A 55,164-nucleotide genomic window follows, 5' to 3' on the forward strand; every position below is an offset into this window, starting at 1 on the left:
GGTGACCCAGGCGCCGCCGACCAACGGCAGCGCCGCCCCTTCGAGCACCACCGCCACATAGTTCGGGTGCGGGATGACGCGATACGGGCCGCCGGTCACCCGCGCGGCACCCGGCACCACCACCACCCTGGTGTTCCACTGTTTGCCCAGCGTGGTGATGCACCACCAGCGCAACGCCTGGGCGGCCACCACCACCCAGAACGCCGGCCACACCCAGCGTCTGCGTGCCCGTGCCTCGGCGACCGCACCGACCAGCAGCCCGGTGTGCAGTGCCACCATCACGGGGTAGTGCCCGGCACCGAACTCCTTGCCGCCGTGGGCTTTGCTCCACTCCAGGTTGCGGTTGGACACCACCAGCTCGGCCACCCGCTCGACGGCCACCAGCAGGATCAGCGTGAGAAAGCCTCGCATGGCGATCAGCGCCACCGCAGCAGGACGAGTTCGGAGCAGAAACCCGGCCCCATGGCCATCAGGACACCGGGGGTACCGCCGGGCGGGCGTTTGCGGATGGTGTCGCGCAGCACGTGCAACACCGATGACGACGACAGATTGCCGACCTCGGCCAGTGACTGCCAGGTCAGGTCGAGCGCGTCCGAGGGCAGGCCGAGGGTGTCGATGATGGCCTCGATGACCTTGGGGCCGCCCGGATGGCTCACCCAGGTGCTCACGTCGTCCACGGTGAGGTCATGGGCGGCAAGGAAACCCGTCACATCGTCACCGAGGTAACGGCCGACGAAGGCGGGCACTTCGGCGCTGAGCACGATCTCGAAACCCTTGGTGCCGATATCCCAGCCCATCGCATGCAACGAGTCCGGGTACAGGTGACTGGTCGAGTCCAGCACATCGGGTCCGGTCGGGTCGAGCCGCTCCGCGCGGTCCCGCCCGACGGCGACCACGGCGGAGGCGCCGTCCCCGAACAGGGCCCCGGCCACCAGGGTCGGCATCGACGGGTTGTGTTTGCTGGTAAGCGAACACAACTCCACCGACACCAGCACCGCCACCTTGTCCGGCGCGCCGCGCAGGTAGTCGTGCAGCCGCGCGATGCCCGCGGCACCGGCCACGCAACCCAGCCCGAAGATCGGCAGCCGCCGCACATCGGGGCGCAGGCCGAGCCGGCCGGCGATCCTGGCGTCCAGGGAGGGGACCACCGCCCCGGTGACGGTGGTGGTGATGATCAGGTCGACGTCCTCGGGCCGCAGGCCCGCCTCGTCCAGGGCGCCGGACAGCGCGGCGCACCCGAGATCCGTTGCATGCTCGATGAAGAGGTTGTTGGTCTCGCCGAAATCGGTGAGCCGGGCATACTCCTCGATCGGCCGGACCAGGTACCTGCTCTGGACCTTGGCGCTCTTGTGCAGCGCCCGGACCACCGGTTCGTGCTCCCGGTAGCCGGGCAGTGCCAGCAGCGTCTCGGTGACCTCGTCCTGGGTGTAGCGGTGCGGCGGAAGGACGCCGTGAACTCCGGCGATGGTGCTGTGATTCGACACTTCGGCGACATTAATTCCCATACCCTTGCCACGGGCCGCTACGTCCCGCGGTTCACCGCGGCGCCGGAATCAGATTGTGCCGTCGGTCACTTCGTCGAGTTCCATCCCCGGATGCTTTTGCCGTCACAGCACCACCGTGAATGCGGCGAAATCGCCTGGCTCGCATACGTCCACGTGCGGTGTGGTGCCGCGCGTGTCGACGGGCCGGTGCGCGGCCTCGCTCAGAGTTTGCGGTGCGGCACCCCGTTGGGGCCTTCGGTGGATTGGGCGTAGGTGCCGACGGCGAACGCGATGGCCGGTCCCGTGATCGACAGCGCGCGCCGGTCCACATTGCCGATGCCGTCGCCGGGTCCGCCGGCGTTGGGGTCGAACGGCACACCGGCCTTGCCGCCCCACAGCCGGGCCTGCACCGCTGTCTTCTTCTGCTGCGCCCCGGTGGTGACGCCGCCCGCGGGAATCCCGGCCGCCAGGAACGCGCCGTAGTCGGTCAACCGGTCCAACGGCATGTCGGCCGGGCGGACACCGGCCAGATTCAGGTAGCCGGCCAGCGTGCGCTCGATGCCCGCCGAACCGTCGGGCACCGCGGGAATGTCGGGGTTGGCCGGACCGGACTGGTCGCCGTCGAAGGTGAAGTAGCCGGCGTTGGGCGAGCCGAGCGTATCGGCGTCCAGGTACAGCGCGATCTGGGCTCGTTGCCCGGCGTCCAGACCGGCCAGGTATTTGCTTGCCGCGCCGAGATTCTCGGATCCCCAGAAGCTGAACCGGACCGCGTTGGCGATGGCCGGCCGGGAGCCCAGCGCCGTCGCGGTGGCCAGCAGCGCCGCCACACCGGTGCCGTTGTCGTTGATCCCCGGACTGTTCGGGGCGCTGTCCAGCTGCGCCCCGGCGGCGATCACGTTGCCGGCGTCCCCGGTGTGCGTCTGGGCGATGACGCTGCGCGAGCGCGCCAGCGTGGCCTTGCCGTCCAGGGTCAGGCGCACGGGTGCGTTGGTGCGCCGCAGCGCGGCGTCCGCGGTGCGGTCGATGATCGCGACCGGAACCTTGAGCTGCTGGTAGTACCCCGGCGGGAACAGGCCGGGCACGCCGTCGGTGGCCACCACCAGCAGCCCGGCGGCGCCGGCGGCCACCGCAGCGTCCTGTTTGTCGACGACCGAGCAACCGAGGGCGTCGACGATCACCAGCGCCCCTCGGACGCTGGGGGCACCGCGGTAGTCCGCCGCCGTGCAGCCCGCCGGTTTGACCGGCCGGATGCTCACCGCGGTGAGCCCACCCGCCGGGGTGGGTACCAGCGGCGAGCCCTGGTCGACGGGATACCGCCTGCCGGCCACCTCCAGCGTGGGTGCGCCGGGGTCACCGGCGTCGAGCCACTCGAACTCCGGGGTCTGGACGTCGAAACCGTTGTCCCGCAAGACACCGGCGACGTAGTCCACGGCGGCGTCGAAACCCGGTGTGCCCGGTTGGCGGCCACCGATCTCGTTGAGCTTGTTCAGATGGGTGTACATCGCATCGGCGGTCACCCGGTCGGCGAGATCGCGGGCCGTCACCGGCGCGGGCGTGGCGGCCGACGAGCACGCGGCCAGCGCCGCGGCGGTGACGGCGACCGCGAGCAGCCGCCTCATGAGCCGGACAGGGGGTGCCGGGTGCGGTCGTCGCGGACCGGAACGCCGTTGCGGCCCCGCTGGTCCTGGGCGTACAGCCCGACCACATAGCCGACACCCTTGCCCTGGATGTCCAGCGAGGTGCGGTCGACATGGTCGAGCGTGTCGGTGGCCTTGTGATAGTTCGGGTCGAACGGCTGGTTGGCCTTACCGCCCCAGAGTCGCGCTTGTTCCTCGGTCATGTTCTCGTCGGCGCCGGAGAAAAACCCACCGGACGGGATCCCGGCCTTGGTGAAGCCGTCGTAGTCCGAGCGGCCGTCGAATGAGGTGTCGCGGGCCGGTTTTCCCGCCGCGTCCAGGTAGGCCACCAGGGTGCGTTCGATGCCGGCCGATCCCTCCGGCACCCTGGGTACGTTCCCGTCCTTGTCCGGTGGCAGCGACTGGTCACCGTCGTAGGTGAAGTAGGCGGGGTTGGGCGAGCCGAGCATGTCGAAATTCAGATACAGCGCAATGTCTTTGAGCTGGTCCACACCCAGCGTGGAGATATAGTTGTCGGAGCCGACCACGCCCAGTTCCTCGGCGCCCCAGAAGCCGAACCGAACGGCATTGCGCACATCGGGTGAACTGCCCATCTGCAGCGCGGTCTCCAGCACGGCGGCCACCCCGGAGCCGTTGTCGTTGATACCCGGGCCTTCCGGAACACTGTCCAGGTGGGCACCGACCATCACCACATCGGCGGTGGAGCCGGTCTTGGTCTGCGCGATGACATTGCGGGTGCGATCGATGTTGACACCGGCCTTCATGGTCAGGCTCACCGGCCCGGGCGCGGCGCGCAGCCGGGCCCCCTCGGCCTTGGTCACACTCACGACGGGGATCTGGACGTCGGTGTCTTCACCGAGGGTACCGCCGAATTCGTCACCGTCGACGTTGTTGGCGACGATCAGCGCCACCGCCCCGCGTTTGGCGGCGTTGGCCTGTTTGTCACCGAAGGGGCACGTGCCGCGATCCACCAGCACCACCGCACCGCGGACCGGTAGGCCGTCGTAGTCGGATTCGGCACAGCCCGGGCTGTCGTCGGCACGCGCGGCGACCAGCGGCCCGCGCACCCCGCCCTCGGGTGTGCCGATGGTGTAGTTCAGCGGTTTGGCAGGCACCCGCGCGCCGGACACGGTGAGCACCGGCTCCTCGGCGAACGGCAGGCGCACCTCGAACTCGGGGGTCTGTACATCGAAACCCTTGTCGCGCAGTGCGTCAGCGACGTAGTCCACGCTGGCCTGGTAACCGGGGGTGCCCATCGCCCTGGTGCCGTGGTTGGCGTCGGCGATCTGCTGCAGCTTGGTGAGGTGGGCCATCATCGCATCGGCGGTGACCCGGTCCCGGATGGTTGCGGCGTACTCCGATGCGGCTGTTTCCGGGGTGGCCGGTGCCGGCGGGGCGGGCTGCTGGTGGCCGCAGCCGACGAGCACCGACGCGACGACCGTGAACAGGGCCGCCTGTGATCTGAGCCGCATAGGACCCCACGGTAGCGGACGCCGTTCAGGCATCCCGGCGGCTCACCAGCACGGCGGCCACGGCGAACACGGCCGCCGCGACGGCGGCGAAGTACAGCGCCGAACCCGCAGGCCCCCACCACATGGTGAAACTCTGGATCCAGGTGACACCGGTGAACGCGTTGGCGTTGGTGAACGGCAGCAGCGGGCCGACGCGGGAACCCAGCTGCGGGCTCACCCCGACCAGCGGCTCCACCACGAACGGCAACAACAGCAACACCGCCACGGCGGCGGCGCTGTGCCGCACCACCGCGCCCAGCCCGACGGCCAGCACCGCCCCCAGCGCCGCGTACAGCGTCACCGCGCCCACCGTCGGCCACCCCGGCGCGCCGGTGGCCAGCACGAAGGATCCGAGGGTGGCCACGGCGCTCACCACCGCGGAGAACGCCGCGGCGACAATCGCTTTGGCGGCCAGCACGCGCACCCGGTTGGGGGTGCCGAGGAAGGTGGTCCGGATCATCGCGGTGCGGTATTCGCCGGTGACGGTGAGCGCCGAGAGCACCATGAGCACCGGCACGCCGAACATGGCGGCCCCGAGTTCGGGCTGCCGCGGGATGGCGGTGGCCAGGCCGAGGCTGAGCGCCACGGCGGCCAGCGCCGACCACAGCGGCGACGGGGTGCTGCGGAGTTTGAGGTATTCGCTGGTGATGGTCATCGGCCGGCCCGGTAGTCGGTGCTGTCATCGGTCAGGTTCAGGTACGCCTCCTCCAGCGAGGTGCGCACCGCCGTCAGCTCGTGCAAGGTGATGCCGTGCCGGGCGGCCAGGTCACCGACCCGCTCGGTGGTCGCCGCGGCCACCCGCAACCGGGTGCCGTCGCCGGTCACCGACAGCCCCTCGGCGGTCAACACCCCGGTCAGCCGGTCGGCCTGCGGACTGCGGACCAGAACATCGGCCGACGACGCCAGGAACTCGTCCATCGAGGTGGCCGCGACCAGCCGGCCCCGGCCGATCACCACCAACCGGTCCGCGGTGTTGGCCATCTCGGCGAGCAGGTGGCTGGACACGAACACGGTGCGGCCCTCGGCGGCCAGCGTCCGCATCAAGGTGCGCACCCACCGGATGCCCTCGGGGTCCAGCCCGTTGACCGGCTCGTCGAACAGCAGCACCTGCGGATCGCCCAGCAGCGCCGTCGCGATGCCCAGCCGCTGGCTCATGCCCAGCGAGAACGTCCCGGCCCGCTTGTCGGCGACCTCGGTGAGTCCGACGGTGTCGAGCACCTCGTCCACCCGGTCGGCGCGGATCCGGTTACTGGCCGCGATCCAGCGCAGGTGCGCGCGGGCTGACCGGTTCGGGTGTACCTGCCGGGCATCCAGCAGCGCACCGACGGTGCGCAGCGGATGGGTGAGTTCGGGGTAGCGCTTGCCGAGCACGGTCGCGGTGCCCGCCGTCGGTCGGTCCAGCCCGACGATCATCCGCATGGTGGTCGACTTGCCCGCCCCGTTCGGGCCGAGAAACCCTGTGACCACCCCGGATTCGACGGTGCAGGTCAGGTCGTCGACGGCGGTGGTGCGCCCGAAGCGTTTGGTCAGGCCGGTCAGTTCGATCACGGGACGGCGGGGCTCGACGCCTGCGCCCAGTAACGTTTCGGGATCCGGCCGGCGCGGCGGGCCAGGTGGCCGGCGGTGACCGCCGAGGCCATCGCCGCGGCCATCACCGGCGGGTCGGCAGCCCGGGTGACGGCGGTGGCCAGCAGCACGGCGTCACAGCCGAGTTCCATGGCGAGCGCGGCATCGCTGGCGGTGCCGATGCCGGCGTCCAGGATCACCGGAACCCCGGCCCGGTCCACGATCATCTCGATGTGGTGCGGGTTGGCGATGCCCAGCCCGGTGCCGATCGGCGAGCCCAGCGGCATCACGGCCGCGCAGCCGGTGTCCTCGAGCCGGCGGGCCAGCACCGGGTCGTCGTTGGTGTAGGGCAGCACGACGAAGCCGTCGTCGACGAGTTGTTCTGCGGCCCTGACCAATTCGATGGCATCCGGGAGCAGCGTGCGCTCGTCGGCGATGACCTCGAGTTTCACCCATTCGGTGCCGAGCGCCTCGCGGGCCAGCCGCGCGGTCAGCACGGCCTCGGCGGCGCCGCGGCAGCCCGCGGTGTTGGGCAGCGGGGTGATGCCCAGCCGGCTGAGCAGATCCAGCACCCCCGTGCCGGTTTCGGCGTCGACGCGGCGCATCGCCACCGTGGTGAGCTCGGTACCTGAGGCGATCAGCGCCTCCTCCAGGACGGCGAGGTTGGCCGCGCCACCGGTGCCCATGATCAGCCGGGAACCGAACTCCCGGCCCGCGATGGTCAGCTTGCCCGCCGAATCAGCCACCCTGCACCGCCGTCACGACCTCCACCCGGGCGCCGTCGTTGAGCACGGTGTCCCACGCCGAGCGCGGCAGCACCTCCCAGTCGACCGCCACGGCGATCCCCTTCTCCGGAAAGCCCAAGTCGCTCACCAGTTCTCCGACGGTGATCGCGTCCCGCACATCGGCTTCCTCGCCGTTGACCAGCAATATCATCGTGCTCCTAACCCTGTGCCAATTCGGCGGCGATCCGCTCGGCGGTCCACGGCGCCAGCAGGAATCCGTTGCGCCCGTGACCGGTGGCCACCAGCGTGCGTTCGTCGAGCCTGCCGACGATCGGTAGCCCGTCGGGGGTCATCGGCCGCAATCCGGCGGCGCACTCGGCCAGTTCGTACTCCCCCAGCGCCGGCAGCACGGCGCACGCGTCGTCCAGCAGGTCGCGCACACCGGTGACCACCGGTGCGGTGTCCCGGCCGTGCTCGTACTGGGTGGCGCCGACCACCACGCCGTCCGGGCGCGGCACCAGGTACACCTGCCTGCCGTGCACCCTGGCCCGAATGACCCTGTCCGGCATAGGCATACAGCCCTTGCGCCAGCGCAGCCGCAGCACCTCCCCCTTGACCGGGCGCACCTGCAGGCCCGGCCACAGCGCCGGGGCGTCGATGCCGTTGGCGATCACCCGCAACCCCGGCACCTCGGTCAGGTCGGTGACCGGTGGCGCCCACTGCACACCGAGCGCGGTGCACGCCGCTTCCAGCGCCTGCACCAGTCGGCGGTTGTCCACCGCCAGCTCGGTCTCGGCCACGAACCCGTGCCGGATGCCCTGGGCCAGCAGCGGCTCGATATCGCGGGCCGCCGTCGTCGGGCTCACCGGCTGTCCCTGCACCGACAGCCATTCGGCGACGGTGCGCAGGTCGGCGACATCGGCCCGGTCCACCGCCACCACCAGCGATTCCCGGGCGGTGACCACCTCGCCGGGCAGCCCGTCCAGGAAGCCGGTGTGCCACAGCTTGAGCGATTCCAGCCCCAGCGCCAACTGGGCGTCCTCGCCCGGCCAGCCCTCGCTGTGCGGGGCGAGCATCCCGCCGGCCACCCACGACGCCCCGCGGGCATCGGTGCGGTGCACCCGGACCGACCAGCCGTCCTGTGCGGCGCGGCGCGCGACCGACAGGCCGATGACGCCGCCGCCGATCACGGCCAGTGCACGCTCAGACATTCCCTCTCCCTTCGCCGGCATGACCCGGATCAGGTGCAACGGTCAGGGCCGGTGATTGGCCCACTCTCAGCCCCGGTCCCGGGACTCCCGCGTCGGGTGTCCAGGGTACTCGGCCCGCCCGATAACCTCGGCGCTGTGGATGCACGCGCCCGCCTCGCCGATGCCAGGCTGTACCTCTGCACCGACGCCCGGCTGGCGCGCGGTGACCTCGCCGAGTTCGCCGACGCAGCGCTGGCCGGTGGGGTGGACATCATCCAGCTGCGACACAAGGGATTGGAAGCGCGCCAGGAACTCGCCGCGCTGGAGATCCTGGGTGACGCCGCCCGCCGGCACGGCGCCCAGCTGGCGGTCAACGACCGCGCCGACGTGGCGCGCGCCGCGGGATCGGACGTGCTGCACCTCGGGCAGGACGATCTGCCGCTGGAGGTGGCCCGCTCGATCATCGGCCCCGAACCGCTGATCGGCCGCTCCACGCACGACGAGCAGCAGGTGGCCGCCGCGCTCGCCGAACCGGTCGACTATTTCTGCACCGGGCCGTGCTGGCCGACCCCGACCAAACCGGGCCGCCCGGCACCGGGGCTGGATCTGGTCCGGCACACCGCCGCGCTGGCACCGGCCAAGCCGTGGTTCGCCATCGGCGGGATCGACGCCGACCGGCTGCCCGAGGTGCTGGCCGCCGGGGCGCGCCGGATCGTGGTGGTGCGTGCCATCACCGACGCCGACGACCCGCGGGCCGCCGCGCGTCACCTCAAGGACGCGCTCACGGCCTGAGCAGCGGGATGCCGGCGGCGAGGCTGCGCAGCCGGTCCCAGCTGGCCGCGAAGCCGGGGTGCAGCGGCAGGTCGGCGACCTCGTCCTCGATCACCCAGCGCAGCTCGGCGCTCTCCCGGTTGGGCGTGGTGATCAGCAGTTCGGCGGCGTCGGCGATGACGGTGGTGTACGACCAGCCGGGCACCTGATGGGTGACCACCGCGACGCGCACCGTCATCATCGTGGGCTCCAGGCCGGCCTCCTCGTGGGCCTCCCGGACCGCGGCCTCCTCGACCGACTCGTGACTGTCGCGGGCGCCACCGGGCAAACCCCAGGTGCCGCCCTGATGACTCCACGGGGCGCGGTGCTGCAGCAGCACCGCCGCGACCCCGCCGGGAGCCGGCGCACGCAGCAGCAATCCGGCCGCGCCGTGGCGGCCCCAGTAGTGCGCGCCGCCGTCGGACATCACCCAGCCGTCACCGTCGCCACGCACAGGTTCAGGATAAGGGGCCACGAATTCCCACACGTCACTCCAATCTCTCTTAGACTTTCATTAATCGCACACCGATCGCGTTGTGAGGGAGGTCCGCGCACCCGTGACCGTGGAGTTGGCGCACCCGTCGACCGAACCGCTGGCGTCACGGTCGCCGGCCGCCGGGGGGCATCCGCGGTGGTGGTTCCTGTGGACCACGCCGGGCCGCATCCTGACGATCGGCGTCGTGCTGTGCGCGCTGGTCATCGCGTGCGCGTTCGCCACCTCGCGGACGGTCAACGACCGGCAGCAGGCGCTGACCACGGTGCTCGACCACACCGAACCGCTGGCGTTCGCGGCCGGCCAGCTCTACACCACCCTGTCGGTGGCCGACGCGGCCGCCGCGACGGCGTTCATCGCCGGCGCCGAACCCACCGATGTCCGGCAGCGCTACGAGCAGGCCATCACCGATGCCGCGGTGGCCGTGACGCGGGCATCCAGTGGGTTGACCGACGAGCCGATGATCCAGCTGCTCGGCCGGGTCAACGCCGAGCTGGCGGTCTACACCGGCCTGGTGGAAACGGCCAGGACCAACAACCGGGCCGGGAATCCGGTCGGTTCGTCCTATCTGTCCGAGGCCTCGGCGCTGATGCAGACCCAGATCCTGCCCGACGCCCAGCGGCTGTACGAGGCGACCTCGGCCCGCGTCGACGCCGAGACCGCCGCCTCGGCCCGGATCCCGGCCTCGGTCATCATCGTGGTGTTGGCGACCATCCTGTTCGGGTTGTTCGCCAACCGCTGGCTGACCCGGCGGACCCGACGGCGGATCAACGTCGGTTTCGTCGCGGGCGGACTGGCGGTGCTGATTATGGTGGTCTGGGTGGGTACCGCACTGGTCATCTCGACCGCCGACAGTCGCAGCGCGAAAAATACTGCGGCGCAGTCGCTCAAGACGGTCACCACGATGGCGATCACGGCGCAGCAGGCCCGCGCCGACGAGACGCTGGCCCTGGTCCGGCGCGGCGACGAGGACATCCGCAAGCAGTCCTACTATCAGCGCATCGACGCCATGCAGCAGCAGCTGTCGATCTATCTGGCCAGCGATGCCAAGAACAAGGGTGAGCTCGCCGACGCCGAACAGCTGCTGCGGCGGTGGCGCGCCGCCGACGACCGGATCAACGCCTACATCGCCGTCGGCGACTACCAGGCCGCCACCCAGGTGGCGCTGGGGACCGGTGAGGACGACTCCACCCCGGCCTTCGGCAAGCTGGACGCCGCGCTGACCAAGGGCATCGAGGACAGCCGCAACCAATTGCGCACCGATATCGTCAACGCCCGGCGGGTGCTGTCGGGGGCGACGTTCGGCGCCGCTGCGCTGAGCGTGCTCGCCGCCGTCGCGGTGACACTGGGCCTGTGGCCCCGGCTGAGTGAGTACCGGTGATGAGCGCTCGCGCGAAGAACAGAACAGGCGTGATGAACGCTCGGGTGCTGCTCGCCCTGCTCGCCTCAGCCGCCGTGCTGGCCGGCTGCGAGCAGGCCGCGCCCGCCGCGCCGCTGCCCGAGGTCACGCTGGCCCCGCCGACCCCGGCCGGCATGCAGCAACTGGCGCCCGACCCGTCGCCCGAAGCCCCGGCGACCAACGAACACTGTGACCGCACCGCCAGCCTGCGCCCGTTCCCGGACCGCAGGCAGGCCGAGGAGGCCGTCGAGAAGATCCGCAACCGCGGCAGGCTGATCGTCGGGCTGGACATCGGCTCCAACCTGTTCTCGTTCCGCGATCCCATCACGGGGACCATCACCGGGTTCGACGTCGACATCGCCGGTGAGGTCGCGCGCGACATCTTCGGCACCCCCTCGCAGGTGGAGTACCGCATCCTGTCCTCGGCGGACCGGCTCACCGCGCTGCAGAACGACCAGGTGGACATCGTGGTCAAGACCATGAGCATCACCTGCGCGCGCAAGCAGTTGGTGGCGTTCTCCACCGAGTACCTGTCGGCCAACCAGCGCATCCTGGCGCCGCGGGATTCCCGGATCCGGCAGGCCGCCGATCTGGGCGGCAAGCGGGTGTGCGCGGCGACCGGCACCACCTCCCTGGACCGGGTGAAGCAGATCGTCCCGCCGCCGGTCATCCTGGAGACCGTGACCTGGGCGGACTGCCTGGTGGCGCTGCAGCAGCGGCAGGTCGACGCGGTCAGCACCGACGACACCATCCTGGCCGGACTGGTCAGCCAGGACCCGTACCTGCACATCGTCGGCCCGAGCATGGCCGAGGAGCCCTACGGCATCGGGATCAACAAGGACAATCCCGGTCTGGTCCGCTTCGTCAACGGCACGCTGGACCGGATCCGCCGGGACGGGACGTGGAACACGTTGTACCGCAAGTGGTTGACCGTTCTGGGCCCGACGCCCGCACCGCCGGTCGCAAGGTACGTGGACTGATGAGCGATCCGGAGATGGACGATCCGGGCACCCGGCCGGCCAGCCTGGCCGACCTGGAGGAGTTCGAGGATTTCGACGACGAGTCCGCGGCAACGGTGCGGCCGATGGCCACCCAGGCCGTCTACCGCCCGGATTTCGGCGACACCAGCCGGACGTCGCGGGCCTCGGCCGGCTCGGCCACCACCGAGCCCAACGAGCGGATGACGACGGTGACCCGCCCCCGGTCGCCGACCCGGCGCCTCGGCGGCGGTCTCGTCGAGATTCCCCGGGTGACCGAACGCAACCCGCTCGCGGCGTTGATGACCAATCCCGTGGTGGCCGAGTCGAAGCGGTTCTGCTGGAACTGCGGGAAGCCGGTGGGCCGGGCCTCCAAGGACGGGCCGGCCCGCTCCGAAGGGGTCTGCCCGTACTGCGGCAGCGCGTATTCCTTTCTGCCGCAACTCAGCCCGGGCGACATGGTGGTGGACCAGTACCTGATCAAGGGCTGCATCGCGCACGGCGGCCTGGGCTGGGTGTATCTGGCCTTCGACACCAACGTGAACTACCGCCCGGTGGTGCTCAAGGGCCTGGTGCATTCCGGCGATGCCGAGGCGCAGGCCACCGCGATGGCCGAACGCCAGTTCCTGGCCGAGGTCACCCACCCCGCCATCGTGAAGATCTTCAACTTCGTCGAACACGACGACAAGCACGGCGACCCGGTCGGCTACATCGTCATGGAGTACGTCGGCGGAACGTCGCTGAAACAGCGCAAGGGCACCAAGCTGCCGGTGGCCCAAGCCATTGCGTACATGCTGGAGATCCTGCCCGCGCTGGGCTACCTGCATTCGCTGGGCCTGGTGTACAACGACCTCAAGCCCGAGAACATCATGGTCACCGAGGAGCAGCTCAAGCTCATCGACCTGGGTGCGGTGTCGCGGATCAATTCGTTCGGGTTCCTGTACGGCACACCGGGTTACCAGGCCCCGGAGATCATCCGGACCGGGCCGACGGTGCAGACCGACATCTACACGGTGGGGCGCACCCTGGCCGCGCTGACCCTCAAGCTGCGCACCCGCAAGGGCCGTTATGTGGACGGCCTGCCCGACGACGATCCGGTGCTGCGCAAGTACGACTCGTTCGGCCGGTTGCTGCGCCGGGCCATCGACCCGGATCCGGCCCGGCGGTTCACCAGCGCCGAGGAGATGTCCGGGCAGCTGATGGGCGTGTTGCGTGAAGTGGTCGCGCAGGACACCGGGGTGCCGCGGCCGGGCCTGTCGACGGTGTTCAGCCCGCCCCGGTCGACGTTCGGGGTGGACCTGCTGGTGGCGCACACCGATGTCTACCTGGACGGGCAGGTGCACTCGGCGAAGCTGACCGCACCCGACATCGTCAAGGCGCTGCAGGTGCCGCTGGTCGACCCGGCCGACGTCGGCGCCCCGATCCTGTCCGCGACGGTGCTCAGTCAGCCTGTGCAGACCCTGGATTCACTGCGCGCGGCCCGGCACGGCACCCTGGACTCCGAGGGGATCGACCTGTCCCAGTCGCTCGAACTGCCACTGATGGAGGTGCGGGCGCTGCTGGACCTCGGCGATGTCGCCAAGGCGACCCGCAAGCTCGACGACCTGGCCCAGCTGGCCGATCGGGTGGAGCGGGTCGGCTGGCGCTGGCGGCTGTCGTGGTTCCGCGGGGTGGCCGCCCTGCTGACCGCCGATTACGACACGGCCACCAAGTATTTCGTCGAGGTGCTGGACACCCTGCCGGGCGAGCTGGCACCGAAGGTGGCGCTGGCGGCGACGGCCGAACTGGCCGGCAGCGCCGACGAGCGGCGCTTCTACGAAACGGTGTGGCGTACCGACAACGGGGTCATCTCGGCGGGTTTCGGGCTGGCGCGTGCGCAGTCCGCCGACGGTCACCGCGACGACGCCGTGCGCACCCTGGACCTGGTTCCGGCCACCTCACGGCATTTCACCACGGCCCGGCTGACCAGTGCGGTGACGCTGCTGTCCGGCCGTTCGATCAGCGAGGTGTCCGAACGCCAGATCCGCGACGCGGCCCGGCGGGTGGAGGCGTTGCCGGAGGGCGAACCGCGCGTGCTGCAGATCCGCGCCCTGGTGCTGGGTACCGCGATGGACTGGCTGGCCGACAACACGGCCAGCACCAACCACATTCTCGGTTTTCCGTTCACCCAGCACGGGTTGCAGCTCGGCGTCGAAGCGTCGCTGCGCAGCCTGGCCCGGGTGGCGCCCACCCAGGCCCACCGCTACGCGCTGATCGACCTGGCCAACAGCGTGCGGCCGATGAGTACCTTCTAGATCACCTGGGCACAGGCCCGGGCGATGGCCAGTTCCTCGTTGGTGGGGACGACGAGCACCGTGATGGGCGAGGTGTCCGCCGAGATGCGCCGGGCGGCGCGCTGCGTTGTGGTGTTGCGGGTTTCGTCGAGTTCGATGCCGAGGGCGGCCAACCCGGCCAGGGCGTCGCGGCGCACCAGGGCGTCGTTCTCCCCCACGCCGGCGGTGAAGGTGATGACGTCGGTCCGGCCCAGCAGCGCCAGGTAGGCCCCGACGTACTTACGGAGCCGGTGGATGTAGACGTCGTAGGCCAGCCGCGCGTCGGCGTCGTCGTCGTCGATGCGCTTGTGCAGTTCGCGGAAATCGGTCTCGCCGCCCAGTCCGAGCACGCCGGAGTGGCGGTTGAGCATGGTCTCGATGTCCTGCACCGTCATGCCGGCGGTGCGCCACAGGTAGGTGATGATGCCCGGGTCCAGGTCACCGGAGCGGGTGCCCATCACCAGCCCCTCCATCGGGGTCAGGCCCATCGAGGTGTCGATCGGCCTGCCGCCGGCGACAGCGGATGCCGAGGCACCGTTACCCAGGTGCAGCACAATCTGATTCAGCGATTCCAGCGGCGCATCCAGGAAGATTGCCGCCTGTTCGCTGACGTAACGGTGGGACGTGCCGTGGAATCCGTAGCGCCGGATGTGCCACTGCCGCGCCACATCCCGGTCGATGGCGTACTCGGCCGCAGCGGCGGGCAGGTCATGGAAGAAGGCGGTGTCGAACACCGCGACGTGCGGCAGGCCGGGGAGCAGTTTGCGGGCTTCGGCAATGCCCAGCAGTGCGGGCGGATTGTGCAGCGGGGCCAGCGGGGACAGCTTCTCCAGCTCGGCGAGCAGGGTGTCGTCGATGACCGTCGGTTGGTAGAAACGCACACCGCCGTGCACCACTCGGTGCCCGACCGCCACCAGATCGTCGGTGCTGATGCCCGCGGCGGTCACGCCGTCGAACACCTGACGCAGGGCGACGCTGTAGTCGGTGACCCGTTCGACGATGCCGGTGCACAACGAGGTACCGGAATCGGGCTGCACCACTTGGTATTTGACCGACGACGAGCCGGAGTTGAGCACCAGTACCGACATCAGCGGGTGCCCTGCGCCTGAATCGCGGTGATCGCCACGGTGTTGACGATATCTTCCACCAGCGCACCGCGGGACAGGTCGTTGACCGGCTTGTTCAGCCCTTGCAGCACCGGCCCGATGGCGATGGCGCCGGCGCTGCGCTGCACCGCCTTGTAGGTGTTGTTGCCGGTGTTCAGGTCGGGGAAGATCAGCACGGTGGCCCGGCCGGCCACCGGCGAATCCGGCATCTTGGTGACCGCCACGGACGGCTCGACGGCGGCGTCGTACTGGATGGGGCCCTCGACCAGCAGGTTGGGTTCCCGTTCCCGGACGAGTTCGGTTGCCGCCCTGACCTTGTCGACATCCGCCCCGGTGCCCGACGTGCCGGTGGAGTAGGACAGCATCGCGACGCGCGGGTCGATGCCGAACTGGGCGGCGGTGCGCGCCGAGGAGATCGCGATATCGGCGAGTTGCTCGGAGGTCGGGTCGGGCACGATGGCGCAGTCGCCGTAGGCGAGCACGCGATCCGCCAGGCACATCAGGAAGATGGACGATACGGTCGACACCCCGGGCTGGGTCCTGATGATCTCGAAGGCGGGCCGGACGGTGTGCGCGGTGGTGTGCGCCGCGCCCGAGACCATGCCGTCGACCATGCCGTTGTGCACCAGCATGGTGCCGAAATACGAGACGTCGTGGATGATCTCGCGGGCCTGTTCGACGGTGACCCCCTTCTTGCGGCGCAGTTCGGCGTACTGCTGGGCGAACTGGTCGCACAGCTCGCTGGTGCGCGGGTCCAGCACCTGGGCGCCGTCCAGGTCGACACCCAGTTCGGCGGCGCGGCCACGGACCGCGGGTTCGTCACCGAGGATGGTCAGGTCGGCCACCTTGTGCGCCAGCAGCCGGCCGGCGGCCTGCAGGATCCGGTCGTCGTCGCCCTCGGGCAGCACGATGCGTTTACGGTCGCCGCGGGCCCGATCCTGCAGCTGGTAGGTGAACATCTGTGGGGTGATCACCTCGGGGATCGGAATGGCCAGCTGCGCAAGCAGATCCGCGGTGTCGACGTGGGCTTCCATCAGGGTTAGCGCGGTGTCGATCTTGCGGGTGGAGGCGGCCGTCACCCGGCCGCGGGCCTTGGCCACCGCGCGTGCGGTGTCGTAGGTGCCCGAGTCGGTGGCAATGACCGGCAGGCGGAGCTTGAGCCCGTCGACCAGTTTGGCCACGGCGGGATGCAGTTGCAGGCCGCCGTTGAGGATCAGGCAGGACAGGGAGGGGAAGGTCTCCGCGGCGTGCGCGCCCATCACCGCCATCACCACATCGGAGCGGTCGCCGGGGGTGATGACGGCCATCCCGTCGCGCAGCCGTTCCAGCACGTGCTCGGCCGTCATGCCGGCCACCAGCACGCTGAGCGCCTCGCGGTTGAGCAGCGCCGCGTCCCCACCGGTCAGCGTGCCGCCCACCGCGTCGCGCAGTTCGGCCACCGACGGCGCGACCAGCAGCGGCTCCTCGGGCAGCACATAGCTTTTCGGGCCGAGCGGGGCCAGCGCCGCGGCCACCTCGGTCAGCTGGGCGGGATCGCAGCGGTTGGCCACCACCGCGGCGGTGTGCGCGTGCTGGGCAACCAGCTCGGCCAGGCACAGCTCGGCGACCTGCGCGACCTCCGCGGGGGTCCGGTCCGAGGCGCGCACCGCCAGCACGACGGGGGCACCCAGGTTGACGGCGATGCGCGCGTTGACGGCCAACTCGCTGGGGCTGGCGACGTCGGTGTAGTCACTGCCCACGATGACGACGGCATCGCACGCGTCGGCCACGTGGTGGTAGCGCTCGACGATCTCGGCGATGGCGCCGTCGAGGTCTTCGTGCAGGCGCTGGTAGCTGACGCCGACGCAGTCCTGGTAGCCGAGTCCGGCGGTGGCGTGACCCAGCAGCAGCTCCAGGATGTAGTCGCTGCCGTCCTCTCCGGAGCGGGCGATCGGCCGAAAGACGCCGACCTTGGCGACGGTCGCCGCCAGCCGCGCCAGGATGCCGAGCGCGATGGTGGACTTGCCGGTGTCACCTTCGGGTGAGGCGATGTAGATCGCGGACGCAGCGGGGGCCATGGGTAAGAGCCAACCAAATGACCCAACGTGAGCCAACTCATCATGGGTCGTCCCCGTCGTCCCCGTCGTCCCGGCCCGGTGGGTGTAGGAGCTCCTCGGGGTGGAAGTGGTGGTTGATCCTGTCCTGGCCGGTATCGAGAAGGGGCGGGGGCAGCCAGTGGACGCGGCCGTCGTCCCCGATCTCGGTGCTCCAGCCGGTGTCGAAGGCCAGCTGGTTGTCCCGGTCGCAGCCAAGGCCCAGGTTGTCGGCGTTGGTCGGGCCGCCGTCGATCCAGTCCTGGTCGACGTGCATGCCTTGGCATTGCGCGGCAGGCCGGGTGCAGCCCGGTCGGCTGCACCCGCGATCCCGCGCGACCATGACCAGGCGTTGACCGACCGAAGCGGTGCGCCTTGTGCGGCCCAGGTAGAGCGGCAGGCTCTTGTGCCCGTCGAACACGGCCAGGTAATGCTCGGCGTGGCCGGCCAACCGGATGACATCGCGCATCGGCACGAGGGTGCCGACACTGGTGACGGCGATTCCGGACTTGGCCGCCAACTCGGACAGTGTCGTCGAGATGAGCAGGGTGACCGGCAGCCCGTTGTGTTGCCCGAGCCGGCCGGACATCAGGGCGTGGCGCAGGATCGCCTTGAGGGCATCGTGGTTGCGTTGAGGTGGGGTGCGCATATCGCGCGCCCGGGGCGAGGGTTGCGTGCAGCCGGGGTCGTCGGCGGCATCCGCGGCCGCACTCGGCTCGGGCTTGTCCTCGGGGAGCAACGGGTTGACCGAGTCGGGATCGTCGGGGTTGTTGACGCCCCTGGCGGCCAGGACGGTGTTGAGGGTTCGCAGGTAGCCGGCCGTTTCCGCGTCGACATGACCGCTGACCCGGGAGAGCCCGTCGGGTCCCTGGCGCCCGATCGTGAGGCCGCGTTTGGCGGCAGTGGGGTCCGGGCCTTCCAGGCCATCCTGATTCATCAGGTACACCGCGCGATCGGCCAGGGCGGACACCTCCGCAGGAGATACGTGCCGGGCCGCGGTGGCCAGCGTGGCCTCCAGCGCCGAGCAGCCGGCGGGGTCGCAGACCTTGGCGGCCCTCCTCAGCCCGTCGCGGATGGCGCAGACATGATCGATGCTGATCGCCCCCTGCGCCAATGCCGCCGCGGTCGCCGGCAGGGCCGGTTCGATGGTGCCGCCGCACGTCGGGTATCGCGGGCCCAGATCCTCGGCGAACTCGACCCGGCGCTTGGCCTCGGCCTCACCGATGCGCATGCGCGTCATCAACACCTTGGTCCAGGTGCGTTCGCCGATCTCGGCGGGTGTCACCAGGGTCTGCAGGGCGGCCATGATCCGGTGGTCGACACCGGCGGTGGTGCGGGCCCGGTGTTCACGGCGGGACTGCAACGCCAACAACTCAGCAACGGTGAACGCGGTGAAGTCCAGTCCGGCCAGGGCTTCGCAGGCGGAGTCGTAGGCGTCGAAGGCGGCCAGCACCGAGGCTCGATCGAAGGCCCGATCCGACACCGCATTCGCTGACATGTTCGAAACGCTACGCGCCACCACCGACAGATCCACGAGTTATCCACAATCACCGATTCATCCACAGATGCTGTGGTGCAACGCGATTCGGACTTGACATTCACCTGCGACGGCAACCAACCGCCGGTGCGGAACTGTCGCTGAAATGTCGCTCGGAGGCGGGCACTGATGACCCTCCAACACTGGCGCGTCGGCAGCGCTCAGTCCCCGCCGGCCACCGGCGACAGATGCTCGTGCACGGCCAGCAACCGCTCTCCCACCCGGGCGAAAACGATGGTCTCGCGCTCGTCGGTGGTGGTCTCCACGCTGTTCTCGGATGTGGTGGTCCGCACCGAATGGGTGAACACGGCGAGGTCGCCGTGGAGCTGCACCAGCCGGTCGGTGCTGGTGCACGACACCACCCGCCAGCCCGCGGCCAGCCAGCCGGCCCACAGCGCCTCGTAGGCCGCACGGTTGTCCAGCCGCGCCGGTTCCGGATGGAACACGAACGTGGCATCGGGACTGAAGCAGGCGAAGTACGCCGCGGTGTCGGTGGCGGCGAACGCCGCAACCAGGGCATCGGCGGCCGCCAGCACGTCGTCCTCGGTCACAGTTGGCGCAGCACCCCTTCGAACTCCGTGCAGAACCGGTCCACATCGGCCATCGAGAACACCAGCGGCGGCCGGATCTTCAGCACATTACTGTCCGCACCGCACACCGAGATCAGCACCCGGCGTTCCCGCATGGCATTGACCATGTGCTTGGCGGTGCCCGCCGAGTCGACCTCCACCCCGATGTAGAGCCCGGCGCCGCGCACCTCGCGCACCACCGGATGGCCGTCGCCCAGCCGCGTCAACGCGACCCGCAGTGCCCCACCCACCTCGGCGGCATTGGCCACCAACTTCTCGTCCTCGATCACGTCGAGCACCGCGGCGGCCGCCGCCATCGACACCGGGTTGCCACCGAAGGTGTTGAAATACGGTATCCCCCTGGCGAATTCCTCCAGCACGGAGCTGCGCGCCGCCATCGCCGCGACCGGAAGCCCGTTGGCCATCGGCTTGCCCATGGTGACCAGATCGGGCACCACGCCGTGCCGATCGAAGCCCCACATGGCGTCACCGGTGCGCCCGAAGCCGGGCTGCACCTCGTCGGCGATGAACACCCCACCGGCGGCGCGCACCGCCTCGACCGCCGGGCCGAGCACCGACGGATCCGGATAGATGCCGTCCGAGGAGAACACGGTGTCCACGATCAGTGCGCTCACCCCGAGCCCGCAGGCCCTCAGGTCGGCGATCGCCGCGTCCACCCCGCCGAGGTCGGGTGCGACGGTGCGGACATGCGGACCGACCACGGTCGCACCGCCGATGGACGGCGAAATCGCCGTCACCGCAGCGGTATTGCCGTGGTAGGCATCATTGGTGATGATGACGCCGGTGGCCCCGGTGTAGAACTGGGCCACCCGCAACGCCAGATCGTTGACCTCCGAACCGGTGCAGGCATACATCACCTGATACGAGTCGGCGGCCCCCAGATCGGGAAACGTCGCCAGCAGCCGGGCGGAGTAGTCGACGATCCCCTCGTGCAGATAGCGGGTGTGGGTGTTGAGCAGGCTCAGCTGGCGGGTCACCGCGTCCACGACGTGCGGGTGGGCATGCCCGACGCTGGCGACGTTGTTGTAGGCGTCCAGGTACTCCCTGCCGTCGGCGTCGTACAGCAGGGTGCCCCGCCCCCGGACCAGGTGTACCGGCCGTTCGTAGAACAGCCGGTACGCCGGGCCCAGCATCCGCTCCCTGGCAGCTATCAGGGGGTCGTCCTGCAGACCGCCCTGATAGCTGTTGGAGTCCATGATCTTTGAGAATGCCTTGGCATTGGACATGTGTGCCTAGCGTTCGTGGGCTTCTTCCAACACGGTACGGCCCAGTTCGGCATACCGCTGCGGATCCCGGAACTTCAGCAGCAGCGCCCACAGCACGCCCCCGATGCCCACCACGGCGACCACCCACGGGATGGCCGCGAAGATCCAGTCCGTGGCCGCCGCGCCCGCGGCGAACGAGGCGTTCTTGGCCAGCAGGTAGATCACGTACACCATGCCGAGCCCACCCAACAGCGGCGCCAGGAAGGTGCTGAACCAGTTGGCCGTCTCCGGATGACGTTTCTGCACATGGAAGTACGAGATCACCGAGAACGCCGCCAGCGCCTGCACGATCATGATGGCGGTGGTGCCCAGCAAGGCCATCAGGCCGTACAGGCCGGTGTAGGGATCACGCTGGGTGAACTCGAAGAACAGCACCACCAGGGTGGCGAAACCGGTCTGCACGAAGCCGGCGATGTGCGGGGAACCGTGCACCGGGTGGGTGGCACCGAGGGTCTTGCGCATCCCGGGGATGACGTCCTCCCGGCCCAGCGCGTACAGGTAGCGCGCGGCGCAGTTGTGGAACGCCATACCGCAGGCGAACGACCCCGTCATCAGCAGGATCTTGAACAGGTCGACCGCCCACTGGCCCAGGTGCTCATGCACCGGGTTGAAGAAGATGTTGCCGGCCGTCGCCGAATCCTGCGCCAGCGCAACGGCATTCTCCGGTCCGGTGCCGACGATCGCCAGCCAGGACACCAGCACGTAGAACACGCCGATGCCGATGACCGAGCTCACCACGGCGATCGGGATGATCTTCTTGGGGTTGCGCGATTCCTCGCCGTACATGGCGCTGGATTCGAAGCCGACCCAGGACCAGAAGGCGAAGAACAGGCCGACACCAGCGGAGCCGGCGACGGTGATCAGGGAGCCGTCCGGACCGGCCACCACACCCGAGAGGCTGTGAAAACCGTTGATCGGGTTGAGCGATCCCCACGACCAGCCCTGCGGGCCACCGCCGGTGAAGAGCACCGACAGCGCCATCAGCGCCAGCATCACGATCTCGGTGATGAGGAAGACGCCGAGCACCTTGGCGGCCAGGTTGATGTCGAAGTAGGTGAGCACGGCGTTGATGGCCAGCATCACCAGCGCGAACACGATCCACGGCACGTGGATGTTGAACAGCGACGAGAACAGGTCGTTGCCGAAGAACGAGAAGATGCCGATCAGCGACGCCTCGAACACCATGTAGGCCAGCGCGGTCAGGAAGCCCGCACCCAGCCCGACGATGCGGCCGAGACCATGGGAGATGTACCCGTAGAAGGCGCCGGTCGCGGTGATGTGCTTGCTCATCTTGGCGTAGCCGATGGCGAACAGGGTCAGCACGATGGTGGCGACGAAGTAACCGGCAGGCGCGTAGGCGCCGTTACCGAAGCCGACGGAGATCGGCACGTTGCCGACCATGGCGGTGATCGGCGCGGCGGTGGCGACCGCCATGAACAGCACGCCCACCAGCCCGACCGCATTGGGCTTCAGGCGTTGGACGGTATCGGTGCCCGACGGCACCGGTGGATCGATGATTTCGCTCATTGAATCCCTATCTGAGGGGGTTTTACTGCGACCGAGATTTGGTCTGGTATCCGAAAGCCACCCGCTTCGGTGCTGGTGACGTTGTGCGACGCGGGCCATTGTTACCTCGGCGAGATTGCTTGGTCAACTGGAAGACTCAGCAATCACACGCCATGTTTCCAGCACGTTTCACGACCGCAGTTTTTGCAACAGGGAGGTAAATCTCGCCTATTTGGTCTGCTTTGGATCGATACTTACGCCACACTGTTCGGCATGCCGGGACTGCCTGCCGACCACGAACGCTTCGCCCGGGCGGCACTGGCCGCCTACGGCCGCGACCTGGACACCCCGCTGCGCCTGCTCAGCCTCTCCGAGAACGCCACCTACCTGGTGGGCGACGACGACCCGATCGTGCTGCGGGTGCACCGACCGGGCTACCACTCGCTGGACGCCATCCGCTCGGAACTGGCCTGGATGGCGGCGCTGCGGGCGGAGACCGTGGTCGACACACCGGAATTGGTCCGCTCGGCCGCCGGCCTCGAGGTGGTGACGGCGGAAGTGGACGGCCGCGAGCTCTACGTCGACGCCGTCACCCTGATACCGGGGTGCACCGCCGAGGAGGCGCCCGACGCCGTCGGCTTCGCCACCCTCGGCGAATTGACGGCCATCATGCACGAGCACGTACAGGATTGGTCCGTCCCGGCCGGCTTCACCCGGTTCCGCTGGGACCTCGACGACATCCTCGGGCCGGGGGCGCGCTGGGGAGACTGGCGCGCGGCGCCGGGCCTGGCCGAGGCCGACCGCGCCACCATCATGCGGGCGGTACACCACATCACCGAGGCACTCGCCGAATTCGGCACCGGCGCAGACCGATTCGGTCTGATCCACGCGGACTTGCGGCTGTCCAACCTGATGATCGACCCGGCGGCGCCGTCGGACGGCATCACCGTGATCGACTTCGACGACGCCGGCTGGGGATGGCACCTGGCCGATCTGGGCGCGGTGGTGTCGTGGATCGAGGACACCCCGGAAGCCGGCAGAATCGTGGCCGAATGGCTGCGTGGCTATCAGAAGGTGCGCAGGTTGCCCGACGAGCATCTGGCGCTCATCCCCACCTTCGTCATGCTGCGGCGGATTCAGCTCACCGCGTGGATCGCCTCCCACGCCGATGCCGACGCGGCCATCGCGATCGGCCCGGGCTACGCCGTCGGGACCGCCCGGCTGGCCGAACGCTATCTCAACGACGACAGCTGGTTACGGTAAAGGAGACCCATGTTCGACCTGCAGTCCCGCTCGGTGCTGGTGACCGGCGGTAGCAAGGGCATCGGCCGCGGTATCGCGACGGTGTTCGCCCGCGCCGGCGCCGACGTGGCCGTCGCCGCCCGTTCGGCGGCCGACCTCGACGAGGCGGTCGCCGCCCTGGACGGACTGGGCAGCGGGAAGGTGATCGGGGTCCGCGTCGACGTCAGCGACCGCCAGTCCTGCACCGAGATGGCCGCGACGGTCACCGAAGCCTTCGGTGGTCTGGATGTGTTGTGCGCCAACGCCGGTATCTTCCCGGACGCACCGCTGGCGACCATGACCCCCGAGCAGCTCAACCAGATCATGGGCATCAACGTCAACGGCACCTTCTTCGCCGTGCAGGCCTGTCTGGACGCCCTGATCGCGTCGGGCAGCGGCCGGGTCATCCTGACCTCGTCGATCACCGGTCCCATCACCGGCTACCCCGGCTGGTCGCACTACGGCGCCACCAAATCGGCGCAGCTGGGCTTCATGCGCACCGCGGCCATCGAGCTGGCGCCGCACAAGATCACCGTCAACGCCATCCTGCCGGGCAACATCATGACCGAGGGCTTGATCGGCAACGGCGAGGAGTACATCGCCAGCATGGCCCGATCCATCCCGGCCGGGGCCCTGGGCACCCCGGAGGACATCGGCCACCTGGCGGCATTCCTGGCCACCACCGAGGCGGCGTACATCACCGGCCAGGCCATCGCCGTCGACGGTGGGCAGGTGCTGCCCGAGTCGCTGGACGCTTTGGCCTGACATGGAGGAGACACCGGGGGGTGCGGTCGCCGAGGACGTACGCCGGCGGATCCTGTCCATGTTGTCCAGCGGGGCGCTGCGGCCGGGAAACCGGTTGGGCACCGAACGCGAGATGGCCGACAAGTTCGGGGTGTCGCGGGCGACGCTGCGCAGCGCGCTGCTGCCGCTGAGTGAGGCCGGCGTGCTGGAACGGCGCACCGGCCGCCGCGGCGGCACCTTCGTGCGCGCGGATGTGGTGCAGCGCAACGCCGCCGAGCTGACCGGGCTGCCCGCGTTGTTGCAGAGCGGCGGCCACACCAGCTCCACCAAGGTGCTGGCCACCGACCGCAGGCCGGCCACCGCCGCCGAGTCCGCGGCGCTGGAGATCCCGGAGACCGCCGAGGTCTTCGTCATCCGGCGGTTGCGCTATGCCGACGGGGTACCGCTGTCGGTGGACATGTCCTGCTTCATCACCGACCAGGTGAGCGACCTGCTGGAGCAGCCGCTGGGCGGTTCCCTGTACGAACTGTTGCGGGTGCGCTACGGCCTGGTGCCGGCCACCTCGAACGAGACCATCGAGGTGGTCAGCGCCAGCCCGCGCGAGGCGCAGTGGCTCGACATCGCCCACCGCCGGCCGCTGTTGGCCATCACCAGGGTGGCCAGGGACGCGGCCGGCCGGCCGTTCGAATACGCCTACGACCTTTTCCGGGCCGACCGGGTGCGGCTGACCGCCACCATGACCGTGCATCCGGAGCGGGAGCGCCGGGCCGGCGACGGCATGGTGGAACGCATCGTCAGCGCCTGATCCCCGGGTCGCTGCGCTCCTGCCCGCCGGTGCCTAACCCAGCTTGCGCAGCCGCGGTTCCAGATCGCGCTTGAACAGGTCCAGGAAGCGGCGCTGGTCGTGCCCGGGCGCGTGGAACACCAGGTGGTTCAGCCCCCACTTGACGTAGTCGGCGACCTTCTCGACGGCCTCGTCCGGATCGGACGCGACGATCCAGCGCTTGGCCACCTGCTCGATGGGCAGCGCGTCGGCGGCCTTCTCCATCTCGATCGGGTCGTCGATGGAGTGCTTCTGCTCCGCGGTCAACGACAGCGGTGCCCAGAACCGGGTGTTCTCCAGGGCCAGTTCGGGATCGGTGTCATACGAGATCTTGATCTCGATCATCCGGTCGATATCGTCGGGATTCTTGCCCGCCGCCTCGGCGCCCTCGCGCATGGCCGGGATGAGCTTGTCCTTATACAGCTCCTCACCCTTGCCCGAGGTGCAGATGAAGCCGTCACCGGACCGGCCGGCGTACTTGGCCACCTGCGGCCCGCCGGCGGCGATGTAGATCGGGATGCCCCCCTCGGGCACGTCGTAGATCGAGGCGCCCTTGGTCTTGTAGTAGTCGCCCTCGAAGTCCACGCGGTCACCGAGCCACAGTTCGCGCATCAGCCGCACGGATTCGCGCAGCCGGGCATAGCGCTCCTTGAACTCGGGCCACTCGCCCTCGTACCCGGTGGCGATCTCGTTGAGCGCCTCACCGGTGCCGACCCCCAGGAAGATGCGGTCCGGATACAGACAGCCCAGGGTCGCGAAAGCCTGCGCGATCACGGCCGGGTTGTACCGGAACGTCGGGGTCAGCACCGACGTGCCGAGGACCAGCCGCTGGGTGCGTTCGCCCACCGCCGCGATCCAGGCCAGCGACCACGGGGCGTGCCCGCCTTCGTGCCGCCACGGCTGGAAATGGTCACTGACCGTGGCGCTGTCCATGCCGGCCGCTTCGGCGGCCACTGCCAACTCCACCAGCTCGCGAGGAGCGAACTGTTCTGCTGATGCCTTGTACCCCAATTTGAGTTCAGCCACGTCTACGTTTCTACTCCCCTGCATAGACTCGCGGGCATGGCAGTGTCCCTGACGGCGATCACCGAGACCGTGCACTTCGCGCAGACCGACCTGGTCAACTGGACGCTGGTCACCGGTACCGGCCCCGACGGCGGCGGGGTGCTGTTGATCGACGCCGGTTATCCCGGCGATCGCGACGACGTGGTGCGGACCGTCCGCGATCTCGGTTTCGGCCCCGAGGATGTGCGCGCCATCCTGTTGACCCACGCCCATGTGGACCACCTGGGTTCGGCCATCTGGTTCGCGAAAACCCATGGCACACCGGTGTATACGCACGCCGCCGAGGTCGGCCATGCCAAGCGGGAATACCTGGAGCAGGCCGCCCCGGTGGATGTGCTGGCCCGCGCCTGGCAGCCGCGCTACCTCACCTGGTCGCTGGCGCTGATCCGCAAGGGCGGCCTGACCCATGAGGGCATCGGCTCGACGCAGGCCCTGGACGACGCCGTCGCCTCGACGCTGCCCGGCACCCCGGTGGCCATCCCGACGCCCGGCCACACCGGTGGGCACTGCTCGTATCTGGTGGACGGGGTGCTGGTGGCCGGTGACGCGCTGGTGACCGGACACCCGCTGAGCACCCGGCGGGGGCCGCAGCTGCTGCCGGGGCTGTTCAACCACGATCAGGACGGCTGTGTCCGCAGCCTCGGGGCACTGGGCATGCTGGACGCCGAGATCCTGTTGCCCGGGCACGGACCGGTGTGGCGCGGACCGATCCGGGACGCGGCCGAACAGGCCGCCCGGTGAGCGAGCCGGCGCCGCTGCACACCGACCGGCTGCGGGCGAATTCGTTCGGGTCGGCGGCCGCCCGCTACGACCGGCACCGCCCCCGTTACCCGGCCGCTCTCATCGCCGATCTGGTTGACCGCCAAGGGATCACCGTGCTCGACGTCGGAGCGGGCACCGGTATCGCCACCGCCCAGTTGCGCGACGCCGGCGCCGACGTGCTGGCCGTGGAACCGGATCCGCTGATGGCCGAGGTGGCCGCGCACAAGGGGCTGGCCGTCGAGGTGGCGACGTTCGAGGACTGGGAGCCCCGCGGTCGCAGCTTCGACCTGGTGGTGTTCGCGCAGTCGTTCCACTGGGTGGATCCGGAGCCGGCGCTGCGCAAGGTGCGGGCGCTGCTGGCTCCCGGTGGCCGGCTGGCGCTGCTGTGGAACCGCATCGTGCCCGTCACCCCGGACCGCGACGAGCTCGGCCGGGCGTACGCGGGCCTGCTCGAGGAATGGCAGCGCCCGTCCACCGATATCGAGGGTGACGACCTCGACCCGCTGCTGGCGGCTGCCGGGCTGCGCGGTGAACGCCGGCGTTACGTCGAACATCCGCACTACAGCGGCGCGGATTGGGTCGCCATGGTGACCACCTACTCGAACGTGCTGCGGCTGCCGGCCGCCGATCAGGACGAGCTGCGCAACCGGCTGACGGCCCTCATCGGGCCCGCCGGCGTGGCGGCCACCAACGACGCGCTGGCGGTGCTGTGCACGGCTCAGGTGAGCACGTCGTAACCGAGCAGGAACACCCCGGTCAGGAACAGACCGCAGGCCAGCACGATGGCCGGCATCAGGATCATCCCGTCCAGCTCGTCGTCGTCGAACGGGTCGGTGAGCACCCTGCCGAACAGCAACCGGCCGATTTTGTTGGCGCGCAACGTGATCACCGTGCGACGGACGGCCGGTGATTCGCTCTTGCGGCCGACGACGATCCGCAGGCCGACCCCGGCCAGCGCCGTCAACAGGGCCGCCGCCAGGATCAGCAGCCCGACGGTCGTTTGCGACACGGCATCAGATTAGCCTGCCCACCTCTTGGCGATCAGCTCATGGGACCGCAGCCGGTCCTCGTGCCGGTAGGCCACCGAGGTGATGACCAGCTCGTCGGCGCCGGTCACCCGCTGCAGCGCGGCCAGCCGGTCGGCCACCGTGTCGGGGTTGCCGACGAACTGGGTTTCGGTGCGATCCTGCACCAGCGCCCGCTGCTCGGCGGTCAGCGGCGCGACGGTGTCCGGATCCGGATAGGGCGCCGCCCCGCCCTGCGCCCGGATCGAGTACACCCAGTGCCCGTAACTGGCGGCCAGTTGCCGCGCGGTGGCGTCGTCGTCGGCGACCAACACGTCGGCCGAGACCACCACATAGGGCTCGGCGAGGCCGGCCGACGGCCGAAAAGCCTTGCGGTAAGCGGTGACCGCTTCCAGGGCGGTGCCCGGAGCGATGTGATAGGCCGCCACGAACGGTAGCCCGAGCGCGCCGGCGACCTGGGCGCTCTGCCCCTTGGAGCTGCCGAAGATCCACGGCCGCAACGTGGTCGACTCACCGGGCGTGACATGCGCCTCGAAACCTTCGGTGCGGTAGCTGCCGTCGAGCAGGGCGAGGATATCGGCCACCTGATCGCCGAAATCCGGTGCCACCGCGCCGGGCTGCTGCAACGTGGCCATCACGGCCCGCAGCCGTGGGTCGCGCATCAGCGCGCCGACGTCGAAGGGCGCGGGCACCACGACACCGTCGACCTCGTGCCGTTCCCGCGGCGGTGCCGGGGTGCGCGGCGCGTCCCGCAGCGATTCGGTGCGGCGCTGGCCGGACCGGCCCACACCGAGGTCGATCCGGCCCGGGTGGAAGGCGTCCAGGATGCCGAAGCTCTCCACCACCGCCACCGGTGTGGTGTGCCCGAGCTGCACGGCGGCCGCGCCCACCCGGATGGTGGTGGTGGCCGCCGCGATCTGGCCGATCAGCACGGCGGGCGACGAGCTGGCCACGGCGACATAGTGGTGCTCGGCCACCCAGTAGCGGCGATAGCCCCACAGCTCGGCGTGCCGGGCCAGGTCGACGGTGTTGCGCAGCGCGGTGGCCGCGTCGCTGCCCGCGCTGATCGGCGCGAGGTCCAGGATGGACAGCGGTACGGTCATCACAGCTCCTCTGATCGTCTCCTCATGTCTAACCTGTCCGCGCGGCCCGCATTCCGGATGGGCATGATCGGATCACCGTGAGCCGAAATCCGGCCTGCTAGCGTCGACCCGGTGCGCGGCGCGGCCCTGACAACGGTGGTCCTGGCCGTGCTGTGCGGCCTGCTGTCCGGCTGCACGACGGCCGCCCGGACCGGCACGGGCGGCACCTGCGATCTGGACGGCCTGCCGCCGCAGGCCACCGAGACGGTGCACCGCATCGAGTCCGGCGGGCCGTTCCCCTACCCGCGCAACGACGGGGTGGTGTTCGGCAACTACGAGGGCAGGTTGCCGCAGCACGAGCGGGGTTACTACCACGAGTACACGGTGCCCACCCCGGGGCAGCCCCATCGCGGCACCCGGCGCATCATCACCGGCGGCACGCCGCTGACCGATCCGGCCGAGTTCTACTACACCGGCGATCACTACGCGTCGTTCTGCCTGATCGGAGGCGTATGAAGACCTACACGATCGACGGTTCCCGGGTCGCTTCGCGGGCCGATTTCTTCACCGAGATCGGGCGGGCGGTCAACGGGGACGGCGGCTACTTCGGCTCCAACCTGGATGCGCTGGCCGATTGCCTGCGCGGCGGCTTCGGCACCCCTGCCGACGGGGGTTTCCGGTTCGTGCTCGCGCCGTACAAGCCGGCGCGGGCCGCGATCGGCGAGCCGGTGTGGAGCACGCTGCTGCGGGTGTTCGCCGATGCCGGCGTGGATCTGTGGTTGGCCGGTTAACGCACGTTCGCGATGCCGGCCAGGATCAGGTCGATACCGGCCAGATATTGGTCGCGGTCATCGTGATCGGCCAGCTGCCCGGCCACCTGGTGCACGAAGGGATACCGCACCGGGTCGCGCCGCGTCCACTGCGCGGCCACCTCGGCCAGGAATGCGGTGCGGTCGGGCCCCGCGACCTGCGAGCGGGCGTTGGCCGCGTTCTGCCCCGCCACCCCCAGGATGTAGTTCAGCAGCGCGGAGGCCGAATTGAACTGTGCGCCTTGGGGAACGCCGAGGGCATCCATCCGCCCGCCGATCGACTCGAAGATCTGCAACAACGCCGACCACGGACGGCGATGCAACTGGGCACCCACCCACGGGTGCGCATCGAAGGCGTCGAACACGGCCAGCGCGATGGCGCGGATCGCCGCCTCGGGTTCGCCGTCGTCCGGCGCCGAGGGCAGCGCCCTCGCGACGATGCTGTCGGCCGCTGCGGCCAGGAGCGCGTTCTTGTCGGCGACGTGGTGGTAGATGGCCCCGGCACCGGTGTTCAGCCGGGTCGCGAGCGCCCGGAAGGTCAACGCGGCCTCACCGTCGGAATCCAGGATCTCGATCGCCGCCGCGACGATGCGCTCCCTCGACAGTGCCTCGGTGCGCCGTTGGGACATGCCTCATCTTGACAGACCTGGAACGTTGTTCCAACCTTGATTGGAACAACGTTCCAAAAGGGGGTCAGATGAGACCACACGTCACGATCGTGGGCGCCGGCATCGGCGGCCTGGTGCTCGCCCGGGTGCTGCACGTGCACGGCATCACCAGCACGGTGTACGAGGCCGAGGGGTCGGCGGGCAGCCGCGCCCAGGGCGGCCAACTGGACATCCACGCCGACACCGGCCAGCCGGCGCTGGAGATGGCCGGGTTGACCGAACGGTTCCGCGCGATCATCCACCGCGGCGCCGAGGCCGACCGCGTGCTGGCCCCCGACGGCACGGTGCTGCTCGACGAGCCCGACGACGGCACCGGCGCCCGCCCCGAGGTGCTGCGCGGGGAACTGCGCCGGGTGCTGCTGGACTCGCTGCCCGACGGAACCGTCCGCTGGGGGCACAAGGTCACCGGCGCCCGACCGCTCGGCGGGGGCCGGCACGAGCTCGGCTTCGCCGACGGCTCGGCGGTGCACACCGAGTTGCTGGTCGGCGCCGACGGCGCCTGGTCGAAGATCCGGCCGTTGCTGTCGGACGCGACCCCGGTCTACTCCGGCATGACGTTCGTCGAGACCTATCTGTACGACGCCGACACCAAGCACCCGGCGGCCGCCGCGGCGGTCGGGGCGGGCTCGCTGTTCGCGGTGGCCCCGGGCAAGTGGATCGGCGCGCACCGTGAGCCGGATGGTGTCCTGCACGCCTATATCGCCCTGCACCGCCCGGCCGAGTGGATCACCGCGGCCGGACTCACCGATCCCGCGCGTGTCGCGGCCGAATTCGACGGTTGGGCACCCGAACTCACCGCGCTCATCACCGACTGCGACGCCGGCCCCACGGTCCGGATGATCCACACGCTGCCGATCGGCCATCGCTGGGACCGCATCGCCGGCGTGACGCTCATCGGCGATGCGGCGCACCTGTCGCCGCCGTCGGGTGAGGGCGCCAACCTGGCCATGCTGGACGGCGCCGAACTCGGCGCCGCGCTGGCCACCCACCCCGGCGACACCGAAGCGGCCCTGGCCGCCTACGAGGCGACGATGTTCCCGCGCAGCGCAACAGCGGCGCTGGACGCCGCGCGGATGCAGGAGAACCTGGACGAGCCCTCCGAGCTGCTGGCCACCCTTTCGCGAGAAACTTGACACGTGTAAAGTTCGCCGCCATGGACAACATCAGGGGCAGGACCATCGCGATCACCGGCGCCGCTCGCGGTATCGGTTATGCCACCGCCAAGGAGCTGCTGAGCCGCGGTGCCCGCGTCGTGATCGGCGACCGTGACGTCGCCCTGCAGGAGTCGGCCGTCGTCGAACTGACCAAGCTCGGCCAGGTCTCCGGCTACCCCCTCGACGTCACCGACCGGGAATCCTTCGCGACCTTCCTCGACAAGGCCCGCACCGACGGCGGCGGGCACATCGACGTCCTGATCAACAACGCCGGCGTGATGCCGGTGGGCCCGTTCCTGGACGAGACCGAGCAGTCGATCCGGTCCTCACTCGAGGTCAACGTCTACGGCGTGCTCACCGGCTGTCAGCTGGCCCTGCCGGACATGGTCAAGCGCCGCCGCGGCCACGTCATCAACATCGCCTCGCTGTCCGGCCTGATCCCGCTGCCCGGCCAGGTGGTCTATGTCGGTGCCAAGTACGCCGTCGTCGGACTGTCCACCGCGCTGGCCGACGAGATGGCCCCCTACGGTGTGAACGTCTCGGTGATCATGCCGCCCTTCACCAACACCGAACTGATCTCGGGCACCAAGTCCGGCGGCGCCATCAAACCGGTGGAACCGGAAGACATCGCGGCGGCCATCGTCAAGACCCTGAACAAGCCGAAGACCCATGTGTCGGTGCCGCCGGCGTTGCGGTTCACAGCGCAGGCCGCGCAGATGCTGCCGCCCAAGGCCCGTCGCGCGATGAACAAGGCGCTCGGCCTGGACAACGTGTTCCTGGAGTTCGACAAGGCCAAGCGCAAGGCCTACGAGGACCGCGCCCGGGCCGCTCAGGGTGTCATCGAGTCCGGCGGTTCCACGTAGCGCCGCTGGGTGCGCCCGCCGATCCCGGTGAGGATCTCGTAGTCGATGGTGCCGGTGGCGTCCGCCCAGTCACCGGCGCTCGCCCCGGCACCGCCGAACAGCACCGCCCGATCCCCCTCGGCCACGCCACCGCCGTCGTGGCCGAGGTCCACCACCAGCTGATCCATGCAGATCCGCCCGACGCCCGCGAAGCGCCGGCCGTCGATGTGCACCGGCAGCCGGTTGCTCAGCGCCCTCGGCACCCCGTCGGCATAGCCGCAGGCCAGCACCGCGACGACGGTGTCGCGCGGGGCCACCCAGGTGTGGTTGTACGAAACGCCCTGTCCCGCAGCGATTCTCTTGACCAGGGCCACCTCGGCGGTCAGCGTCATGGCCGGGGTCAGCCCGAAATCGCCGAGCCCGGGCACCGGGCTGCGGCCGTACAGCGCGATCCCGGTGCGCACCACGTCCCGGCACAGGCTCCGATCCGTCAGCGCGGCAGCCGAATTGGCGATGTGCACCCGCTGCGGTGGCAGACCGGCCCGGTGCAGGTCGGCCACCGCAGCGTCCAGGCCGGCCGCCTGGGCGGCGTTGAGCGGATGCCCCGGTTCGTCCCCGCGGGCCAGGTGGCACATCACCGTCCGCAACTGGACCGCATCCTCCTTGAGCAGCACGCAGACCTGCGGCCACTCCCGTTCGGACACCCCGCTGCGGGCCAGGCCGGTGTCGACCTTGACCCCGACCGTCGCGGTGCGGCCCAGCCGGTGCGCCGCGGCGACGACCGCCGCCAGCTGGGCCGGCGTGGACACCACCACCTCGACGTCGGCGGCAATGGCCGCCGCGAAATCGGTTGAGGGCGTGTGCAGCCAGGCGATCACCGGGGCGGTGACGCCGGCCGCCCGCAACGCGAGCGCCTCGGGCACGGTGGCGACGCCGAGTTCGGTGGCCCCGGCCGCCAGCGCGGCCCGGGACACCTCGACGGCCCCGTGTCCGTAGCCGTCGGCCTTGACCACCGCGATCACCTCGGCGCCGGACCGGTCCCGGAGCACGCCGACGTTGTGCGCGATGGCCCCCAGGTCGACGACCGCCTCCGGACTCAGTATTCGATCGCTTCGATCAGCGGTCCAGGCTCGTCCATCAACGCCCAGAACCGGTCCCGGATCGCGACGGTCATGGGCCCCGGTTCGCCGTTGCCGATCGGTTCGCCGTCCAGCGAGTTGATCGGGGTGACCCCACCGGCGGTGGTGACGGCCATCAGTTCGTCGGCGTCGTAGAGCTCGTGGCTGGTGACATCGCGCAGGGTGGCCTCGATACCCATCTGGTCGGCCAGCTCGAACACCGTCTTACGGGTGATGCCCGGCAACGCGTTTCGCGACGGGGAGGCCAGCTTGCCGTTCTTGACGATGCAGACGTTGAATCCCGGTCCCTCGGCCACGCAGCTGTCGGCGTCCAGCAGGATCGCGGTGCGCGCACCGCGGTCCTTGGCCTCGAAGCTGGCGGCGGTGAGGTCACCCCACTGGTAGTTCTTGATGGTCGGGTCGACGGTGTTGCGCCCGGCGCGGCGGACGTGGCGCGGCACGACGGCGGTGGTGCCGAAAATCTGCTCGGCCGGCGGGAACGCCCACAGGTACGGGATGGCGTAGATGTACACCTGGTGGGTGAGCTTGGTGAGATCCTTCTCGCCCTTGCGCTTTCCGTAACCGCGGGTGATCGTCAGGTTGACGAACGACTCCCGCAGCTGGGACAGGCTCACGCACTTCTTGGTGATCTCGGCGAGCTCGTCCTTGGAGTAGCCGGCGTCCAGGCGCAGTTTGGCGGCACCGTCGAGCAGCCGGTCCAGGTGATCGCCGAGCCGGAAGATGTTGCCGTGCCACACGTGGGCGACGGTGTAGGTCAGGTCCGAATGCCCGAAGCCGGTGTCGAAGATGGAGATCTTGGCCTCTTCGGCTGGCATGAATTCACCCTCGATCCAGGCCACACCGCCGGCGAACGGGCTGGAGGTGTCCAGTTCGTAATCGCTGTACTGGATCACCGATCCGGGCGGGGTGTCCTCCCGGATGGCACCGGGTTCCACGGCGACGAGGTTGGACGTTCCTGCGTCTGCGAGAGTCATTTCCGAATTCCTTTCAGGCTGAATGGGTCTTGGCGTAGTCGGCGCCGGCGTCGCCGCGGGCCAGCCGCGACTTGAGGCCGGTGCCCCACCACACGGCGGCGAGGGCGACGATGCCGAGGAACACCCACTTGTTGTTGGTGAACTGCGGGAGGAAGAGCAGGGCCACGGCCACGGCGAGGAACACCACCAGCGCGGTGACGTACAGCGGCAGCCGCCAACGGCCCAGGTCGAAGGTGCCTGGCTCGCCCACCGGAATGGTTCCCCGCTTGTAGCCGACCAGCAGGCCGATGGTCTGCAGGATGTAGACGAAGAAGAACAGCAGCGAGGCGATGCCGATGATGTAGTTGAAGGCCTGCTCGTTGACCAGCGCCGAGCACAGCAGCAGCGCCGACAGGCAGCCCAGGCCGAGCACCGCATACGTCGGGGTCTTGCTCTTGGGCGAGACGTGCCGCCACAGGTGCGAGAACGGCAGCATGTTGTCCCGGGCCATCGAGTAGGTCAGCCGGGTGGCCACCAGGATGTTGGCCAGCAGGCAGGCCAGGATATTGGTCAGGGCCACCGCCACGACGATTTTCGTGACCACGGGGCCGGCCTGCTGGTTGATGATCTCCTCGATCGGCGCGGCCGAGTTCGCGGCGACCGCGTCGGTGTCGCGGATGGCCAGCACGTACACGATGTACATGCCCAGCTCGATGACGATCGAGGTGACCAGCGCGTAGAACATCGTCTTGGGCACCACGTGCCGGGCGTTCTTGGTCTCCTCGGCGACGTCGGCCCCCGACTCCACGCCGATCAGGCCGAAGAACGGGCCGAGCGCGGCGGCCAGCCAGGCCAGCAGGTAGGAGTCCTTGTCGCCGGACTCGCCGCCGGTGAACAGCACCGAGATGGGCTGGTGGTTCTCCGGCGCGGAGAAGGCGATGACGGCCACCAGCAGGGTGGCCCCGACGGTGATGACCAGTTCCAGGCTGACGCCGATGTTGTTGACCATGGTGGCGAACCGGACGCCGTAGATGTTGATCAGCACGCAGACGAACACGACGGCGATGGCGAGCAGGATCTGCGCGCTCTGGCTCATGCTCCAGCCGAACAGCCCGCCGAGGTAGCCGGACAGGATGAAGCCGACGCCGGTCATGCCGCACACCCAGCCCATCAGCGCGATGAACCCGGTGAACCAGGCCAGGTTGGGGCCGTTAATCCGGCTGATCCACTGATACGAATAGCCCGCCAGCGGCAGCTTGGCGGTCAGGTCGGCGGCGATGAACGCCCACAGCGCGAACACCGCGCCGGCGAGCAGCAGCGTCCACACGAAAGGTGCGCCGGCGGTGAAGTAGCCGGCGCCGAAACCGGTGAACACCGCGGTGGTGGCGCTGATGGTGGCGAAACCGATGGCGAACGAGGCCAGCGTGCCGACCGAGCGGTCCAGTTTCTGCGTGTAGCCGAGCTCGGCGAGCTTGGCGTCTTCGGCGTTCATGGATGAATGAGGCGAGTGGGGTGGTGAAGCAAGCGCATCCGTCATGATCACTCCAGGTCAGGTGAAGTCGGGGAACGACTGCTGTAAGGAAAACGCCACCGGCCGGTCACCGGAAGTTCCATCTTTTGATCTAGTGATAACGAAAATTTATCACTGCAGGTCGGGTCGGATGTCGTCGCCGTCCCCGAAGCTCCACTGCTGCTGGACGTGCCGGATCAGGGCGTCGGCCTGCGGGCTGAGGGCACCCGGCTGCCACGCCAACGCGACATGGCTGGGCGGCCGGTCCACGATCGGCACGTAGACGATGCCGGGCCGGTCGTAGAACCGCGCCACCGACGACGTCGTGAAGCTGATGCCCAGGCCCCTGGCGATCGAGGTGGTCTCGGCCTCGTAGGTGGCCGCCACGGCGGCGATGGTCGGCGGCCGATTCCCGCGCACGTCCATCGCCAGCCAGTAGTCGCGCCACGGGCCGGCGGTCAGCGGCGCGCACACGATCGGGTCATCGAGCAGCTCGGCGATCCGCACCTCACGCCGCCCGGCCAGCGGATGATCCCGGGGCAGGCAGGCCACCCAGGATTCGGAATCCAGGATCAGCATCCGGTGCTCGGGCAGGTCCACCGGCGGGCGGATCAGCGCGACCTCGGTGGTGCCGGAGGCCAGCCCGGCGGTGGGGTCGGCGAAGTCGAACTCGATCGGTTCGACGCTGACATCGGGGTAGGCCGCCTCGAAATGCCGCACGATGCGGAACAACAGGTCGGCGCCGGTCCCGATCAGATACCCGAACCGCAGCCGGCCCTGCCGGGTACCCGAGAGCGTCACCAGGTTGTCCACCACCGCGTCCACCCCGGCCAGCGCCTGCTGCACCTGCGGCAGCCAGGCCGCGCCCAGGTCGGTGAGCGCCACCTCCCGGGTGTTGCGCCGCAACAACACCACCCCGAACGCCTGTTCCAGCGCTTTGATCGCGGTGGACAGAGCCGGCTGGGTGATGAACAGCCGCTCGGCGGCGCGGCGGTAATTCAGCTCCTCGCCCAGGACGGCGAAGTAGCGGAGTTGCCGCAGCGTCACATCCGGCAACGTCAGTGCATGCCCTCGGTCAGGTCGCGGACCTCGGCGTAGCGGGCCCGGACCGCGGGTTCGGGGGCGGCCTCGAACCGCTGGGCGGGCGGCGGCGCCCACACCGGCGGGGCCGCCGCGGCGCTGTGCGCCCAGGCGGCCTGCCGCGCCGCACCCACCGCGACGTATTCGGCCGGCTCCGGAACATGCACGGGGACACCGAACACCGTGGGCGCGATCTCGCGCAGCGCCAGGGACTTGGCGCCACCGCCGACGAGCAACACCCGCCGTGCGGGCACCCCCATCGCGGTGAGGTGGTCCAGCCCGTCGGCCAGCGCGCACAGCAGCCCCTCCACCGCGGCCCGCGCCAGATTGGCGGCGGTGGCGTTGCCGACCCGCAGCCCGTGCACGGCACCGGTGGCCTCCGGCCGGTTCGGGGTGCGCTCGCCTTCCAGGTACGGCACCATCACCAGGCCCTCGCTGCCGGCCGGGGCCGAGCACGCCAGCCGGGACAACTCGTCGTGGTCGACGCGCAGCAGCTCGGCCGCGGCGTCCAGCACCCGGGCCCCGTTGAGGGTGCACACCAGCGGCAGGTGCCGGCCCGTGCCGTCGGCGAAGCCGGCGACGAAACCGCCGCTGTCCCGCGCCGGTATCGACGTGCTGGCCGACACCACGCCCGAGGTGCCGATCGAGACGACGACGTCGCCGTCCTCGACACCCAATCCCAGTGCGGCCGCGGCATTGTCACCCAGCCCGGCCCCGAACGCCGGGCCCGCGCCGGTGATGGCCGCCCCGGGGGCCAGCACCTGCGGCAGCGCCGGTGTCCGGCCGCGCAGCGCGAGCTCCAGCAGGTCGGTGCGGTAGCGGTCGCCGGCGGCGTCGAAATAGCCGGTGCCACTGGCATCACTGCGGTCGGTGGCGATGTCGTCCAGAGCGGTCGCCCCGCGCAGCCGCCAGCTCAGCCAGTCGTGCGGCAGGCAGACCGCGGCCGTGCGGTCGGCGGCGGCCGGTTCGTGGTCGGCCAGCCAGCGCAGCTTGGCCACGGTGATGGCGGCCAGCGGGACCACCCCGACCGCCTCGGCCCAGGCGGCCGGCCCGCCGAGCTCGGTCACCAGATCCGCGGCCGCCCCGGCCGAGCGGGTGTCGTTCCACAGCAGAGCCGGGCGCACCACCTGGCCGCGGTCGTCCAGGCACACCATGCCGTGCTGTTGCGCGCCGACCGAGACGGCGGCGACATCACCCAGGCCGCCGGCCTGCTCGATGGCCGCCGATGCCGCCGATTCCCATGCCGCCGGATCGATTTCGGTGCCGTCGGGATGGCGGGCCCGGCCCTCGCGCACGACGGCGCCGGTGTCCGCGTCACAGATGAGCACCTTGCAGGACTGCGTGGAGGAGTCGATTCCCGCGACGAGGGTCATGGAATGCAGACCCTAGCCGAACTGCGGCACCGGGTCACCGTTGCGGTAGGTCTCGATGACATCGAGCCGCTCGAACAGCTCGTCGTGGCTGAACGGGTGCTGTTCGGCGGTGCCGACCAGCACCACCCGCACGACTTCGCCGTCCTCGGCCGCATCCAGCCACAGCGAGGTCACCGGCAGGCCGTCGGCGACCTGGGCGCCGGACGGCTCGTAGAACCAGACGGCGTAGTCCTCGCCGGATTCCTCCTCGTCGAAGGTCCAGCCGCGCTCGGTGATTCGTTCGTCGAAGGCGGCCAGGTCGGCGACGACGGCGTCCTCGATGGCCGACAGCTGTTCCATCACCGCCTCGGGGACCCAGTTGGCGTTGCGGCCGGCCTGCCGCTTCTTGCGCCGGGCCTTCTTCTGATCGGATCCGCGCGACACGGGTCAGCCCAGCGCCCGGTCCAGATCGGCGATCAGGTCCTCGGTGCCTTCCAGGCCGACGGAGATGCGCACCACGCCGTCGCCCAGTCCGATCGCGGCCCGGCCCTCCGGGCCCATCGCGCGGTGCGTGGTGGTGGCCGGGTGCGTGATCAGCGATTTGGCGTCACCGAGGTTGTTGGAGATGTCGATGACCGCCAACTTGTCCAGGACCTCGAAGGCCCGCTCCTTGCCGCCGTCGACGTCGAAGGTGACCACGGTGCCACCGCCGCGCATCTGCCGCTTGGCCAGGTCGAACTGCGGATGGGATTCCAGGAACGGGTATTTCACCCAGTTCACGCCCTTGTGCCCCTCCAGGAACTCGGCCACCCGCTGCGCGGACCGGTTCGCGTAGTCCACCCGGACCGCCAGTGTCTCAAGGCCTTTGAGCAGCGTCCAGGCGTTGAACGCGCTGATCGCCGGGCCGGTGTGGCGCATCAGCTTCTGCACCGGGCCGTCGATGTACTCCTTGTCGCCCAGGATGGCCCCGCCCAGCACCCGGCCCTGGCCGTCGATGTGCTTGGTGCCCGAATACACCACCACGTCGGCGCCCAGCGGCAGGCCCTGCTGCAGCAGCGGGGTGGCGAACACGTTGTCCAGCACCACCTTCGCGCCGGCGGCATGCGCCAGCTCGGAGACGGCGGCGATGTCGACCAGCGACTGCATCGGGTTGGACGGGGTCTCGAAGAACACGGCCTGGGTGGGTTTCGACAGTGCCTGCTCCCACTGCGACAGGTCGTCGCCGTCGACGAAGACGGTCTCCACACCCCAGCGCGGCAGGATCTCGTTGCACACCACGAAGCACGAGCCGAACAGGCTGCGGGCGGCAACCAGCCGGTCCCCCGCGCCGAGCAGCGCACCCAGCGCGGTGAACACCGCCGCCATGCCGGTGGCGGTGGCGAACGCCGCGGGGGCGTCCTCGATGAGCCGCAGCCGCTCCTCGAACATCGAGATGGTCGGGTTGCCGTAGCGCGAGTACACGTACCGGTCGATCTCGCCGGTGAACGCCCTCTCGGCATCGGCGGCCGACTCGTAGACGTAGCCCGAGGTCAGGTACAGCGCCTCGGCGGTCTCCTCGAAACCGGAGCGCAACAGCCCGCCGCGCACCCCGATGGTGGCCTGGCTGACCCCGTCCGGCAGCGGGGCCGGGACCCGGACGGATGGCACGGATGGCACTTCACTCATATGAGTCCCTAACTCTGTTTCCAGGCAAGTCCGACCGCTTTCCAGCCCGTGCCACCGCGGTGGCCGTTCTCGTCGAGGTTGCCCTCGAATCCGTCGAGCACGTTGTAGGACGGTCCGATACCGGCCTCGGTGGCCGCGATGGCCGCGCCGATCGAGCGGTTCCCGGACCGGCACAGGAAGATCACCGGCCGTTCGCCGGGAACGACGCCGGCCTCGGTGAGGTTCTCGACGAATGCGTCGTTGTGGGTGCCGTCGGTCCGGTTCCACTCGACGTACACCACGTCCCGCCGCAACTCGGTCAGGTCGGGCACCCCGACGAACCGCCATTCGGCCTCGGTGCGACAGTCGACCAGGACGGCGCTGGGATCCTCGACGAGGAGTTCCCACGCTTGCTGCGGCGTGATGTCTCCGGCGTAGCGCTGGCCTTCTGGTGTGGACACGTCTCATACCGTAGTAGCGGCGGCTGTGCGACGGTGCGAAGGGTTGGCCGGATCAGGCCGGTCCGGCCGAGCACACCTTCCAGGTGCCGTCCTCCTTGACGAACGACAGATCGGCGCCCACCTTGGTGTCCTCGTCGTTCTTGAAGTGGTAGGTCACCTTGGCGGTGGCGTGATCGCCGTCCACCACCACGTTGCCGACACCGTCGACATACCGTTCCCCGCGCTTGGCCGCCGAATCGCGTTGCCTGGCAAGGACCTCGTCCTGGGTGCCGTGTTGGCCGGCGCAGGTGTAGGTGAGGAAGTCCTGATAGTTCTGCCGCTGCAGCGCGTCGTTCTGGCCGGACACGGCGCGGCCGATGAGTTCCGGGTCGCCACCGCCGCTGTTGCGGTTGAACACAAAAATCGCGGTGATCACAATGACGATGATGACCAGGGCACCCAGGAACGGCGCGGGGGTCGGCCGGTCGGCGGGCGCGTCCTGATCGGTCACGACTGCCAGAGCTTACGCAGCACCACCGAGGTGCGCTGCGCACGGTCCCTGGCCACGGTGACGTCGGGCGCCGTCGCCAGGGTGGCACCCAGCCGGTACCGGCCGTCGGACTCGTCGAGCCGGTCGAACAGGCGGACATCGCTCTCGGCGACCTCCAGCGCCTCGGAGAGCACCGTCAGTACATCCGGCACGCTCACCGGTTCGGTGCGCGTCTCGGCGCTGCCGTAGGACACCTCGGCCGCGCCGGGCGAGACCATGATGGTGTCCACCGACAGCCCCAGCACGGCCCGGGCGTGCAGTTCGAACTGGGACAGCCGCTGGCTGCGCACGGTGACCAGGCCGGCGTCGTCGGGGCGGGGCCGTACCGTGGAGAAGTACACCTCGTCACCCCGGACCAGCAGTTCCACCGCGAAGATGCCGCGCCCGCCCAGCGAGTTGACGATGCGGGCGGCGATCGACTTGGCCGCGTCGAGCGCGGCCGGCGACAGCCGGTGCGGCTGCCAGGTGGCCAGGGTGCCGTCCTCGGCGGCGCGGTGCCCGATGGCCTCGCAGAAATGCACCACTGGACCGGTCGGCCCGGCGGTGCGCACGGTCAGCAGCGTCACCTCGTCGTCGACGTCGACGACGGTCTCGGCCATCACCCGGGTGTGGGTGATGCGCCCGGCGGCCACCGCACGGTTCCAGGCCGGTTCGACGTCCTCGGCCCGCAGCAGCACCGAGACGCCGTCGCCGGGCGCACCCTCGACCGGGGTGACGGTCAGTGGGAACCCGGCGTGCTCGGCGATCGTGGCCAATTCCGCGGCCGACCCGGCGAACCAGAACGGGGCGGTGGGCAGGCCAAGCTCGTCGGCGGCCAGCCGGCGCAGGCCCTCGCGATCGAGGCTGAGCCGGGTGGCGTGCGGTGTCGGGAAGACCTCGATGCGTTCGCTCAGCCCGGTCAGCACATCGGTGGCGACCACACCGGATTCGACGACCACGAAATGGGGCTGCTCCTTGTCGATCACCGCGGTCAGCGCCTCGGGATCGTTCATCTTGACCACGACCGCGCGGTCGGCGACCTGGTGCGCGGGGGCGTCGGCGTACCGGTCCACCGCGACCACGACGGCACCCAGCCGTTGAAAGGCCAGCGTCAGTTCACGACTCATCTCACCGGAGCCGAGCAGCATCACGACGGGCGCGGCAATGTTGCGCATACCGTCCGCGCCGGTCGGGTCCTTCGCGTCCTCAGTCATCGCCAACCCAGCCTGCCAGATCGTCAGCCCAACCGGATGTCGACGTAACACCACCGCCACGATTCACCGGGCTCGGCCGAGCGCATCACCGCATGGCCGGTCTGCCTGAAGTGCGCCGACGCGTGCTGGTGCGGGCTGGAATCGCAGCATCCGACGTGCCCACAGGTGAGGCACATCCGAAGGTGCGCCCAGGCGTTCTCGCCGTCTGCCTCGCACTCCTGGCAGCGCCCCGGCGTCAGCGGTTCGGGTTCGACGATGTCCACCGCGGCCTGGAGGTGTTCGCAGGTTGCCGGGGCCGACGGTGCCGAGGCCCCGGCGGCTCCGGATTCGCGCCGGCGTGATCTCCTCAGCATATTGATCAAGGATACGGACGGACGATCAAAGAGGAGACAACCGCTATGGGGGGCACACTGCTCGCGGTGCTGGCGGCCGCGGTGCTGCTGGCGGGGGTCAGCCGTCGTTTGGACGTCTCGGCACCGCTGGCCCTGGTGGTGGTCGGGCTGGCCGCGAGCGCGATCCCGGGATTCGGCGCGGTGGAGCTGGACCCGGAACTGGTGCTCAATGTCATCCTGCCGCCGCTGTTGTGGTCGGCGGGCTTGGAGAGCAGTTATGTCACCATGCGCCAGCACATCCGCCCGATCGGGTTGCTGGCGGTGGGCCTGCCACTGGCGACGACGCTGGCCGTCGGGTTCGTCGCGTTCCACACGGTGCCCGAGTTGACGGTCGCGGCGGCGCTGACGCTGGGCGCCATCGTGGCCCCGCCGGATGCGGTGTCGGCCACGGCCGTCGGCCGCCGGCTCGGGCTGCCGCGCCAGATCATGACGCTGCTGGGCGGCGAGAGCCTGCTCAACGACGCCACCGCGCTGACCGCCTACAAGGTGGCGCTGGCGGCGGCGATCGGCGCGTCGGCGTCGTGGCGCACCGGGTTGGCCACCTTCGGGTTGGCGGTGGCCGGCGGCCTGGTGGTCGGCCTGGCGGTCGGCTGGTTGATCACCTTCATCCGGTACCGGCTGGACGACCCGCTGGTGGAGAGTGCCATCGGGCTGATCGCCCCGTTCGTGATCTACCTGATCGCCGAGGAGATCCACGGCTCCGGGGTGCTGGCGGTGGTGGTGGCCGCCCTGATCCTGGGCCAGCATTCGACCCGGGCCGGCTATGCCACCCGGCTGCAGGACGACGCGGTGTGGAAGGCGTTGCAGCTCATCCTGGAATCCTTCGCCTTCCTGATGATCGGCCTGCAACTGCCGGAGGTGGTGCACGAGCTGACCGGCATCCCGTTCCTGACCATCGCGGTGTCGTCGGTGGCGGTGCTGGCGACGGTGATCGTGGTGCGCATCGTGTGGGTGTTCGTGTTCGCCTACACCCCGCGGCTGTTGATCAAACGGGTCAGGGAGAACGAGCCGCGGCCGGGTCCGGCGGAGGTCTTCGTGCTGGCATGGGCCGGCATGCGCGGCGTGGTGTCACTGGCGGCGGCGTTCGGTGTCCCGCTGACCACGCTCAGCGGCGACGCGTTCCCGGGTCGTCCGCAACTGGTGTTCCTGACCTTCGTGGTGGTGGTCGGCACCCTGCTGCTGCACGGCCTGACCCTGCCGTGGGTGATCCGGCGCTTCTGCGTGCGCGGTGACGATGCCCAGCAGGACGCGCTCGCCGAGGCCGCCGCCCAGGACAAGGCCGCCCGCGCCGCGGCCGAGCGGCTCGACCAACTCCTGGAGGAACAGCGTGCCAGTGGCACGGCCCTGCGCGACGGCGCCGCGGCGGTGCTGCAGAAATGGAACACCGCCCGGCGCAATGCGGCGTGGGAGCGCCTGGGCCGCAGCGAGGATGAGCTCGGCGAGAGCCCGGCCTCGGCCTTCCGCCGGCTGCGGTTGGAGATGCTGGCCGCCGAACGCGCGACGTTCATCGCCGAGCGCGACGCCGGCAACATCGACGACGAGGTGCTGCGGTCGGTGCTGCGCGGCCTGGACCTGGAAGAGGCCACCCTCAATCGGCGCTAGCCCGGAACTGCTGCATGGCGCCGGTGAGCGCTGCGAAAACCCGGTGCGCCGCTTCGAGATCCGCGTCGGGTAGCCCGGCCAGCGCCGCCCCGGTGAGCCGGGCCAGCGGTGTGAAGAACGTCCTGGCCACCTCGAGTCCGTGGTCGTCGTAGCGCAGGATGACCTTGCGGCGATCGGCCGGATCGGCGTCGCGGCGCAGATGCCCGGAGGCGATCATCCGCTCCACCAGGTAGGTGATGGCCGCCCCGGAGGTGCCCAGCAGCTTGCGCAGCTCGCCCGCGGTCAGCGGGGTCCCGGCGGACTCGGCGACCATCACGTGCAGCAACGCCTGAAAGTCGTTGGTGCCCAGATTGTTCCGCCCGGCGAATGTGCGCCCGATCTGGTCGGACTCCGCCGTCAGCGCGCGCACATCGGCGGCGATCTGCGCCTCCAGGGCGGGCCGGTCGGCTGAGGACATGTCGGCATCCTACAGTTGATTAAAGTTTAAGTATCTGAAATATTTGCCGCATGTCCCGACGTATCTCCTGGGCGCTGGCCGTGGTCGTCGTGCTGATATCCGGGGCGCTGCTGGCGCTGCTGGGGTCCGACGATTCCGGGTCGCAATCACCGGTGTCGGTCCCGTCGTCGGCCGAATCGGCTCGCGCCGACGCGCTGCGCGCCGATTTCCCCGGCGGCGAACAGGTTCCGGCCGTCATCGTGGTGACCCGAACAGACGGCGGCCGGTTGACGCAGGCCGACATCGCCGCCGCCGGTCCCGGGGCACGCGTGTCCGCGGACGGGGCGGCGGCGGTTGCGGTGGCCCCGTTGCCGGCAGATCTGTCCGGATTCGCGCTCGACGACGCCGTGCGTGACCTGCGCACCGCGGTGACCGCAAAACTGCCCGACGGGGTGCGCGCCCAGGTCACCGGCGGGCCGGCCTTCGGCGCCGATATCGCCAATTCCTTTGCCGGAGCGAACATCACGCTGCTGGCGGTGACGGCGACGGTGGTGGCACTGCTGCTCATCCTGACCTACCGCTCCCCCGTGCTGTGGCTGGTGCCGCTGCTGGTCATCGCGTTCGCCGACCGGGTGGGCAGCGTGCTCGGCACGGCGGTGGCATCCGGGTTCGGGCTGAGCCCGGACGGATCGACGGGCGGGATCACCAGCGTGTTGGTGTTCGGTGCGGGCACGAACTATGCGCTGCTGATAATTTCGCGTTACCGCGAGGAACTGCACGTGCGCGCCGACCACCACGACGCCCTGCGGGTGGCGCTGCGCGCATCCGCTCCCGCCATCCTGGCCAGCAATGCCACCGTGGTGTTGGCCCTGCTGATGCTGGTGTTCGCATCGGCGCCGAGCAACCGCAGCCTGGGCGTGCAATCGGCATCCGGCCTGGTGGTGGCCGCGGTGTTCGTGCTGCTGGTGCTGCCGCCGCTGCTCGGCGGATGCGGCCGGCGGTTGTTCTGGCCGTTCATCCCGCAGGCCGGGGTGGCGGCCGAACCGCTCACCGAGAGCGGATTCTGGCACCGGATCGCCGCGAGCGTGGCCCGCAGGCCCGCCGTGGTCGCGACGACGGCCCTGGCCGGCCTGGCGGTGTGCTGCGCAGGGCTGTTCGCCACGCCCGTCGGGTTGTCGCAGACCGAGCAGTTCCGGGTGCAGGCCGAGTCGGTGGCCGGTTATCGGACACTGGCCGCCCACTTCCCCAGCGGGCTCACCGATCCGGCGCGGGTCATCGCCTCGACCGCGTCCGCCGAGGCGATGCAGCGGGCCATCACCGACACGCCCGGCGTGACGTCGGCCGACCCGACGGGCCGGGCGCCGACCGGGCTGACGCAGTGGTCGGTGGTGCTCGACGCCGAGCCGGCATCGAAGGAGGCGTTCACCATCGTTGACGCCCTTCGCGATTCGGTGCATCGGGTGGACGGCGCCGCGGTGGTGGGTGGCTCGGATGCGCAGGCCCGCGACGCCGCCGCGGCCGCCCAACGGGACCGGCTGGTGGTGATCCCGGCGATCCTCGGCGTCGTGCTGGCGGTGCTGTTCGTGCTGCTGCGTTCGGCGCTCGCCCCGCCGCTGCTGGTCGCGGTGACGGTGCTCAGCGCGCTGGCAGCCCTCGGCCTGGGCGGCTGGGCCGGCGTGCACCTGTTCGGCTTTCCCGCACTGGACAACGCCACCCCGCTGTTCGCGTTCCTGTTCCTGGTGGCCCTCGGTGTCGACTACACGATCTTCCTGGTGACCCGGGCCCGTGAGGAGACGCCGGCGTTCGGGAACCGGGCCGGCATCGTCCGGGCGGTATCGGCCACCGGGGCGGTGATCACCAGCGCGGGCATCGTGCTGGCGGCGGTGTTCTGCGTGCTCGGGGTGCTGCCCCTGATCGTGCTGACCCAGCTGGGCATCATCGTCGGTCTCGGCATCCTGTTGGACACCTTCGTGGTGCGCACGGTGATCATCCCCGCCCTGTTCACCCTGATCGGCCCGCGCATCTGGTGGCCCGGGTTGCACGCCGACCGATAGCGTGGCCACATGACGACGGGCGTGTTGTGCGCGATACCCGACGAGCTCGGCAGTTTCGTCGAGCTCATGCCCGATGCCACGCAGACCACGGTGGCGCAGTGGTCGTTCACCGCCGGCCACATCGACGGGCACCACGTGGTGGTCACCGAATCCGGGATGGGCAAGGTGAATGCGGCCACGGCCACCACGCTGTTGGTCGCCAAGTTCGGCTGCGACGCCGTCATCTTCAGCGGCGTCGCCGGCGGACTCGACCCGGACCTGGCGATCGGGGACATCGTCGTCGCCGACCGGATCGTGGCCAACGACTCCGGAATCATCGAGAACGAGCGGCTTTCGCTGTACCAGCCGGGGCACGTGCGGTTCTTCAACCCGACCGACGAACTGGGCTTCGACACGGACGGCGAGCTGCTCGCCCGGGTGCGGCGCAAGCTGTCGGCGGTCATGCTGCCGATTCTCGACGCCGAGGCAGGCGGTCAGGACCGGCCACCGCGGATCAGCTACGGCACCATCCTCTCCGGTGACGCGTACCTGCACTGCGCCGTCACCCGCGAGCGGCTGCACCGGGAGCTCGGCGGGTCGGCCGTCGAGATGGAGGGCGCGGCGGTGGCTCAGGTCTGCGCCGCACTCGGCGTGCCCTGGCTGGTGATCCGGGCGCTGTCCGATCTCGCCGGGCATGACCCCGACATCGACTTCACCCTGTACACCACGCAGGTGGCGCACGCCGCGGTGCACATCGTGCACTCGCTGCTACCGGTCATCTGATGGACGCCCGCACGTTGCCGACGACGCTGGGCCGGTTGCGGGTGCAGACCCGCGGCACCGGCGAGGTCATCCTGTTCTGGCCCAGCCTGCTGATGACCGGCGACATGTGGGCCGGGCAGGCCGACGCGTTCGGCGCCGACCACCGGGTGGTGTTGATCGACCCGCCCGGCCACGGCGGCAGCGAAAGGCTCACCGCACCTTTCAGTTTCGCCGACTGCGCCCAAGTGGTCGTCGACCTGCTGGACGGCCTGGGAGTGCAGCGCGCGCATTTCGTCGGCAACTCGTGGGGCGGCATGATCGGCGGCACGTTCGCCGCCCGGTTCCCGGACCGGATCGGCCGGGCCGTGCTGATGAACTGCACCGCCTCGCCGGCCGGCGCCCGGCAGCGATTCGAGTACGGGCTGCTGCTGCGGGCCGCCAGCGCGCTCGGCGGTATCCGCGGTCCGCTGACCCGCGAGGTGCTCAAGGCCTTCCTCGGGCCGACCACCATGCGCACCCGGCCCGATGTGGTGGCCTTCGTCCGGGCGGCGGCCGCCCGCGTCGACGTGGGCTCGGTGTCGCAGGCGGTACGCAGCGTGGTGCCGCGCCGGCCGGATCAGCGCGCACTGCTGGCCGGGGTGCGTACACCGGTGCTGGTGGTCGCCGGCGCCGAGGATGCGACCTTCCCCCTCGAGGAGACGCTGGCGATGGCCGATGCCATCCCGGGTGCGGCCACGGCCGTGCTCGACGGGGTGGCGCACCTGGCCGCGCTGGAGAACCCGACCGTCGTCAACGCTCTGATCAAGGACTTTGTGTTCGGCGGGTAGCGTCGAGGCATGACGGCCCGTGTCTTACCGCCGGTGCACATGCGGCGCAACGGCTTCGACCCCACCCCCGAGCTCGCGGCGCTGCGTGCGGCGGCCGGGGTGCAGTCGGTGATCGGCCCGCTCGGAAATCAGGCTTACCTGATCACCCGGCACGAGGACGTCAAAGCCGTCCTCGCCGACCACGAACATTTCTCCAACAGCCGGCCGGCGGATTTCACGCTGCCCGGGGCGCCGGAGGTCTCCGCCGCCGAGCAGGCCGCCGCGCGGGCGGGCAACCTGCTGGGCCAGGATCCCCCGGAGCATCAGCGGCTGCGGCGCATGCTCACCCCGGAATTCACCATCCGCCGGATGAAGCGGCTGGAACCGCGGATCGCCGAGATCGTCGAGCAGCGGCTGGATGCGATGGCCGACGCGGGTCCACCCACGGATCTGATCGCCGAATTCGCGCTGCCCATCCCGTCTTTGGTCATCTGCGAACTGCTCGGTGTGCCGTATGACGACCGCGCCGGCTTCCAGGAACGGTCCGGGCGCCAACTCGACCTGTCGCTGCCCATCACCGAGCGCATGGCGCTGCAGCGGGAGAGCCGGGACTATATGCGCGGGCTGGTCGTGGCGGCCCGGGCGGCTCCCGGCGAGGACATCCTCGGCATGCTGATCCGCGAACACGGCACCGAGCTGACCGACGACGAACTGGTTGGCATCGCCGGCCTGCTGTTGCTGGCCGGGCACGAGACCACGTCGAACATGCTGGGGTTGGGCACGCTGGCGTTGCTGCGTCATCCCGACCAGCTCGCGCTGATCCGCGATGATCCCGAGGCGGTGGCGCCGGCGATCGAGGAACTGCTGCGCTGGCTGTCGGTGGTGCAACACGCCATTCCGCGCTTCACCACCGCCGCCGTCGAGGTTTCGGGCGTGCCGATCCCCGCGCACAGCCTGGTGTTCGCGTCGCTGCCGGCGGGCAACCGGGACCCGTCGTTCGTCGACGCGCCCGATGATCTCGACGTGCGCCGCGGCGCACCGGGGCACCTGGCCTTCGGCCACGGTGTGCACCATTGCCTGGGTGCACCGTTGGCCCGGATGGAGATGCGGATCGCGTTCCCCGCACTGTTCCGCCGCTTCCCCGGACTGGCCTTGGCCGAAGATTTCGAGGACGTCGAATTCCGGTCCTTTCATTTCATCTACGGATTGCGGTCATTGCAGGTGGGGTGGTGAGCATGAAGGTGGAAGCCGACCGCGACGCGTGTGTTTCCGCGGGGAATTGTGTGATGGTCGCCGAGGCGGTCTTCGATCAGGACGACGACGGTGTGGTGGTCGTGCTCGCCGACGAGGTGCCGTCCGGCGAGCAGGAACACGCCAGGGAGGCGGTCCGGCTCTGCCCGGCCGGCGCGCTGCGCGAAATCTCCTAGGCGGCTCCGGGTTGGCGTGTCGATTGCCCGCCTTCGAGCGACTTTTCAGCGACAACGGTCGAATAGTGTTGGGCCAGTTGACTTCCGGATGTCAATGGTCGGCGGTTCGGCGCGTGCCCCGCGGCCTCCGTCACCGCCGCAACCAGCACACCATCGACGCCGACACCGAACCGCCACCGTTCTAGGTGGATTCGCTGCCGTCACCGGTCCGGCCGGGCAGGTGGATGACGCCCGACCGCGCAAGCAGCATCAGGCTGACCACCAGCACCCACATCGGGAACACCAGTGTCAGCCAGACCGACGTATCGGCGGCCACCAGGACGATCAGCGCCATGGTGTAGGTGGCCAACGCCAGCCAGCGGGGCATCACACCGGTTTTCAGCCATATGGTGGCCAGCGAGATCATGAACACCGCGGCCATCCGCAGCGCGTAGGTCTTGCCGAGTGCGGTCAACGTCATGGTGGCGAAGGCCACCACCTCGGCCCGTGCGGGCTCGTCGAGCACATCGGTCCCGCTGTGCGCCAGGCCGATTCCCACCGACGTGGTGGCGAACACCATCGCCAGGAACAGCAGCCCGGCGCCCAGGAACACCGAGGAGAAGAACTTGTCCTCCACACCGGCGAACCCGTCTCGCACCACCCCGATGAACCACAGGAATGCGATCCCGGCGAACGGCATGAGCGTCGCGGCCACTTTGAGGTGGCCGCTGCCCGCGACGGTCCACTGGGCGCCGTGCGCGGCCCCGTCGGGCACCGTCGTCCACAGCAACACCAGCGCGGTGGTGAACAGCAGCGAGAAGAGGACACCCGCGGCCGCGGCGGCCCGCGGCGTGGTCAGGCGGCGGAACGGAAATGGCGTCGTCACGGCGTCATGGTCGCATCTGGAGCGCATCCGACGCGGGTGAACCGACGCCCTTAGTGCCGGGCGTGGGCCGCCTCGTGCCGGACGATGCCGTGCCGGCCGCACCGGTGGCTGCCTGCGGCAGGGACGGCGGTGCAGCCGGGGCTTCGGCAGGGGCGATCGAGATAGGTCATCGAGGATCCTCCAAGTTTCGGGTGGGACGGGTGTAGCGTGAGAGGTATCCAAGCCGACGAGGCTCAGGCACTTCACCCGCTTTCCGTCTTGCGCGTTGTGCGTCTTGTGTTGGCACACGAATCAACTGTCGAGGAACGCGTATGCACTCCAACGATCTCTTCTCACATCCGGACCGGCCCGAGGTCACCGGTGACGTCGGCAACGACGACGTCACGACGCTGACGTTCTCGGATCGCCCGACCGCACCGCGGAAGTGCCACCCGGCCGTTGGCACGGCGTGAGCATGGCATCCCAGCGTGTGCCGCGGCCGGTGCGTCTGACGCTCGCCGCGCAGCTGGGATCCGATATCGACGGCGCGTGGTGGCCGCGCGGCGCCTCCCTCGCGGCCGAACTGACCGAGCTGGTGACGGCGCTGCACCCGAAGTTGGGTCAGCTCACCGATATTCGAGTCAATTGGTCGGCGGTCGAGGGGCCGCCGGACCTGCACATGGTGGCCCTCGGTGGCGCCGCCATCGCGGCCAACCGCCGCCCCCGGCTGTTGTTGGCCATCGGCACGCAGGCACGAGCGAAACTGCTCGTCATACCGAGCACCACGTCGATCGAGCTGGGCATCATGGTGATGAAAGTCAGTGCGGGACTTGATGTTCAGCACTCAGAAGAAGTTGGCGCGCGAGTTCATTCGGCGCAGCGGATTCTGCTGGCGGCCCAAACCGAGAGCTCGACCTGGGGGCGCGTCATCGCCTGAGCTCGGGCACAGAGACGAAAAGGCTGGCGCAGCCGAAGCTGCGCCAGCCTCTCAAGTCAGGTTCGTTCAGATTACCGAAACGCCCACTGCCTGCGGGCCTTTCGCGCCCTGCTCGATCTCGAACTGAACGCGAGCGTTCTCCTCGAGCGAGCGGAAGCCACTTCCGCTGATCTCGCTGTAGTGGACGAAAACATCGGCCGCTCCGCCATCAGGAGCGATGAAGCCGAAGCCCTTTTCGCCGTTGAACCATTTCACAGTGCCCTGTGCCATTGAACTTACTTCTCTCATTTACAAGCGCGACAACCAAAATGTGCGCTATCTGACGGTAACACCCCGAAGGCATAACCGCACCATCGGAACTGCGCGCTAGGGCTGACCCGGCAGCAACCTGATCATCAGACCGTTGCCCTCGGCGAGCAGATTGCCTGCACCGTCGAGCAATTCTGCGTTGACGTAAGCCTTGCGACCCTCGACTTCCCTGATCCAACCCCGCGCGGTCAGCGTGGTGTCGATCGGCGTCACCTTGCGGTAGTCGACGTGCAGGAAGGCGGTCCGGCTGATGGGCCGGCTCGCGGCGTGGATGACCATGCCGAAGATGGAATCGAACAGCAGCGGCAGCACGCCACCGTGCACGGCATGGTTGCCACCCACGTGATAGCGGCTGAACTGCACCTGCAGTTCCACGCCCTCGGCCTCGAACTTCGTCACGTGCCAGGGCGGCATGAGCAGGCTGCCGGCTCCGGGCAGACTCGGCACCCGGTTGGCGGGCCCTTCGCCCTCGGCCGCCCGGTACGGGTCCAACAGCTTGACCAGGTCCTCGACCCGGTCGGCGGCCTCGTCCCAGGTGGCGCTGTCGGGGTTGACCGAAACCGCCAGGTCCTGCGCACGGCGCATCGCCGTGAGGAAGCGACCGAACCCTGGGCCGGGGTCGGCGGCTTCGAACACCGGAAATCCGCCATGCCGGTCGTACTCGGGGTCGGCGCGCCGCGGGTCCAGACCGAAATCGGTCACGGGGCCGCCAGGATGTCGCGCCGCACGATGGTCTGGTCCCGGCCGGGACCGACCCCGATGCACGACACCTGCGCACCCGCCAGTTCCTCCAGCCGCAGCACGTAGTCCCGCGCCTTGGCCGGCAGCTCGTCGAACTCGCGGGCGCCGGAGATGTCCTCCCACCAGCCGGGCAGCTCTTCGTAGATCGGTTCGGCGCGGGCGATATCCGATTGGGTCATCGGCATCTCGTCGGTGCGCTTGCCGTCGACCGTGTAGCCGACGCACACCGGCACCGTCTCCAGACTCGACAGCACGTCCAGCTTGGTCAGGAAGTAGTCGGTGATGCCGTTGACCCGTGTCGCGTAGCGGGCGATGACGGCGTCGAACCAGCCGCAGCGCCGCGGCCGGCCGGTCGTCACGCCGACCTCACCGCCGGTCTTGGCGAGGTAGGCGCCGTGCTCGTCGAACAGTTCGGTCGGGAACGGGCCCGAGCCCACCCGGGTGGTGTAGGCCTTCAGGATGCCCAGCACGGTGGTGATGCGGGTCGGTCCGATGCCCGAGCCCACGGCCGCGCCACCGGCAGTCGGGTTGGACGACGTCACGAACGGGTAGGTGCCGTGGTCCACGTCGAGCAGGGTGCCTTGGGAACCCTCCAGGAGCACCGTCTGGCCGTCCTCGAGCGCCTGGTTGAGCAGCAGCCGGGCGTCGGCGATCCGGTGCTTGAAACCCTCGGCCTGGGCCAGCAGGCTTTCCACGACCTCGGCCGGGTCCAGGGCCTTGCGGTTGTAGATCTTCACCAGCACCTGGTTCTTGAACTCCAGGGCCGCCTCGATCTTGTTGGCCAACTGCTGCTCGTCGAGCACGTCGGCGACACGGATCCCGATGCGGGCGATCTTGTCCTGATAGCAGGGACCGATCCCGCGGCCGGTGGTGCCGATCTTCTTGCTGCCCATGTACCGCTCGGTCACCTTGTCGATGGCGACGTGGTAGGGCATGAGCAGGTGCGCGTCGGCCGAGATCAGCAGGCCGGACGTGTCGACGCCGCGCTCCTCAAGACCGGACAGCTCGGTGAGCAGCACCCCGGGGTCGACGACGACACCGTTGCCGATGACGTTGGTGACACCCGGGGTGAGGATGCCCGAGGGGATCAGGTGCAGGGCGAAGTTCTCGCCCGTCGGCAGCACCACGGTATGACCCGCGTTGTTACCGCCCTGGTAGCGCACAACCCAGTGCACGCGTCCACCGAGAAGATCGGTGGCCTTACCTTTGCCCTCGTCACCCCACTGGGCCCCGATGAGCACGATTGCCGGCATGGCATTTCTCCCGCTTAAAGTGATGCAGCCGGTGACCCACCATATCCGAGCGCGGCCACAGGAGAGGCGTTGACCACCACAGACAGCGATCGAGAGATCAGTGTGCTGGTCTTCGGTGACCGACGGATTCCGCCCGCATTGTTGCGCTGTCCTGCGGTGATGGTGACCGAGCCGGCGGATGTCGACGCCGCGTTCACCGCCCGCCGGCTCGTCGTGCTGGGGTCCGAATCCGATCTTGCGACGGTGTTGGGCCGGTTGATGCGCGCCGACCGTCTCGACATCGAAGTCGCCCGGGTGGGCCGGTGGCGGTCGGGGCGGCGGGCCCGCACCGGTGCGGTGACACGGCTGCCACTGATCCGGGACGAAACCGGCACCGTGCTGGTCGGCACCGCGTATTGGCTCCCACCGGATGAGTCGGCTCGTCATATCGAGGGCGAGGCGGTGGTGGACGACACCGTGCTGTTCGACGGCACGGCCACCGCGGTGCGCATCGAACCGATCGCGGCGCAGCCAGGGCTGCGGGCCAGCGTGCTCACCGCCCGCATGCGGCCCGAACAGTGGGTGACCGGCCGGGCGGTGCAACTCGGCACCACCGGGGCCGTGGTGGTGCGCGACGGGGTCCGGGTGCCGCGGCCGGTGCGGCGGTCGACGTTCTACCGGCATACCCAGGGCTGGCTGTCGGTCCGCTGACCCGGGCTACTGCAGGCCAAGCCGTGTGATCAGCCACTGCCGCAGCGCGGGACCGTAGTCGTCGCGTTCCAGCGCGAAGTCCACCGCGGCCTTCAGGTACCCGCCGGGGTTGCCCAGGTCGTGCCGGTTCCCGCGATGCACCACGACGTGTACCGGGTGCCCCTGTTCGATCAGCAGGGCGATCGCGTCGGTGAGTTGTAGTTCGCCGCCGGCGCCCGGCTCGATCTGGCGGAGTGCATCGAAGATCGCGCGATCCAGGATGTACCGGCCGGCAGCAGCGAACGACGACGGGGCGTCCTGCGGCCGTGGTTTCTCCACCATGCCGACGACCTTGAGCACGTTCGGGTTCGCGGCATCGGGAACCTCCTCGACGGCGAACACACCGTAGGCGCTGATCTCCTCGGGCGCGACGTCGATGGCGCACATCACCGAGCCGCCGCGTTTGATGCGCACCTTGCCCATCGTCTCCAGGACGCCGGTCGGCAGCACGAGGTCGTCGGGCAGCAGCACCGCGATGGCGTCCTCGTCGGGCAGCAGGGTCGCTTCGACACATCCCACCGCGTGTCCCAGACCCAACGGGGCCTTCTGCACCACCGACTCGACCTTGATCAGCGCGGACGACCGGCGCACCTTCTC

At 69.7% G+C, this 55,164-nt stretch carries 59 protein-coding genes and 1 riboswitch (2 of these 60 cut by a window edge); of the genes, 22 read left to right on the plus strand and 37 right to left on the minus strand.

Annotated elements, in window-relative coordinates; genetic code table 11:
• The 9 genes from AWB94_RS28835 to thiO all read right to left on the minus strand — a co-directional run.
• Nucleotides 1-411: the 5' portion of an isoprenylcysteine carboxyl methyltransferase family protein gene (locus tag AWB94_RS28835; RefSeq protein ID WP_024451694.1), read on the minus strand. 84 nt of this gene lie to the left of the window's left edge; only the first 411 of its 495 coding nucleotides appear in the window; the start codon lies at nucleotides 409-411; the stop codon falls past the left edge of the window.
• Between the two features lie 5 nt (nucleotides 412-416).
• Nucleotides 417-1,484: a type III polyketide synthase gene (locus AWB94_RS28840; protein WP_409365989.1), complete on the minus strand. Its 1,068-nt coding sequence runs from the start codon at nucleotides 1,482-1,484 to the stop codon at nucleotides 417-419.
• 221 nt (nucleotides 1,485-1,705) lie between these two features.
• On the minus strand, nucleotides 1,706-3,103 hold the full coding sequence (locus tag AWB94_RS28845) for a M28 family peptidase (RefSeq protein ID WP_062658616.1): 1,398 nt from the start codon (nucleotides 3,101-3,103) through the stop codon (nucleotides 1,706-1,708).
• Complete coding sequence (locus tag AWB94_RS28850) at nucleotides 3,100-4,593, minus strand: M28 family metallopeptidase (RefSeq protein ID WP_062658617.1); 1,494 nt, start codon at nucleotides 4,591-4,593, stop codon at nucleotides 3,100-3,102. The genes AWB94_RS28845 and AWB94_RS28850 overlap by 4 nt, the downstream gene beginning before the upstream one ends.
• Before the next feature lie 25 nt (nucleotides 4,594-4,618).
• Nucleotides 4,619-5,287 (minus strand): ABC transporter permease, encoded by a 669-nt coding sequence (locus AWB94_RS28855; protein WP_062658618.1) that lies wholly within the window; start codon nucleotides 5,285-5,287, stop codon nucleotides 4,619-4,621.
• The gene (locus AWB94_RS28860; protein ID WP_062658619.1) at nucleotides 5,284-6,180 is read right to left on the minus strand and encodes an ABC transporter ATP-binding protein; all 897 of its coding nucleotides are present in this window, start codon (nucleotides 6,178-6,180) and stop codon (nucleotides 5,284-5,286) included. Before AWB94_RS28860 ends, AWB94_RS28855 begins: the two co-directional genes overlap by 4 nt.
• A complete protein-coding gene (thiG, locus tag AWB94_RS28865; RefSeq protein WP_409365991.1) occupies nucleotides 6,177-6,884 on the minus strand; it encodes a thiazole synthase in 708 nt (235 codons plus the stop codon). Before thiG ends, AWB94_RS28860 begins: the two co-directional genes overlap by 4 nt.
• Nucleotides 6,885-6,936: 52 nt before the next feature.
• On the minus strand, nucleotides 6,937-7,134 hold the full coding sequence (gene thiS / locus AWB94_RS28870; RefSeq protein ID WP_024451685.1) for a sulfur carrier protein ThiS: 198 nt from the start codon (nucleotides 7,132-7,134) through the stop codon (nucleotides 6,937-6,939).
• Between the two features lie 7 nt (nucleotides 7,135-7,141).
• Nucleotides 7,142-8,134, minus strand: a complete 993-nt coding sequence (gene thiO / locus AWB94_RS28875; RefSeq protein WP_062658621.1) for a glycine oxidase ThiO — start codon at nucleotides 8,132-8,134, stop codon at nucleotides 7,142-7,144.
• Nucleotides 8,124-8,235, minus strand: a riboswitch (TPP riboswitch). It overlaps the preceding gene by 11 nt.
• A gap of 34 nt (nucleotides 8,236-8,269) precedes the next feature.
• Here thiO and thiE point away from each other — a divergent pair.
• The gene (gene thiE, locus AWB94_RS28880) at nucleotides 8,270-8,905 is read left to right on the plus strand and encodes a thiamine phosphate synthase (protein ID WP_062658622.1); all 636 of its coding nucleotides are present in this window, start codon (nucleotides 8,270-8,272) and stop codon (nucleotides 8,903-8,905) included.
• Here thiE and AWB94_RS28885 read toward each other — a convergent pair.
• Nucleotides 8,895-9,377 (minus strand): NUDIX hydrolase, encoded by a 483-nt coding sequence (locus tag AWB94_RS28885; protein WP_062658623.1) that lies wholly within the window; start codon nucleotides 9,375-9,377, stop codon nucleotides 8,895-8,897. The genes thiE and AWB94_RS28885 overlap by 11 nt on opposite strands.
• A gap of 103 nt (nucleotides 9,378-9,480) precedes the next feature.
• On the opposite strand from AWB94_RS28885, the gene glnX reads away from it, so the two are divergent.
• Genes glnX through AWB94_RS28900 form a run of 3 tightly spaced genes read left to right on the plus strand, consistent with a single transcriptional unit; the run spans nucleotide 9,481 to nucleotide 14,086 of the window.
• The gene (gene glnX, locus AWB94_RS28890; RefSeq protein WP_062658624.1) at nucleotides 9,481-10,797 is read left to right on the plus strand and encodes a protein kinase G-activating protein GlnX; all 1,317 of its coding nucleotides are present in this window, start codon (nucleotides 9,481-9,483) and stop codon (nucleotides 10,795-10,797) included.
• Complete coding sequence (locus AWB94_RS28895; protein ID WP_062658625.1) at nucleotides 10,797-11,795, plus strand: glutamate ABC transporter substrate-binding protein; 999 nt, start codon at nucleotides 10,797-10,799, stop codon at nucleotides 11,793-11,795. Before glnX ends, AWB94_RS28895 begins: the two co-directional genes overlap by 1 nt.
• Complete coding sequence (locus AWB94_RS28900) at nucleotides 11,795-14,086, plus strand: serine/threonine-protein kinase PknG (protein WP_036401089.1); 2,292 nt, start codon at nucleotides 11,795-11,797, stop codon at nucleotides 14,084-14,086. Before AWB94_RS28895 ends, AWB94_RS28900 begins: the two co-directional genes overlap by 1 nt.
• On the opposite strand, the gene AWB94_RS28905 is transcribed toward AWB94_RS28900, so the two are convergent.
• The 6 genes from AWB94_RS28905 to AWB94_RS28930 all read right to left on the minus strand — a co-directional run bounded on the left by AWB94_RS28905 (nucleotide 14,083) and on the right by AWB94_RS28930 (nucleotide 22,201).
• Nucleotides 14,083-15,192 carry an acetate kinase gene (locus AWB94_RS28905; protein ID WP_062658626.1) on the minus strand — a complete coding sequence of 370 codons (1,110 nt, stop codon included), beginning with the start codon at nucleotides 15,190-15,192 and terminating at the stop codon, nucleotides 14,083-14,085. The two genes, AWB94_RS28900 and AWB94_RS28905, sit on opposite strands and share 4 nt — an antisense overlap.
• A complete protein-coding gene (gene pta, locus AWB94_RS28910) occupies nucleotides 15,192-17,267 on the minus strand; it encodes a phosphate acetyltransferase (RefSeq protein WP_062658627.1) in 2,076 nt (691 codons plus the stop codon). The genes AWB94_RS28905 and pta overlap by 1 nt, the downstream gene beginning before the upstream one ends.
• A 40-nt stretch (nucleotides 17,268-17,307) precedes the next feature.
• The gene (locus AWB94_RS28915) at nucleotides 17,308-18,780 is read right to left on the minus strand and encodes an HNH endonuclease signature motif containing protein (protein ID WP_064961365.1); all 1,473 of its coding nucleotides are present in this window, start codon (nucleotides 18,778-18,780) and stop codon (nucleotides 17,308-17,310) included.
• Between the two features lie 200 nt (nucleotides 18,781-18,980).
• Nucleotides 18,981-19,370: a YybH family protein gene (locus AWB94_RS28920; RefSeq protein ID WP_201029589.1), complete on the minus strand. Its 390-nt coding sequence runs from the start codon at nucleotides 19,368-19,370 to the stop codon at nucleotides 18,981-18,983.
• On the minus strand, nucleotides 19,367-20,635 hold the full coding sequence (locus AWB94_RS28925; RefSeq protein ID WP_062658630.1) for an aspartate aminotransferase family protein: 1,269 nt from the start codon (nucleotides 20,633-20,635) through the stop codon (nucleotides 19,367-19,369). The genes AWB94_RS28920 and AWB94_RS28925 overlap by 4 nt, the downstream gene beginning before the upstream one ends.
• Before the next feature lie 6 nt (nucleotides 20,636-20,641).
• Complete coding sequence (locus AWB94_RS28930; protein WP_062658631.1) at nucleotides 20,642-22,201, minus strand: APC family permease; 1,560 nt, start codon at nucleotides 22,199-22,201, stop codon at nucleotides 20,642-20,644.
• Between the two features lie 252 nt (nucleotides 22,202-22,453).
• Here AWB94_RS28930 and AWB94_RS28935 point away from each other — a divergent pair, with 252 nt between their 5' ends.
• Genes AWB94_RS28935 through AWB94_RS28945 form a run of 3 tightly spaced genes read left to right on the plus strand, consistent with a single transcriptional unit; the run spans nucleotide 22,454 to nucleotide 25,010 of the window.
• Nucleotides 22,454-23,443: a phosphotransferase enzyme family protein gene (locus tag AWB94_RS28935; protein ID WP_062658632.1), complete on the plus strand. Its 990-nt coding sequence runs from the start codon at nucleotides 22,454-22,456 to the stop codon at nucleotides 23,441-23,443.
• Between the two features lie 9 nt (nucleotides 23,444-23,452).
• Complete coding sequence (gene fabG, locus AWB94_RS28940; protein ID WP_062658633.1) at nucleotides 23,453-24,226, plus strand: 3-oxoacyl-ACP reductase FabG; 774 nt, start codon at nucleotides 23,453-23,455, stop codon at nucleotides 24,224-24,226.
• Nucleotide 24,227: 1 nt separating this feature from the next.
• Nucleotides 24,228-25,010 (plus strand): GntR family transcriptional regulator, encoded by a 783-nt coding sequence (locus AWB94_RS28945; protein ID WP_062658634.1) that lies wholly within the window; start codon nucleotides 24,228-24,230, stop codon nucleotides 25,008-25,010.
• A gap of 33 nt (nucleotides 25,011-25,043) precedes the next feature.
• Here AWB94_RS28945 and fgd read toward each other — a convergent pair whose 3' ends face one another.
• Nucleotides 25,044-26,054 carry a glucose-6-phosphate dehydrogenase (coenzyme-F420) gene (gene fgd, locus AWB94_RS28950; RefSeq protein ID WP_024451670.1) on the minus strand — a complete coding sequence of 337 codons (1,011 nt, stop codon included), beginning with the start codon at nucleotides 26,052-26,054 and terminating at the stop codon, nucleotides 25,044-25,046.
• Nucleotides 26,055-26,090: 36 nt separating this feature from the next.
• Here fgd and AWB94_RS28955 point away from each other — a divergent pair, with 36 nt between their 5' ends.
• Together AWB94_RS28955 and AWB94_RS28960 are read left to right on the plus strand one after the other, a co-directional pair.
• On the plus strand, nucleotides 26,091-26,834 hold the full coding sequence (locus tag AWB94_RS28955) for an MBL fold metallo-hydrolase (protein ID WP_062658635.1): 744 nt from the start codon (nucleotides 26,091-26,093) through the stop codon (nucleotides 26,832-26,834).
• Between the two features lie 14 nt (nucleotides 26,835-26,848).
• The gene (locus AWB94_RS28960) at nucleotides 26,849-27,592 is read left to right on the plus strand and encodes a class I SAM-dependent methyltransferase (protein ID WP_062658774.1); all 744 of its coding nucleotides are present in this window, start codon (nucleotides 26,849-26,851) and stop codon (nucleotides 27,590-27,592) included.
• On the opposite strand, the gene AWB94_RS28965 is transcribed toward AWB94_RS28960, so the two are convergent.
• Together AWB94_RS28965 and AWB94_RS28970 are read right to left on the minus strand one after the other, a co-directional pair.
• Nucleotides 27,574-27,864, minus strand: coding sequence for a hypothetical protein (locus tag AWB94_RS28965; protein WP_024451667.1), 291 nt, complete (start codon nucleotides 27,862-27,864; stop codon nucleotides 27,574-27,576). The genes AWB94_RS28960 and AWB94_RS28965 overlap by 19 nt on opposite strands.
• A 9-nt stretch (nucleotides 27,865-27,873) precedes the next feature.
• On the minus strand, nucleotides 27,874-28,983 hold the full coding sequence (locus AWB94_RS28970; protein WP_062658636.1) for an LLM class flavin-dependent oxidoreductase: 1,110 nt from the start codon (nucleotides 28,981-28,983) through the stop codon (nucleotides 27,874-27,876).
• 141 nt (nucleotides 28,984-29,124) lie between these two features.
• Between AWB94_RS28970 and AWB94_RS28975 the strand changes: the two genes are divergently transcribed.
• Entirely contained in the window at nucleotides 29,125-29,478 is a 354-nt protein-coding gene (locus tag AWB94_RS28975; protein WP_036404035.1) for a guanyl-specific ribonuclease, read from the plus strand.
• Nucleotides 29,475-29,753: a barstar family protein gene (locus tag AWB94_RS28980; RefSeq protein WP_036401058.1), complete on the plus strand. Its 279-nt coding sequence runs from the start codon at nucleotides 29,475-29,477 to the stop codon at nucleotides 29,751-29,753. Before AWB94_RS28975 ends, AWB94_RS28980 begins: the two co-directional genes overlap by 4 nt.
• On the opposite strand, the gene AWB94_RS28985 is transcribed toward AWB94_RS28980, so the two are convergent.
• Nucleotides 29,750-30,400 (minus strand): TetR/AcrR family transcriptional regulator, encoded by a 651-nt coding sequence (locus AWB94_RS28985; protein WP_036401056.1) that lies wholly within the window; start codon nucleotides 30,398-30,400, stop codon nucleotides 29,750-29,752. The two genes, AWB94_RS28980 and AWB94_RS28985, sit on opposite strands and share 4 nt — an antisense overlap.
• A 68-nt stretch (nucleotides 30,401-30,468) precedes the next feature.
• Between AWB94_RS28985 and AWB94_RS28990 the strand changes: the two genes are divergently transcribed.
• Together AWB94_RS28990 and AWB94_RS28995 are read left to right on the plus strand one after the other, a co-directional pair.
• Nucleotides 30,469-31,572 carry an FAD-dependent oxidoreductase gene (locus AWB94_RS28990; RefSeq protein WP_062658637.1) on the plus strand — a complete coding sequence of 368 codons (1,104 nt, stop codon included), beginning with the start codon at nucleotides 30,469-30,471 and terminating at the stop codon, nucleotides 31,570-31,572.
• Between the two features lie 20 nt (nucleotides 31,573-31,592).
• On the plus strand, nucleotides 31,593-32,456 hold the full coding sequence (locus tag AWB94_RS28995; RefSeq protein WP_062658638.1) for an SDR family oxidoreductase: 864 nt from the start codon (nucleotides 31,593-31,595) through the stop codon (nucleotides 32,454-32,456).
• Here AWB94_RS28995 and alr read toward each other — a convergent pair.
• From alr to AWB94_RS29050, 11 genes are all read right to left on the minus strand, one after another.
• Nucleotides 32,423-33,538 (minus strand): alanine racemase, encoded by a 1,116-nt coding sequence (alr, locus tag AWB94_RS29000; RefSeq protein WP_062658639.1) that lies wholly within the window; start codon nucleotides 33,536-33,538, stop codon nucleotides 32,423-32,425. The two genes, AWB94_RS28995 and alr, sit on opposite strands and share 34 nt — an antisense overlap.
• On the minus strand, nucleotides 33,532-34,548 hold the full coding sequence (locus AWB94_RS29005; protein ID WP_062658640.1) for an aminotransferase class IV: 1,017 nt from the start codon (nucleotides 34,546-34,548) through the stop codon (nucleotides 33,532-33,534). The genes alr and AWB94_RS29005 overlap by 7 nt, the downstream gene beginning before the upstream one ends.
• 13 nt (nucleotides 34,549-34,561) lie before the next feature.
• Nucleotides 34,562-36,019, minus strand: coding sequence for an APC family permease (locus AWB94_RS29010; RefSeq protein ID WP_234811920.1), 1,458 nt, complete (start codon nucleotides 36,017-36,019; stop codon nucleotides 34,562-34,564).
• 150 nt (nucleotides 36,020-36,169) lie between these two features.
• A complete protein-coding gene (locus tag AWB94_RS29015) occupies nucleotides 36,170-37,084 on the minus strand; it encodes a LysR family transcriptional regulator (protein WP_062658776.1) in 915 nt (304 codons plus the stop codon).
• Between the two features lie 11 nt (nucleotides 37,085-37,095).
• The gene (xylB, locus tag AWB94_RS29020; RefSeq protein WP_062658641.1) at nucleotides 37,096-38,490 is read right to left on the minus strand and encodes a xylulokinase; all 1,395 of its coding nucleotides are present in this window, start codon (nucleotides 38,488-38,490) and stop codon (nucleotides 37,096-37,098) included.
• 12 nt (nucleotides 38,491-38,502) lie between these two features.
• Nucleotides 38,503-38,913 (minus strand): hypothetical protein, encoded by a 411-nt coding sequence (locus AWB94_RS29025; RefSeq protein ID WP_062658642.1) that lies wholly within the window; start codon nucleotides 38,911-38,913, stop codon nucleotides 38,503-38,505.
• A gap of 3 nt (nucleotides 38,914-38,916) precedes the next feature.
• The gene (locus AWB94_RS29030; protein ID WP_036401044.1) at nucleotides 38,917-40,134 is read right to left on the minus strand and encodes an O-succinylhomoserine sulfhydrylase; all 1,218 of its coding nucleotides are present in this window, start codon (nucleotides 40,132-40,134) and stop codon (nucleotides 38,917-38,919) included.
• Between the two features lie 8 nt (nucleotides 40,135-40,142).
• Complete coding sequence (locus AWB94_RS29035; RefSeq protein ID WP_036401042.1) at nucleotides 40,143-40,574, minus strand: rhodanese-like domain-containing protein; 432 nt, start codon at nucleotides 40,572-40,574, stop codon at nucleotides 40,143-40,145.
• A gap of 52 nt (nucleotides 40,575-40,626) precedes the next feature.
• A complete protein-coding gene (locus AWB94_RS29040) occupies nucleotides 40,627-41,064 on the minus strand; it encodes an Rv0361 family membrane protein (protein ID WP_109762469.1) in 438 nt (145 codons plus the stop codon).
• Entirely contained in the window at nucleotides 41,061-42,296 is a 1,236-nt protein-coding gene (gene purT, locus AWB94_RS29045) for a formate-dependent phosphoribosylglycinamide formyltransferase (RefSeq protein ID WP_024451649.1), read from the minus strand. The genes AWB94_RS29040 and purT overlap by 4 nt, the downstream gene beginning before the upstream one ends.
• A 23-nt stretch (nucleotides 42,297-42,319) precedes the next feature.
• Nucleotides 42,320-42,649, minus strand: a complete 330-nt coding sequence (locus AWB94_RS29050; RefSeq protein WP_062658643.1) for a UBP-type zinc finger domain-containing protein — start codon at nucleotides 42,647-42,649, stop codon at nucleotides 42,320-42,322.
• Between the two features lie 45 nt (nucleotides 42,650-42,694).
• On the opposite strand from AWB94_RS29050, the gene AWB94_RS29055 reads away from it, so the two are divergent.
• Complete coding sequence (locus tag AWB94_RS29055; RefSeq protein WP_062658644.1) at nucleotides 42,695-44,290, plus strand: Na+/H+ antiporter; 1,596 nt, start codon at nucleotides 42,695-42,697, stop codon at nucleotides 44,288-44,290.
• Here AWB94_RS29055 and AWB94_RS29060 read toward each other — a convergent pair.
• Nucleotides 44,277-44,747, minus strand: a complete 471-nt coding sequence (locus tag AWB94_RS29060; RefSeq protein ID WP_062658645.1) for a MarR family winged helix-turn-helix transcriptional regulator — start codon at nucleotides 44,745-44,747, stop codon at nucleotides 44,277-44,279. The two genes, AWB94_RS29055 and AWB94_RS29060, sit on opposite strands and share 14 nt — an antisense overlap.
• Nucleotides 44,748-44,797: 50 nt before the next feature.
• Here AWB94_RS29060 and AWB94_RS29065 point away from each other — a divergent pair, with 50 nt between their 5' ends.
• From AWB94_RS29065 to AWB94_RS29085, 5 genes are read left to right on the plus strand one after another with little or no spacing between them, the layout of a single operon-like run.
• On the plus strand, nucleotides 44,798-46,780 hold the full coding sequence (locus tag AWB94_RS29065; protein WP_062658646.1) for an MMPL family transporter: 1,983 nt from the start codon (nucleotides 44,798-44,800) through the stop codon (nucleotides 46,778-46,780).
• A gap of 9 nt (nucleotides 46,781-46,789) precedes the next feature.
• Entirely contained in the window at nucleotides 46,790-47,542 is a 753-nt protein-coding gene (locus AWB94_RS29070) for a 5'-methylthioadenosine/adenosylhomocysteine nucleosidase (RefSeq protein ID WP_062658647.1), read from the plus strand.
• Complete coding sequence (locus tag AWB94_RS29075) at nucleotides 47,542-48,348, plus strand: alpha/beta fold hydrolase (protein ID WP_062658648.1); 807 nt, start codon at nucleotides 47,542-47,544, stop codon at nucleotides 48,346-48,348. Before AWB94_RS29070 ends, AWB94_RS29075 begins: the two co-directional genes overlap by 1 nt.
• A 9-nt stretch (nucleotides 48,349-48,357) precedes the next feature.
• On the plus strand, nucleotides 48,358-49,560 hold the full coding sequence (locus AWB94_RS29080; protein ID WP_062658649.1) for a cytochrome P450: 1,203 nt from the start codon (nucleotides 48,358-48,360) through the stop codon (nucleotides 49,558-49,560).
• A gap of 2 nt (nucleotides 49,561-49,562) precedes the next feature.
• Nucleotides 49,563-49,754, plus strand: a complete 192-nt coding sequence (locus AWB94_RS29085; RefSeq protein WP_062658650.1) for a ferredoxin — start codon at nucleotides 49,563-49,565, stop codon at nucleotides 49,752-49,754.
• A gap of 181 nt (nucleotides 49,755-49,935) precedes the next feature.
• Here AWB94_RS29085 and AWB94_RS29090 read toward each other — a convergent pair whose 3' ends face one another.
• Nucleotides 49,936-50,619, minus strand: coding sequence for a hypothetical protein (locus tag AWB94_RS29090; protein WP_234811921.1), 684 nt, complete (start codon nucleotides 50,617-50,619; stop codon nucleotides 49,936-49,938).
• Nucleotides 50,620-50,930: 311 nt separating this feature from the next.
• Between AWB94_RS29090 and AWB94_RS35305 the strand changes: the two genes are divergently transcribed.
• A complete protein-coding gene (locus tag AWB94_RS35305) occupies nucleotides 50,931-51,071 on the plus strand; it encodes a hypothetical protein (protein WP_165605373.1) in 141 nt (46 codons plus the stop codon).
• A gap of 2 nt (nucleotides 51,072-51,073) precedes the next feature.
• Nucleotides 51,074-51,535 carry a DUF5994 family protein gene (locus AWB94_RS29095; RefSeq protein WP_064961360.1) on the plus strand — a complete coding sequence of 154 codons (462 nt, stop codon included), beginning with the start codon at nucleotides 51,074-51,076 and terminating at the stop codon, nucleotides 51,533-51,535.
• 66 nt (nucleotides 51,536-51,601) lie between these two features.
• Here the strand turns inward: AWB94_RS29095 and AWB94_RS29100 are convergent, their stop codons facing one another.
• From AWB94_RS29100 to AWB94_RS29110, 3 genes are all read right to left on the minus strand, one after another.
• Nucleotides 51,602-51,805 (minus strand): cold-shock protein, encoded by a 204-nt coding sequence (locus AWB94_RS29100; RefSeq protein WP_062658652.1) that lies wholly within the window; start codon nucleotides 51,803-51,805, stop codon nucleotides 51,602-51,604.
• A 96-nt stretch (nucleotides 51,806-51,901) separates the two neighbouring features.
• Nucleotides 51,902-52,546: a PaaI family thioesterase gene (locus AWB94_RS29105; protein WP_062658653.1), complete on the minus strand. Its 645-nt coding sequence runs from the start codon at nucleotides 52,544-52,546 to the stop codon at nucleotides 51,902-51,904.
• Nucleotides 52,543-53,838 carry an adenylosuccinate synthase gene (locus AWB94_RS29110; protein WP_062658654.1) on the minus strand — a complete coding sequence of 432 codons (1,296 nt, stop codon included), beginning with the start codon at nucleotides 53,836-53,838 and terminating at the stop codon, nucleotides 52,543-52,545. The genes AWB94_RS29105 and AWB94_RS29110 overlap by 4 nt, the downstream gene beginning before the upstream one ends.
• A gap of 69 nt (nucleotides 53,839-53,907) precedes the next feature.
• On the opposite strand from AWB94_RS29110, the gene AWB94_RS29115 reads away from it, so the two are divergent.
• Nucleotides 53,908-54,528: a hypothetical protein gene (locus AWB94_RS29115; protein ID WP_062658655.1), complete on the plus strand. Its 621-nt coding sequence runs from the start codon at nucleotides 53,908-53,910 to the stop codon at nucleotides 54,526-54,528.
• Between the two features lie 6 nt (nucleotides 54,529-54,534).
• Here AWB94_RS29115 and AWB94_RS29120 read toward each other — a convergent pair whose 3' ends face one another.
• Nucleotides 54,535-55,164: the 3' portion of a UTP--glucose-1-phosphate uridylyltransferase gene (locus tag AWB94_RS29120; RefSeq protein ID WP_062658656.1), read on the minus strand. The gene runs 276 nt beyond the window's last position; only the last 630 of its 906 coding nucleotides appear in the window; its start codon lies off the right edge, out of view; the stop codon is at nucleotides 54,535-54,537.

This window comes from Mycolicibacterium canariasense (assembly GCF_002101555.1).
Classification (GTDB): domain Bacteria; phylum Actinomycetota; class Actinomycetes; order Mycobacteriales; family Mycobacteriaceae; genus Mycobacterium; species Mycobacterium canariasense.

Bases quoted from the DNA above. Each gene is read 5' to 3' on its own strand.
- AWB94_RS28845 (WP_062658616.1), bottom strand. From the start codon at position 3,103: ATGAGGCGGCTGCTCGCGGTCGCCGTCACCGCCGCGGCGCTGGCCGCG.
- AWB94_RS28850 (WP_062658617.1), bottom strand. From the start codon at position 4,593: ATGCGGCTCAGATCACAGGCGGCCCTGTTCACGGTCGTCGCGTCGGTG.
- AWB94_RS28855 (WP_062658618.1), bottom strand. From the start codon at position 5,287: ATGACCATCACCAGCGAATACCTCAAACTCCGCAGCACCCCGTCGCCG.
- thiG (WP_409365991.1), bottom strand. From the start codon at position 6,884: ATGGGCACCGGTGGCGCGGCCAACCTCGCCGTCCTGGAGGAGGCGCTG.
- thiS (WP_024451685.1), bottom strand. From the start codon at position 7,134: ATGATATTGCTGGTCAACGGCGAGGAAGCCGATGTGCGGGACGCGATC.
- thiO (WP_062658621.1), bottom strand. From the start codon at position 8,134: ATGTCTGAGCGTGCACTGGCCGTGATCGGCGGCGGCGTCATCGGCCTG.
- AWB94_RS28895 (WP_062658625.1), top strand. From the start codon at position 10,797: ATGAGCGCTCGCGCGAAGAACAGAACAGGCGTGATGAACGCTCGGGTG.
- AWB94_RS28900 (WP_036401089.1), top strand. From the start codon at position 11,795: ATGAGCGATCCGGAGATGGACGATCCGGGCACCCGGCCGGCCAGCCTG.
- AWB94_RS28905 (WP_062658626.1), bottom strand. From the start codon at position 15,192: ATGTCGGTACTGGTGCTCAACTCCGGCTCGTCGTCGGTCAAATACCAA.
- pta (WP_062658627.1), bottom strand. From the start codon at position 17,267: ATGGCCCCCGCTGCGTCCGCGATCTACATCGCCTCACCCGAAGGTGAC.
- AWB94_RS28915 (WP_064961365.1), bottom strand. From the start codon at position 18,780: ATGTCAGCGAATGCGGTGTCGGATCGGGCCTTCGATCGAGCCTCGGTG.
- AWB94_RS28925 (WP_062658630.1), bottom strand. From the start codon at position 20,635: ATGTCCAATGCCAAGGCATTCTCAAAGATCATGGACTCCAACAGCTAT.
- AWB94_RS28930 (WP_062658631.1), bottom strand. From the start codon at position 22,201: ATGAGCGAAATCATCGATCCACCGGTGCCGTCGGGCACCGATACCGTC.
- AWB94_RS28935 (WP_062658632.1), top strand. From the start codon at position 22,454: ATGCCGGGACTGCCTGCCGACCACGAACGCTTCGCCCGGGCGGCACTG.
- fabG (WP_062658633.1), top strand. From the start codon at position 23,453: ATGTTCGACCTGCAGTCCCGCTCGGTGCTGGTGACCGGCGGTAGCAAG.
- AWB94_RS28945 (WP_062658634.1), top strand. From the start codon at position 24,228: ATGGAGGAGACACCGGGGGGTGCGGTCGCCGAGGACGTACGCCGGCGG.
- AWB94_RS28955 (WP_062658635.1), top strand. From the start codon at position 26,091: ATGGCAGTGTCCCTGACGGCGATCACCGAGACCGTGCACTTCGCGCAG.
- AWB94_RS28970 (WP_062658636.1), bottom strand. From the start codon at position 28,983: ATGACCGTACCGCTGTCCATCCTGGACCTCGCGCCGATCAGCGCGGGC.
- AWB94_RS28980 (WP_036401058.1), top strand. From the start codon at position 29,475: ATGAAGACCTACACGATCGACGGTTCCCGGGTCGCTTCGCGGGCCGAT.
- AWB94_RS28985 (WP_036401056.1), bottom strand. From the start codon at position 30,400: ATGTCCCAACGGCGCACCGAGGCACTGTCGAGGGAGCGCATCGTCGCG.
- AWB94_RS28990 (WP_062658637.1), top strand. From the start codon at position 30,469: ATGAGACCACACGTCACGATCGTGGGCGCCGGCATCGGCGGCCTGGTG.
- AWB94_RS28995 (WP_062658638.1), top strand. From the start codon at position 31,593: ATGGACAACATCAGGGGCAGGACCATCGCGATCACCGGCGCCGCTCGC.
- AWB94_RS29005 (WP_062658640.1), bottom strand. From the start codon at position 34,548: ATGACTCTCGCAGACGCAGGAACGTCCAACCTCGTCGCCGTGGAACCC.
- AWB94_RS29010 (WP_234811920.1), bottom strand. From the start codon at position 36,019: ATGAACGCCGAAGACGCCAAGCTCGCCGAGCTCGGCTACACGCAGAAA.
- xylB (WP_062658641.1), bottom strand. From the start codon at position 38,490: ATGACCCTCGTCGCGGGAATCGACTCCTCCACGCAGTCCTGCAAGGTG.
- AWB94_RS29030 (WP_036401044.1), bottom strand. From the start codon at position 40,134: ATGAGTGAAGTGCCATCCGTGCCATCCGTCCGGGTCCCGGCCCCGCTG.
- purT (WP_024451649.1), bottom strand. From the start codon at position 42,296: ATGACTGAGGACGCGAAGGACCCGACCGGCGCGGACGGTATGCGCAAC.
- AWB94_RS29050 (WP_062658643.1), bottom strand. From the start codon at position 42,649: ATGCTGAGGAGATCACGCCGGCGCGAATCCGGAGCCGCCGGGGCCTCG.
- AWB94_RS29055 (WP_062658644.1), top strand. From the start codon at position 42,695: ATGGGGGGCACACTGCTCGCGGTGCTGGCGGCCGCGGTGCTGCTGGCG.
- AWB94_RS29060 (WP_062658645.1), bottom strand. From the start codon at position 44,747: ATGTCCTCAGCCGACCGGCCCGCCCTGGAGGCGCAGATCGCCGCCGAT.
- AWB94_RS29065 (WP_062658646.1), top strand. From the start codon at position 44,798: ATGTCCCGACGTATCTCCTGGGCGCTGGCCGTGGTCGTCGTGCTGATA.
- AWB94_RS29070 (WP_062658647.1), top strand. From the start codon at position 46,790: ATGACGACGGGCGTGTTGTGCGCGATACCCGACGAGCTCGGCAGTTTC.
- AWB94_RS29075 (WP_062658648.1), top strand. From the start codon at position 47,542: ATGGACGCCCGCACGTTGCCGACGACGCTGGGCCGGTTGCGGGTGCAG.
- AWB94_RS29080 (WP_062658649.1), top strand. From the start codon at position 48,358: ATGACGGCCCGTGTCTTACCGCCGGTGCACATGCGGCGCAACGGCTTC.
- AWB94_RS29085 (WP_062658650.1), top strand. From the start codon at position 49,563: ATGAAGGTGGAAGCCGACCGCGACGCGTGTGTTTCCGCGGGGAATTGT.
- AWB94_RS35305 (WP_165605373.1), top strand. From the start codon at position 50,931: ATGCACTCCAACGATCTCTTCTCACATCCGGACCGGCCCGAGGTCACC.
- AWB94_RS29095 (WP_064961360.1), top strand. From the start codon at position 51,074: ATGGCATCCCAGCGTGTGCCGCGGCCGGTGCGTCTGACGCTCGCCGCG.
- AWB94_RS29100 (WP_062658652.1), bottom strand. From the start codon at position 51,805: ATGGCACAGGGCACTGTGAAATGGTTCAACGGCGAAAAGGGCTTCGGC.
- AWB94_RS29110 (WP_062658654.1), bottom strand. From the start codon at position 53,838: ATGCCGGCAATCGTGCTCATCGGGGCCCAGTGGGGTGACGAGGGCAAA.